This window comes from Microcoleus sp. PH2017_34_RAT_O_A (genome assembly GCF_020737885.1).
In the GTDB taxonomy this organism is placed as follows: Bacteria; Cyanobacteriota; Cyanobacteriia; order Cyanobacteriales; family Microcoleaceae; genus Microcoleus.
In genome coordinates, this window is the sequence record NZ_JAEQDD010000050.1 from 1 (window position 1) to 54,917 (window position 54,917).

A 54,917-nucleotide genomic window follows, 5' to 3' on the forward strand; every position below is an offset into this window, starting at 1 on the left:
GTTCTACACTAAGAACATTCTGCTTAACGAAGGCATTCGTGCTTGGATGGCTCCGACCGACCAACCCCACGAAAACTTCATCTTCCCTGAAGAAGTTCTGCCTCGCGGTAACGCACTTTAAAAAAATCAGGATTTGGATTTCAGCTTAATTTATGTTTTTTAAATTCAAACTAGAAATCCAAATTCCTATTCACCGGGTGGACGCAGTGCTCCTGCGGTCACCCGGAGAACAAAAAAACCGAAATCCAAAAACTAACATCGTTGGAGGTTCTACCGCGTGGTAACGCTCTCTAATTCCTATGCAAGCGGTCGCGACCAAGAATCCTCCGGATTCGCTTGGTGGTCAGGCAACGCTCGTTTGATCAATCTCTCAGGCAAACTGCTGGGCGCCCACGTCGCTCACGCTGGTTTGATCGTGTTCTGGGCTGGAGCAATGACTTTGTTTGAAGTCGCTCACTTTATCCCAGAAAAACCAATGTACGAACAGGGCTTAATCTTGATGCCCCACGTCGCTACTTTGGGTTGGGGCGTCGGCCCCGGCGGTGAAGTTACAGATATCTTCCCGTTCTTCGTAGTCGGCGTTCTGCACTTGATTTCCTCTGCGGTTCTCGGTTTGGGCGGCATTTATCACGCCGTTCGCGGCCCAGAAGTTCTCGAAGAATACTCGAACTTCTTCGGCTACGACTGGAAAGACAAGAACCAGATGACCAACATCATCGGCTATCACCTGATTTTATTGGGTGGCGGTTGCTTGCTGCTGGTTGCTAAGGCCATGTTCTTCGGCGGTGTCTATGACACTTGGGCTCCGGGCGGCGGCGACGTGCGTATTATCACGAACCCAACCCTCAACCCCGCTGTGATTTTTGGGTACTTGGTTCGCGCTCCTTTTGGTGGCGAAGGCTGGCTGCTCAGCGTTAACAACATGGAAGACATCATCGGCGGTCACATCTGGCTTGGCCTGATTTGTATCTCTGGCGGTGTTTGGCACATTTTGACCAAGCCTTTCGGCTGGGCTCGTCGCGCCTTAATCTGGTCTGGCGAAGCTTACCTGTCCTACAGCTTGGGCGCTTTGTCCCTCATGGGCTTCATCGCTTGCTGCTTTGTCTGGTTCAACAATACTGCTTACCCTAGCGAATTCTACGGCCCGACGGGCCCGGAAGCTTCTCAAGCACAAGCTTTGACCTTCCTGATCCGCGACCAACGCTTGGGTGCTAACGTCGGTTCTGCACAAGGCCCTACCGGTCTGGGTAAATACCTGATGCGCTCTCCTACTGGCGAAATCATTTTCGGTGGTGAAACGATGCGTTTCTGGGATTTCCAAGGCCCTTGGTTGGAACCTTTGCGTGGTACTAACGGTTTGGACTTGAACAAAATCAAGAATGATATTCAGCCTTGGCAAGCTCGCCGCGCTGCTGAGTACATGACTCACGCTCCTTTGGGTTCTTTGAACTCTGTGGGCGGCTTGGCAACTGAAGTTAACGCCTTTAACTATACTTCTCCCCGTTCTTGGTTGGCCTGTTTCCACTTTGTGATGGGTTTCTTCTTCTTGATCGGCCACTTGTGGCACGCTGGTCGCGCTCGCGCGGCTGTCGCTGGCTTTGAAAAAGGTATCAATCGCGAAAATGAAGCGGTTCTTTCTATGCCTGATTTGGACTAATCATCGGCCTTGTGCTGATGTGATTGTCTAATCAAAAAAAGCTCCTGCTTAACGGCAGGAGCTTTTTTTTAAGCCAATATCTCGAAAAAGTGGCGTTGCGATCGATGTTAAGCCTTTCTCTGAATTACTCCACAATTCTTGAGACTTGACTATTTTGATGAGTTCGGGTAAAGAACTTGCAGGCCGGCTCTACAAAGTTTATATTTAATTAAGGTACAAAAGTTTTAATCACACAAAATTGACAATAGCAATAGGAAGTTGCAGTTTGAAGGTAGATCCTTAGCTGTGCAAAACTAATCTACTTTTATTAAATGCCTGTGCTTTCAAAAATTGATAACACGCACAAAACTTTTTAGCCAATTACTATTATTGCTGGGAAAGCAAAAAATTAAGAATGGACTCATTAAAGCTCGAAAATGTCCAGGTGATTTACGATCGAGCAAATTTACTCGATCGCATCGCCAACCGCATTCGCCGCTCTCTAGAATTGCCAGAAATTCTCAGCGCCACAGCAGCGGAACTTCAATCGTTCTTGGGAACAGACAGGGTAAAAATCTATAAATTTCATAGCGATGGCAGCGGTGAAGTGATTGCTGAATCAATTAACGGCAAACGCTTGCCATCATTATTGGGGCTGCATTTTCCAGCAGACGATATTCCCCCTCACGCCCGCGAACTGTTCGCCCAAGTACAGGTGCGATCGATCGTCGATATCGATTCCGGGTTGCTAGGCCAAAGTCCCCGCCGCGACGAGGTTTCCGATCAAATGCTGCCCGATGAAGTGCGCTTTCGGGCGATCGACCCCTGCCACGCTGAATACTTAACTGCACTCGGCGTTAAAGCTTCCTTGGTAGTACCAATTTTTCACGACCAAGAATTGTGGGGGTTGTTGGTATCTCACCACTCCCAGTCCCGGAGTGTCGCAGAGGAGGAACTGCAAGACGTTCAGATGGTGGCAGATCACCTCGCCGTCGCGATCGCCCAATCAACCCTCCTCTCCCGAACCAAGGCCAAAGCTGAGCGTGAAGCTGCCGTCAACCGCGTCGCCGCAGCCCTGCACTCCCAGCCCGCGATCGAACTGCAAGCAGCTTTGGCAGAATGTGTAGCTGCACTAGAGGCCGTAGGTGGCAGGCTTTGCATTTTCCACAGCAACAATCTCACGAGTTTACTACCCTACTCGGACAATTCCACAGAGGCACTCAAAGTCTACACTTGTGGCTCAGGCCCGAGAATGCCTATTTCTGCCAAATACCAGCAGATAGAGCTATACAGCGTCTGGCACGAATATTTTAACTCCAGCGAGCAACAGGTTTGGGCAATTCCCGACTTGTACAAAATTAGCAGTTTGAGAAGCCTGCAACCTGCATTTCGATCGACAAAAATCCGCAGCATTTTAATCGCACCACTCAGAACCAGGCAGCAAATATTCGGTTACTTGAGCATTTTTAGAGAAGAATTTGACACCGAAACTCTCTGGGCAGGACAATTAGATGCCGACGGGCGACTCGCTCAATCTCGGATATCTTTTGAAGCGTGGAAAGAGTCAAAAACAGCCCAGATTCGCGAATGGAATGCTGAAGAAATTGAATTATTACAAGCTTTTGCTAGCCATTTTTCTCAGGTAATTAACCAATACCAACTATACCAAGAAATAGAGGCACTTAACGCTAATTTAGAAAATAAAGTTCAAAAACGTACCGATCAAATGCAACAGTTGACCCAACAGCAGCTAGTGCTGTTTGAAGTGGTGGCTAAAATGCGGAAATCTCTCGACTTGAACGATATTTTTACCACGATGTCCCAGGAAGTGCGAGCGGCTTTAAATGCCGATCGCGTTGGGGTTTACCGTTTCGATCCCGCATCGGAATTTAACGACGGGGAATTCGTTGCCGAAGATGTTTTTCCAGATTTTAGATCGGCAATGGCAGTCCGAGTAAACGATCACTGTTTTGGAGAAAACTACGCCAATCTTTACTCTCAGGGGCGAGTACACGCATTGGCAGACATCAGACAAGCCGGATTACAAGATTGCTTTCGGAAAGTATTGGAGCAATTTCAGATCAAAGCGACTTTAGTTGCACCGGTGATGAAAGGCAGCGAGCTTTGGGGGCTGCTATGCGTGCATCAGTGTTCGGATCCCCGCAACTGGGAATCTTCCGAAATTCAGTTTCTCACTCAAGTTTCTGCCCAGTTAAGTATCGCACTAGAACAAGCGGATTTGCTCGCTCAAACTCAGCAGCAAGCTGTTGATTTGCAGCAAGCTACTGAACAGCAGCGGATACTATTTGAAGTGGTAGTAAAGATTCGAGAATCTCTCGATATTAATGCAATTTTTAAGACGGCAACTCAAGAAGTTTGTCAGTTTATACAAGTTGATAGAATTGCTGTATATCGCTTTAATTCTGATTGGAGCGGAAAATATGTTGCCGAGTTTGTGAAAGACGGTTGGATCAGATTGGTAGGGGAAGATATCAATACGGTTTGGGAAAATAGTTATTTGCAGGAACACCGAGGTGGTAGGTATCTCAATAATGAGATTCTAGTCGTTGACGATATCTATCAAGCTTGTCACTCGGAGTGTAACTTCACTATTTTAGAGCATTTTCAGGTGCAGGCATATGCGATCGCGCCAATTTTTGTAGGACAAGAACTTTGGGGTTTGTTGGCAGCCTACGAACATTGTGGGCCGCGCTGTTGGGAAAGTTCAGAAGTTAAGTTTTTAGCTCAGATTGCCAATCAGTTAGGCGTAGCTATCCAACAAGCCGATTTGCTGGAGGAAACGAGAGGTCAATCAGCACAAATAGCTCAAAATTTCAAAGACTTGCAGCAAACTCAAGCTCAATTGATTCAGACTGAAAAAATGTCTGGTTTGGGGCAACTGGTGGCGGGTATTGCTCACGAAATTAACAATCCAGTTAATTTTATTTACGGCAATCTCAATCACGCTACTGATTATACTAAAAATTTGCTGAGTTTGCTGGAACTTTACCAGCAGCAATATCCCGATTCTAGTCCTGAGATTGGCGAGTTGGCAGAAGATATTGACTTGGAATTTCTGCGGTCAGATTTGCCGAAGTTGCTATTGTCTATGCAGGTGGGAGCCGATCGCATTCGTCAAATAGTTTTGTCTTTGAGGACTTTCTCTCGTTTGGATGAAAGTCAAATGAAGGATGTCGATATTCACGAGGGCATTGACAGCACGCTGTTAATTTTGCAGCACAGGCTGAAATCTAGTTCGGATAGTACCAACATTCTGCTAGTTAAGGAGTACGGCAATTTGCCTCTGGTTGAGTGTTATGCTGGACAGTTGAATCAGGTGTTTATGAATGTGATCGGAAATGCGATCGATGCTTTGCAATCGAACCAGTTGAGCGATCGCAATTCAGTGAGTCCTCAAATTAAAATCTCTACTGCTGTCGGTCAACTTAATGGCAATGTTCCGAGCGCGGTGATTCGGATTGCTGACAACGGTTCTGGAATTTCGGAATCGATGAGAGAACGCATATTTGACCCTTTTTTCACGACTAAGCCGGTGGGCAAAGGTACTGGATTGGGACTGTCAATTAGTTACCAAATTGTGGTAGAGAAACACGGCGGTGTTTTAAAGTGCTGTTCAGAATCTGGTAAGGGTACTGAATTTGCGATCGAGATTCCGATCCGACATCAGCCAGCAGTCAGCAGTCAGTAGTCATTAGGATCGGAAATTAAATAATTTACACAAGCTTGTGGAATGGGCGTCCCGCCCGTTCAGAAAGGACGGGCGGGATGTCCATCCCACAATAACAATAAAGATTGTAAGTTATTTAATTCTCATTCCTTAGTTATTGTAGGGTGCGTCAGCGGGCTAAATGTTTTCGTCACCTGCTCAAGGATTCCGGCCCCGTGACGCACCCTAAGGTTAGCTTTGTTGATGTAGAGTCTGCGTTTCAACCGCCGAGTTGAAGAGAGTTCGATCGCCCGCAAGCGTTGCTCGCAGAATAGGTTTGCCCCAAAACATGGTAAATTGAATAGCCAGACAGACTTTTGTCAAAGTACAGAACTGAGCGCTTGTAGTCGATCGCCCGATACGCCATGCCAGATTCCGAATTCTCAGATGATTTAAAATGGACGGCCCAAGCTAAGGCCAAGCTAAAAAATATTCCCTATTTTGTCCGGGGACAAGCCCGCGTGCGGATCGAGCAATTGGCCCGCGAAGCCGAAACAGAAGTCGTCACCATTGACTTAGTTGAGCAAGCTCGCATCGAGTTTGGACAATGAGGGATCGAAATGTACCCTAAAGCTTTAGACTATAAAATGCGTTGTAAGGACAAGGATTTAAAAAAGTAGTGCGGAAAATAGTTATAGCTGGCAACTGGAAAATGTACAAAACTAGGGCAGAATCCCTAGAGTTTCTTCAAGGATTCATGTCCTGCCTGACGGAAACCCCAGAAGAACGAGAAGTCGTGCTTTGCGTTCCCTTCACAGATTTGAGTGTCCTCTCGAAAAACCTGCACGGAAGCCGGATTAGACTCGGTGCTCAGAATGTCCACTGGCAAGAGTCTGGAGCTTATACGGGTGAAATTTCCGGGCAGATGCTGACAGAACTTGGGGTGCGCTACGTCATCATCGGCCACAGCGAGCGCCGTCAATATTTTGGGGAAAGCGACGAAACGGTGAATTTGCGGCTGACAACTGCTCAGAAATCCGGTTTAATTCCGATTCTGTGCGTGGGAGAGACGAAGCAACAACGGGATGCCGGGGAAACGGAAGCTCATATTTTTTCTCAGTTAGCGCAGGATTTGGTTGGTGTTGACCAAGATAACTTAGTAATAGCTTACGAACCGATTTGGGCGATCGGCACTGGCGACACTTGCGAAACGAAGGAAGCTAACCGAGTTATTGGTTTGATTCGCTCTAAATTGACTAATCCTGACGTGCCGATTCAGTACGGCGGCTCTGTGAAAGGAGAGAATATTGATGAAGTTATGGCGATGCCTGAAATTGACGGGGTTTTGGTTGGCGGTGCTAGTTTGGAAGCTGCCAGTTTCGCTAGAATTGTCAATTATCAATAACTGGTAAGTGGAACAAGGGCAGCGGGAAGGAGAAAGCGATCGCCTACAATTGTGATATGCCCTTGAGATACTTTAAGTGTTTGTCCGATCGGGAGAATTGACTTATGATTGCGATGGTTAAACCCAAACCCGCTTTAGAAGATTTCCTCAAACTTCCTGAAACTGAACCGGCCTCAGAATTTATTGACGGAGATATCCTTCAGAAGCCCATGCCTCAAGGTGAACACAGCGTACTTCAAGGTGAGCTCTGCAAGACCATCAATGAAGTAGCACAAACTCAAAAAATTGCCAAGGCTTTTCCTGAATTGCGCTGCACTTTTGGTGGTAAGTCGATCGTACCAGATATAGCAGTATTCCGCTGGGAAAGAATTCCTTTTTTGCCTTCGGGTAGAATTGCCAACATCTTTGAAATTAATCCAGACTGGTCGATCGAAATTTTATCCCCAAACCAAAGCCAAACAAAAGTCCTTGGTAAATTGCTGCACTGTTCGCGACACGGTACTGAGTTGGGTTGGTTGCTAGATCCTGAGGAAGAAAGTATTTTAGCAGTATTTCCCGGACAAAAAGTAGAATTTTACCGAGGTACAGATCGGTTGCCAATTATTAATGGAATTGAATTAGAATTGACGGTCGATCGTGTTTTTAGCTGGTTGAGTTTTGGTTGAAGAATCTTGGACGCATCAGACTCTAAGAAACCGGGGCTTTTTAAGATTGGTTTTTAGTGTGGAATGCAAGTCGGCTCTCAGGCTGCGGACTTGCATTCCACACTACAAACCGTTTTTTTCGTAGTGTGCTATGCAAGTCGGCTCTCAGGCTGCTGCGGACTTGCATTCCACACTACGAACCGTTTTTTTCATGGTAATTGACCGGACAGGATATCAAACCTAAAATCTTGAATCTAAAATCTCACTCGCCATGACAGATAACCCAGCCAAAATTATCATTAGAAATAAAACTTTCGAGTGGGGAAAACGCACTTATTTGATGGGTGTTTTGAACGTAACTCCTGACAGTTTTAGCGACGGTGGCGATTTCAATACCATAGAATCAGCTTTAGCGCAAGCTGAAAATATGGTAAAATCGGGGGTAGATATTATTGATATTGGCGGTCAATCTACCCGGCCCGGTGCAGCGGAAATATCCTTAGAAGAAGAGATCGATCGCGTTATACCTGTGATAGAAATGCTGAGGCAAAAAGCCGATATTTTTAGCTCAGTTCCGATTTCTGTCGATACTACCAGAGCGCAGGTTGCTAAAGCTGCGATTGAGGCGGGAGCTGATATTGTCAACGATATTTCGGGAGCAACTTTTGACTCGGAAATGCTGTCAACGGTTGCTCAGTTGCAAGTGCCGATAATTTTGATGCACATTCGGGGAACTCCCCAGACGATGCAAAAACTCACAGATTATCAGGATTTAATTGGGGAAATTCGGGATTTTTTGGAGAGTCGAATTGTGGCCGCTGTGGCTGCGGGAATTGATAAATCTCAGATAATTATCGACCCCGGTATTGGCTTTGCTAAGACTTACAGTCAAAACTTGGAAATTCTGCGACAGTTGACAAAATTCCGGGGTTTGGACTGTCCGATTTTAGTAGGAGTATCGCGGAAAAGCTTCATCGGTCAGATTTTGAATCAGCCGGAAGCTAAACAAAGAATTTGGGGGACAGCGGCGGCTTGTACAAGTGCGATCGCAAATTCGGCAGATATTTTGCGAATTCACGATGTCAGAGAAATGCACGATGTTTGTTTGGTTGCCGACGCTATCTTCAGAAATCAATCTTGAGCGGTTGATTGGTCGATTAGTTTGAGTTCTCGCTCTCCACCGTGAGCGTGCGGCTGGATATCCGGCATGGAACCCATCAACTCGTTGAGGGCTTCTGTCATGTTTCTTGGATCCATAAACAGAATTTTGGCGTTGTCGCTTTCGCCTAGTTTTTGTTGAGCGTCTAAGTATTTTTCAGTTACTAAGTAATTCAAAACTTGCTTGCTGTTCGGATGGGAGTCTAAAGCTTCAACTAAGAGCCTCATGTACTCCTTAGTGCCGATCGCCTTATTGACCATTGCTTGCCATTCGCTCTTGGTGGCGCGCTCCAATTCCATAGCTTCTTGCACCCTTTTCGGAGGTGTAATGCTTTGAATTTCTACGCGAATTACTTTGACGCCCCAAGTTTCGGTAGCTTCGTCCAACTTCTTGAGTAACTTTTTATTCATGTCATCTCGGGAACCCAAGATGTCTTGCATGGGCAATCGACCAATTTCAGCGCGAAACGTCGTTAAAACTAAGTTGGCGATCGCATTTTCAATTTGATCGATTCCATAATAAGCTTTCTGCAAATTCACAACCCGCCAATACACAACGGCATCGACTTCTAGGGCCACATTATCGCCCGTAATTGCTGATTGAGGTTTAATATCTAAAACTCGTTCGCGGCTGGTGTCCACGCAGACGACTTTTTCGATCAGGGGACTGATAAAGTGGAATCCGGGCTTGAGGGTGCGCTTGTATTGGCCCAAACGTTCGACTAAAGCTTCGTCGCCACCACTGACTATTTTCACGCTTGAGTTAACAGCGTAGCCGAGGATGAGCGCAAACAGCATGGTGAGAATAGACTGCCCCATTTCTACTTTCCTGCTAAGGTTGACTGAGAATCGATCGGGAATATACTCTAATTTAACTCAAAGTCTGCCGCACAGTGCTAAAATATCTCGACTGTTAATAATGAGATCAATGGTGGGCCGCCATGTGTTCGGACTCTGACGAAGCAGTCAGTAACTCAGGGAATCAACGCCACTGAGCTTGTAAGAGAAATCAAGCAAGCTGCACTGACCAGCCTAAGCCTTAACTGGCTACGTTATTTAGGTCATGACACCCACCGGATGCGAAGCTAGTCCCTTGCTCTGTCGCTAGTAGTTAAACAGCCTTAAAGTCACGCTCGACAGTGCTGCTAGCCTGACAAGCCTTTATAACATTGGCGAAGCTAACTTTACCCCGAAAGGGAGATTGAGGACAACCATCCTCGCCAGAGGGGCAACCATACCCCTCTACCCCGCAAGGGGATTCAATGCGATTGAAATCGCCTGGTCGTTTTCCTAGGAAGGACTAAAGTCTCTGAGCTTCCCACTTACCGAGCTTTTTTGTGAAACCCAGGATATCAACAACACATTTCCACAAAAGACATGAAAAACGATCGAGAGTTTCGCCCTTTCAAACCTTTTACCTGGATTGGCCCAAGCATTTTGGTGGCTGGAATGTGGGCATTGGGAGTTGTCCCACCCGTACAAGCTGAATCAACCACGGTGCAAATTGCCCCAAACTTGCAGTCGCAGAACTTGCAGCCACCGCGCCGGGGGCCCGCAGTTCGCGAAGTTCTATCCTACGAGATGAAGGGAGACGAACTTAAGATTTGTAAACAGGAAGGCAACTCTGAGAAAAAGTGCCAAGTTGTAGGCAAAGGTTACACGGTGGGTTTGAGAACGGCCAACGACCTCTACGGTCAAGGAAATATTGTCAATGCCGAAGTTTTGTACCGACAACTAATCGCTCGCTATCCCAAACAAGCCGATGCTTATTATAAGTTGGGAAGTCTGCTGTCGGGGCAAGGTAAAATGAGCGATGCGATCGTCCAATACCAGAAAGCAATTGAAGTCAACCCGCAGCACGCCAAAGCTCACAACGATTTGGGCGTGGCGATGGCAAGTCAAGGAAAGTTGCCCGAGGCGATCGTGCTGTGGAGACAAGCCGTTAAAATTAACAGCCAGTATCCCGATGCTTTAAACAATTTAGGAGTCGGTTTATACCAGCAAGGGGCGAAGGAAGACCAAGCAGAGGCCCTAGCCAGTCTCAAAAAAGCTAAGGAGTTATTTATCAAGCAGGGCAGAACTCAAGCAGCTACGAGAGTAGATAAACTTTTGGAGGAAATCAATTCGCAGTCGAGCGGCTCTTAAAATCATTATGTTCGATATAGCTGAAATAAAAAAGGTTTGATCGTTCGGACTTTAGTCCGCATCTTCTAAGGACTAAAGTCCGAACGATCAAACCAATCTTAATTATGGTCATCCAAGCAGATATGAGATCGATAGTCGATCGCTCGAACATAGAGATAAAAAACAGAGGCGGCGATCGAAATCAATTAGCCTTCAACGGCGGTTAAACACGCCGATAAGCCTCAACCTAAAGCATTTCCTTCAAAACTTGTAAAATTACATCTCCATCCACGCGATCGCTCACAGCGGCCTCACCCAAGCGCACCGGTAGCACAAAGCGCACCTTGCCATCCTGCACCTTCTTATCCAGTTGCAAAGTCTTCAAAATCTCCTCAATATCGACACCTGCGGGCAACTTAGCAGGTAAAGCAGCTTTGGCAATTAAAGCAGATTGGCGGCGATCGCACTCAGCATCCCACATTCCCAACTCCACAGCCAAGCGGCTGGACGCAGCCATACCAATTGCCACACCTTCGCCGTGATTAATTACCTTGTAATTAGTCAAACTTTCTACAGCATGACCGATCGTGTGACCGTAATTCAAAATCGCCCGCAAACCAGACTCCTTCTCATCCTTGCTTACCACCTCAGCCTTAGCTTGGCAAGACCTGCTCAAAATTTCAGCCAACAAATCCGCCTTCACATAGCGCATTTGATCCAAGCGCTTGCAGTTTTCCAACTTCCGGAACAATTCAGCATCCCAAATCACCCCGTACTTAATAACTTCCGCCATCGCCGAACGAAACTCGCGCGCCGGCAGAGTTTTGAGAACATCCGGGTCAATCAAAACCAAACGCGGCTGATGAAAAGCCCCAATTAAATTCTTCCCCGAAGGATGATTGACCCCCGTTTTGCCGCCAATAGAAGCATCAACCATCGCCAGCAGCGAAGTCGGAACCTGCACCACATTAATTCCGCGCAGCCAAGTCGCCGCCGCAAAACCCGTCATATCCCCAACCACTCCGCCGCCCAAAGCCACCATTGTCGAGGAACGTTCCAACCGGTTAGCCAAAGCCGCATTGTAAATCTTCTGGATGGAATTTAAAGTTTTGTACTGTTCGCCCGGTGGTAAAATGCAGGTACTGACTTCTAGACCGGCCGATTCGAGGGCTGCGGTTGCTCTTTCGCCGTAGTGCCGAAAAATCGACTGATTTGAGACCAAAAGAACTTTTTTGCCCAAACTTAGATCGCCCATCAGGGTACCGAGCTCGTCTAAGCCGCCCGTTGGCGTAGCCCCCGTAGGGGATCGCACGCAAATATTGTAAGATTGTGGGCCCAAGTCAACTTTAATTATCGATTGCATATTTATCTAATTTAGATTATAGATTTTAGATTATAGTTCTTAATAGGTCTTTTTATTGATTATTTTGGAGAAATTGCAATGAGTCTTACCGGAGCAATAGCTTATTTTGGAATTTTCGGTGGCATGGTTGGCTTGGCGACAGTGCTGATGTTTGGTCTCCGGGCTGTCAAACTCATCTAGTTTGTTAATTTAGATGTCTGAACCAGAGAATTTTATCTCTGGTAAAAGTAACATCGGGCCGATCGCATTTTTGCAAAAAATCTCTAGTCCGATCTATAGATTTATGTCGTAAGTGCGATCGACCTTATTTAAATAATAAATTTAAAATTTAAATATAATAAATTTAAATCAAACTACACTTCGCAGTCATGAAAGTTATCTCAATCATCAATATGTTGAGGATTTCCTGGAAGCAAAAATCGAAGTTAAATATCAAGCCAGGTTTCAGTTTATTTGCGATCGCCCTTTGCTTCACCTTTCTTACCAATGCCTGTGGCTTTGGATTTAACCGATCGCTCCAACCGCTGCGAATTGGAACTATCAGCTTTCCGGGATATGATATTGCCCGCTATGCCCAAACCTCAGAAATATTCAAGCAACGGGGACTAAAGGTTGAGTTTGTGCTATTTGATAACTCGCAGGATACCAGTCGGGCAGTAATCCGTGGTAGGTTAGATGCCGCATTTACTACCTTTTGGGAAGTGATGCAGGTCGATCCGGGTGATGGCAAACCTGTGGTTTTAATGACTATCGACATTTCTGCCGGGGCAGATGGAATTTTTGCCAAGCCAGAAATTAAATCCGTAGCAGATTTGCGAGGAAAGAAAGTAGCAGCAAAGTTAGGAACCATCAGCCATTTAACTTTGTTAGAAGCTTTAAAAATTCATCATCAAATTAAGCCCTCTGATGTGCCGATTTTGGATTACTCCAATGAAGTAGCAGCCCAGAAAATCAAAGAGGGTGAGATTGATGCTGCGGTGTTATGGGAACCGGTGCTGGGGGAGACAGCGAATAGCATCAAAGGCAATATAATTCACACCACAAAGCAAGTAGACAGTCTGGTAATTGATACCTTAATGTCCAGTGATAAGATAGTGAAAGCAAAAAAAGCCGAACTAAAGCAATTTATGCTGGCATGGTTTGATGTAATGCACGCAGTTAAAACTCAGCCGAAAAAAGTGTTTAAGGCGGTTGGAAAGCAATTGGGACAAAGTGGTGAGTCTTTTGCCAATGATTATGCTGGATTAAAAAAAGGTGATATGACCTTAAATCGGCGAATGTTTGCCCCAGAAGGTAGGCTCAAATCTGCCAAGGCAGAAATTGTCGAATTACTCAAATCCGATCCGCGTCATAATCGAGTAATTCGGCAAGATGTGGAGATTGATTCCACCCTTGTCAATGAAGCAATAGCGGAATGGAAACCATGAGCCAACAAGCTAGAAAGAACTTATCTCGCCAACTATTATTGGGCTTTACTGTTTCTCTGGCAACTGTTGGCTTAATCACCTTGGGATTCAACTACTTTTTGATGCAATCACAATTACAGAAAGAACTAGAACAACGCGCCCGATCGATTACCCAGGGAGTGGGGTTTTCCACGGAAGGATTAATCGAATTGGGGAATAGGAGCATTGTCAAGCGCGTGGTGCAAAACTATGCTACCTTGCCGACAGTGGTGGAAGTGGCGATCGTCAGTCCCGATGGCCAAACCCTTGCCCGGAGTGGATCGGCACTCAAAAATCCGGCCTATGCTACTATTCATCCAGAATTAGAGCAAATATTAGAGCGATCGGCCGAAACAGGTTTAGAAACAAGTTTCAGAACCAACATAGATGGTGAGTCAGCTTTAGTCGCAATTTTGCCCTTTAGCAGTACCTTGTTTCGTCAGGGAAATCGGCGCGGGTTGGCGATCGCGATTCTGAATGCCGAAGAAATGCGCCAGCAAGTATGGCAAACTTTCTATACTTCCACCGTCACCCTGCTGATTGGGATGACTGCAATTTTAGGACTGATGACGATATTAATTCAGCATATTGTATTACACCCACTCGAACGTTTGAACAAAGCAGTTATCGACAGGAATGGAATTGATAACTTTGTCATACCCAGTGGATTACCAAATAATGAAATCCAATTTCTAGCCCAGACAATTCAATCCGCAGCTATACGAGTAGAAACATATCAACAAGAACTCCGACTGCAAGCCCAAGATTTAGAAAAAGCAATCAGCGAATTGCAAAAGGCTAAAGAAATCGCCGAAATTGCCAACCGCACCAAAAGTGAATTTCTGGCTAATATGAACCACGAACTCCGAACGCCACTCAATGGCATTTTGGGTTATGCCCAAATCCTCCAACACGATCCGACGACTACTCCCAAACAGATGAAAGGATTAGGAGTAATTCACCAGTGTGGTTCCCATTTACTTACTCTGATTAATGATATTTTGGATTTGTCAAAGTTGGAAGTACACAAGATGGAACTTGATCCCCAAGATTTCCATCTAGAAAAATTCCTATCCTCCACTGTGGATATGTGCCGGATCAAGGCAGAACAAAAAGGCGTGGATTTTCGCTATCAGCCGGCTAGCAACCTGCCCATTGCAGTCCATGCTGATGACAAACGACTGCGACAAGTGTTGTTGAATTTGCTCAGCAATGCTATTAAATTTACTGATGTTGGCAGTGTCAGTTTCCGAGTTGAACCTGTGGTAAAATCAAGCGATTTTGGTGCAGCCCAAAGAATTCGATTCAAGATTAAAGATACTGGTATTGGCATTGTTTCGGAAAAATTATCGAAGATTTTTTTACCTTTCGAGCAAGCTGGAAAAGGCGATCGCAACAGCGAAGGAACTGGCTTGGGGCTTGCCATCGGCCAACAAATTATCCTGAAAATGGGCAGCGAAATTCATGTCGAGAGTGTACTTGGTGAGGGTAGTAGCTTCTGGTTTGAGGTAGATTTGTTGCCAGCATCGGATTGGATGACAGAAGATGCGATCGCCGATCGCAAAGTCATCGGCTATCAGGGCGAAAGACGCAAAATTCTGGTGATTGACGATCGCCCTGAAAATCGCCTCATTATCATAAATATGCTGGAACCCCTAGGCTTCCAAGTGGCAGAAGCTGACAACGGACAAACGGGCTTAGACATGGCCATTCAAATGCTACCAGACTCGATCGTTACCGATATCCATATGCCAATAATGGATGGGTTAGAAATGACTCGCCGCCTGCGACAACTGCCAAACTTTGCGACTACGCCGATTATTGCTTCTCCAGCCACTCTGTCTCAGGTAGACATACAGGAAAGTCTGGATGCTGGTTGCAATAGTTTTTTCCCGAAGCCCATCGAGTTTACTGGATTGTTGAACCAATTACAGAAACACCTGGAATTGCAGTGGATTTATGAAGAAATGAAACTAGATACCATGAAAATTACTGAGAATAAAGCCCATGAGGTTAAAATGGTAATGCCACCAGTTAAAGAACTGACAGCCCTCTATACCGCCGCCCAGGGTGGTTTTATGAGTGATATTCACCAGGAAGCCGATCGCCTGAAAAAATTAGCACCCGAATATATAGTCTTTGCTAACCGAGTTTTAGCACTAAGTCAACAGTTTGATGAGGAAGCCATTATTCGCCTAATCGAACCACTACTTTAGCTACTTTATTTTTGAATGTATAAACCTGTTTATTATCAATAAAAAATTTGAATCAAATTACTATATAATTGAAAAAAAACTATTTATTCTGTTTTCCTTCCTTTTAACCTCTTACATCCATCCCTTATATCCGTTACATCCGTTAGACAATCCGTTGCCGAACTTCGTGCTTCCTGCTGTTTATATATTGGAGTTTCTAATGTCAGTCAATTCCATGTCCGCAGACAAGACTATTTTAGTTGTAGACGATACTCCCAGTAATCTGCAAGTATTATTTGATGTATTGAGCGAACATGACTACCGGGTGGCGATCGCCAAAAATGGTGAAACCGCTCTACAACGAATTCAATTATCTCAGCCCGATTTGATTTTGCTAGATGTCATGATGCCTGGAATCGATGGCTTTGAGACCTGCAAACAGCTCAAAGCCAATCCTGATACTCGCGATATTCCGGTTGTTTTTATGACAGCCCTTTCCGACTCAGTAGATAAAATTAAGGGGCTAAGTTTGGGTGCAGTGGACTACATCACAAAGCCGATTCAGTGCGAAGAAGTATTGGCCCGGATTCAGGTGCATTTACAACTACGAAATGCCACACGCATCATGGAACAACGTACCAAGGAACTCAACGAAGCATTAGAAAATCTAAAACAAGCCAAAACTCATTTAGTGCAAGGCGAAAAAATGTCTGCCCTCGGCCACTTGGTGGCGGGAGTAGCCCACGAAATTAACAACCCGGTGAATTTCATTCATGCTAACCTAAACCCCGTCAAAGAATACACTGAATATTTGTTAGACTTTGTGCAACTTTACCAGAAACATTATCCAAATCCGGTTCCAGAAATCCAGACACGGGCAGAAGAAATTGATTTAAAATTTTTGCAATCAGATTTGGTTAAAATACTCAATTCGATGAAAATAGGTACGGATCGCATTCGCGAATTGGTGCTTTCTCTCCGCAATTTCTCCCGCTTGGATGAAGGCTACTGCAAAGCGGTTGATATTCATGTAGGTATTGACAGCACTCTGTTGATTTTGCAACACCGTCTAAAAGGTGGACAAAATTGTCCTGAAATTCAAGTCATCAAAAATTATGGGCAGTTACCACAAGTCCAATGTTATCCTAGTCAACTAAACCAGGTGTTTATGAATATCCTGAGTAATGCGATCGATGCTTTGGAATCATCGGGTGTCAGCAATAACCAAGAACCTAGGATTACGATTCGTACTTTCATTAGTAGTGATGATGCGATCGCAATTAGTATTGCCGATAATGGAGTCGGGATCCCGGAACCCATTCTTTGTCTATTATTCGATCCGTTTTTCACTACCAAACCTCTTGGGAAAGGCACTGGTTTGGGGCTGTCAATCAGTCATCAGATTATTACTGAAAAACATGGTGGTAAGATTGAATGTTCTTCGATTCTGGGGCAGAGTACGGAGTTTGTTGTGAAAATTCCAGTAAAATAACTTCTACTCCGCTTCTCAAAACCATCGATATGTCCCATTCCACCGATATCATTACCCTCGCCCGCTGGATGGCGGCCGACTTCAGCAACCAAGCGCAAGCCTTTGAAAATCCGCCATTCTTCGCGCACATCCGCGTCTGCATGAGACCCCTACCCACAGAACTTCTGGGCGGGATGAGCTTGTACCTAGAACAAGCCTATGATATTGAACTCAAAACTCCGTACCGAGTCCGAGTGTTAAAATTAGTCCCGATGGGCGATCGCATCGACATCGAAAATTACGCGATCGTCAACGAAGAGCAATTTTACGGCGCCTCCCGCGATCTCCAAAAGCTCCAAGAACTCAACAAAGCCGAATTTAAACTAATGCCGGGGTGCACCTTTATTACACACTGGACGGGCAGCAGCTTCAAAGGGTGTGTCGAACCCGGAAAAGGCTGCATGGTGGTCAGAAAGGGCAAAAATACCTATCTAGATAGCGAATTCGAGATCGATGGAGACAAATTCACCAGTCACGATCGCGGACGCGACCCAGAAACCGACGCCCACGTCTGGGGAGCCCAGGCCGGCCCCTTTGAATTTACCCGCTGGGCTAGCTTCGCCGACGAAATTCCGGTTTGATGCCGAAAAACCAAGTCCAGACTTGGCCAACACGCTTGATTAAAGGTTCACAATGCACCAATACCTGGTACATTAACCCAGTATTGGCAAGCAAGATTCACCGTTGATTTATGAAAGTCCTGGTTATTGGTGGCGATGGCTATTGCGGTTGGGCAACCGCACTCTACCTTTCTAACAAAGGTCACGAAGTTGGCATCCTCGACAGCTTCGTGCGGCGGCATTGGGATCTGGAACTGTGCAGCGACACCCTCACTCCCATTGCACCGATTCAGCAACGACTCCAGCGATGGCAAGATTTAACGGGTAAGTCGATCGACTTGTTCGTCGGTGACATCACCAACTACGATTTTCTCAGCAAAAGTATGAGAAAATTTGCACCAGAGGCGATCGTCCATTTCGGCGAACAGCGATCGGCGCCCTTCTCGATGATCGATCGCGAACACGCAGTCCTCACCCAAGTCAATAACGTCGTCGGGACACTGAACCTGCTGTACGCCATCCGCGAAGATTTCCCCGACTGTCACCTAGTGAAATTGGGGACAATGGGCGAATACGGCACGCCGAATATTGACATTGAAGAAGGCTACATTACGATCGAACACAACGGCCGCAAAGATACACTACCCTATCCCAAACAGCCTGGCAGTTTTTATCACTTAAGTAAAGTCCACGATTCCCACAATATCCATTTTGCCTGCAAAATCTGGGGTTTAAGAGCCACCGACTTAAATCAGGGAGTCGTCTACGGCGTACTCACCGAAGAAACTGGCATGGACGAACTGTTAATTAACCGTTTGGACTACGACGGAGTATTCGGAACAGCCTTGAACAGATTTTGCATCCAAGCTGCGATCGGGCATCCTTTGACAGTTTATGGAACTGGCGGACAAACCCGCACCTTCTTAGACATTCGGGATACCGTGCGATGCGTCGAATTGGCGATCGCCAACCCCGCCGCCGCCGGAGAATTCCGCGTCTTCAACCAATTCACCGAACAATTTAGCGTCGGCGACTTAGCCTCATTGGTGCAAAAAGCAGGCATGGCAATGGGATTAAAAGTAGAAATCAACAACCTCGAAAATCCCAGAGTCGAGAAAGAAGAACATTATTTCAATGCCAAAAACACCAGTTTGTTAGGCCTCGGCTTGCAGCCGCACTACCTCTCAGATTCCCTGCTCGATTCTCTGCTGAATTTTGCTACAAAATATCAGCACCGCGTCGATAAAAACCAAATTTTGCCGAAGGTTTCTTGGCGACGGTAAATTCGGGCACAAGCTGCGGGAGAGAGTTTTGGCATTACATAATTCTGGCATGAATCTTGTGGGGTGGGCTTCTAGCCCGCCCCAAAAATAATGATTTTCAGCTTTGATAAAATTCCAAATCATCCCGCAAATATGCAACGCTATTTTTTTAACGAACCGCGAAGGCGCGAAGGGCGCGAAGTAAGAGATGAGAAGGGAAGAGAAGAACTGCTAGCTTGGTTGGGAATAAATATGGCAACCGCGCCCGATGGTTATGACGTTCTTAATTGCTGAAACATCAGGCTCGATTCCTTCTTCCTTCTTCCTTATATACCGTGAAAAGTCGAATTCTCATCTTGTTGCTTTTAGTTGTTCTGCCGGGATTTTCTGCCAGTGCAGTTTGTGCTTATTATTTAATACCGGAATGGGCTGCACTAACGGCGAGTTATCAAAATTACCGCCTCAAAAGCGAATCGCCTTCGGCTACGGAAAAGGAAATCTTAATTGCCAAAACTGCACAGGAAATTCACCGAATTAACTGCTTTGCTGAAGGTGTGGGATTGCTTTTAGGTGGGATAATTTTATCAATTGGCATTCAGGGAATTTGTATCTTGCCGGAACAACCTCTCGATCGCAAATAACTTCAGATGAAGCTGCTGACAGAATCTTACTTAAACCAAAAAATGCGGTGGCCGAATACAGGTCGCCACATTTTAGCACAATTTGACGATGATACTGTTGTTGTCTATCAAGCTTACCGTCCGGCGATCGGTCACTTTGCAGCGGAACGCGGTTATTTTGGTGGCGAATTTAGTTTGAATCGCATGAGTTGGATTAAGCCAAACTTTCTCTGGATGATGTATCGTTCGGAATGGGGTACAAAACCCGGACAAGAAGTAATTTTGGCGGTTTCGTTAAAGCGATCGGCTTTTGACGAAATTTTAGCATCTGTCGTCCATTCCAATTTCGTTTCAGTAGTGTACGGAAGCGAAAAAGAATGGAAACAAGCTGTTAAAAATTCATCCGTGCGGCTGCAATGGGACCCAGACCACCATCCCAGTGGCGCGAAACTGGAACGGCGGGCAATTCAACTCGGCTTGCGTGGCAGTTATCTTGCCAGTTATGCCCAAGAATGGATTGTTAACATTGAGGATATTTCAGAATTTGTGCAGCAACAGCATCAATATAATACGGGCGATCTTGCCCAATTACTTACTCCTCGCGAGGCAGTGTATCCTGTTACTAACCCCGACATTTGCCAAAGACTGGGAGTATCGATTTCCTAAACAATATATCAAAGAATATAGCCTTTCTCAAAAAGATGAGGTATGTCTGGTAATGGGGAATTGGTAATTGGTAATTGGTAATTGGCAATTGGTAATCGATAGTTTCTCTAAGCTTTCTGAGGTTTCTGGGAGTAAAGACGCTCGCCCGCAGTGTGTGTTCTCTCTACTGAGAGTAGCAGAATTTGGCATACCTCATCTTTATGAAAACCTGTATAACTACAGCTTTCTTCCTTCTTCCCTCTTCCTTCTTCCTTCTTCCCTCTTCCTTCTTTCTTCTTCCTTCGTTTTATGAAAATTGCTCTGTTCACTGAAACATTTTGGCCAAAAATAGACGGCATTGTGACGCGCCTGATTCACACTGTAGATCACTTGCAGCGATCGGGCGAACAAGTTCTGATATTTTCTCCAGATTACGGAATTACAGAATACAAAGGTGCCCGAGTTTACGGTGTTGAGGGTTTGCCTTTACCGATGTACCCGGAACTGAAAATGGCACTGCCCAGTCCGGCTATAGGTCAACAATTACAGAAGTTTCAACCGGATCTTATTCATGTTGTCAATCCCGCTATTTTGGGATTGGGCGGGATCTATTACGGCAAAAAGTTCAATATTCCGATTTTGGCTTCTTACCACACGCATTTACCCAAATACTTGCACCATTACGGTTTTGGAATGCTCGAACCATTGCTGTGGGAATTGCTCAAAGGGGCGCACAATCAAGCTGAATTAAATCTGTGCACTTCTACAGCAATGGTGGATGAGTTGAGAACTCATGGCATTGAGCGAGTAGACTTGTGGCAGCGCGGTGTAGATACGGAAATGTTTGTCCCCGAATTGGCAAGTCGAGAAATGCGATCGCGCCTTTCTGAAAATAACCCAGATAGCCCCTTACTCCTCTACGTCGGCCGCCTCGGTGCCGAAAAAGAAATCGAATCCATCAAACCAGTCCTCGCCGCCATTCCCGGCGCCCGCCTCGCCCTAGTGGGAGACGGCCCGCACCGCCAAACCCTCGAACAATATTTTGCCGGCACCCCCACAAATTTTGTTGGCTACCTCAAGGGGCAAGAATTGGCTTCTGCTTACGCATCTGCTGATGCCTTCATTTTTCCCTCCCGTACCGAAACCCTGGGCTTAGTGCTCCTCGAAGCTATGGCTGCGGGGACTCCCGTAGTGGCGGCTCGCAGTGGCGGAATTCCCGATATTGTCACAGACGGTGTTAACGGCTATTTATTTGACCCCGCCGATGAAGCCGGAGCTCTGACTGCTACCCAGCGCCTGTTTGCGAATCCCGAAGAACGAGAAACCCTCCGCCAAAACGCTCGCTCTGAAGCCGAACGCTGGGGTTGGGCTGCGGCGACTAACCAACTACGAGGCTACTATCGATCGGTGGTATTTTCCCAGTCCATGGCCTCTGCTGCTTAAATTTGACAAGATGTCGCGATGTTAAACATCACCGACAGCTTAGCTTCCATCCCGAGGCAGTTTCTAGCGAGGAGGAATGTCCTCAAAGATCGATCGAACTTTTTTGCGGCTTTGATTGCGGTAGCTATCCTGCTGTTGCGTTTACCATTAAACTATGAATAGCTTTGGAATGCTTCGCGGGCGGCAAAACTGGGGCGCGGCGGCAGCCGACCGGATACGGTCGCCGAGTGCGCTAAAACAGTCACACCGCCCAGCAGCCGAGCACAGAGGGTAAAATATACATCGCCCGCGATCGATCGAACAAAAGCCTAGAAGCTCGTTTTCAGGCTGCCAGCGTTCCGAAGTCAAGTTCAGCTCATGCCTGGCGAACTCTCATCAGTATCGATGTTGTAACAAAAAAAAGATCGAGCATCTCTAACAAGCAAACTGAAGTTTCATCCGCCAAAGAATGAACCCATTATTCATCAAACCGACAATCGAATGCTGAGTTGAAAAGCAAACAACTTAAACAGTTTGCACCGCAGAATCTAGCACCGCGATCGACCAGCCGGTCAATCTACCCCTCTGAGCAAGCAGTTAATCATGACATTCTCCAATGCTGGTAGCGTTCTGGCTACACTGACTCAAGTCAATTTTATGGGGGCATTGACCTCTCGTGTTAAGAGCTTGCCAGTTACTGAATTAGTGTGCCTGCTGGACTTTGTAACGGCTGAATTTCAGCAATTTATCCGGGCAATGGACCTGATTAACAATGAAGCACTCGAAACTCTCTTAGAGCAACTGTTAGATGCCTTCACTGTCAAAATTGGTCAAATTTTGCAAGCAGACCGGACAACAATTTTTTTGGTAGATGCCAACAAAAATCAACTGTGGCACAAAACAGTGGATGGGCTCACGGGCGAAGATATAGAAATTCGCTTGCCGATGGATGCAGGCATTTTAGGCTACGTAGCAACTACTGGAAAATCGCTCAATGTCTTGCATGGTAGAGAACACGAGCATTTTAATGCCGAAGTAGACGAACCGCCGAACTACCGGGTTGAGACTATCCTCTGTATGCCGATTTTTAGCAGTAAGAGCCAGCACGAACCCGTAGCGGTGGTGAGACTGTTAAACAAAGCTGGCAATGCCCCGTTTACCGAGGAAGACGAACAGCAGTTTCAGGCTTTTGCAGATTCGATCGGGATTATTCTCGAAAGCTGTCAATCTTTCTACGTCGTGGCCCGCAACCAGCGAGGGGTGGCCGCACTTTTGAGAGCTACCACGACGTTGGGTCAAAGCCTTGACTTGGAAACAACTTTGCGCTCTGTCATGGATCAAGCTCGGGACTTGATGCAAGCCGATCGCAGCACGCTATTTTTATTAAATCCCGAAACCAACGAACTTTGGACAAAACTCGCCAAGGCCGACGGCAAAACGATGATGGAAGTCCGCATTCCTGCTAACAAAGGAATTGCAGGCTACGTGGCTTCGACCGGTCAAACTCTAAATATTACAGATGCTTACGACGATCCCCGCTTTGACCCATCTACAGACCAGCAAACGGGATATCGCACTCGCACTGTCTTGTGTATGCCGGTTCATAACGCCAAAGGTGAGCTGATTGGGGTGACTCAACTAATTAATAAGACTCAAGGCACTTTCACAACTTCCGACGAAGAGTTTTTGCGAGCATTTAATTCCCAAGCCGGAATGGCGCTGCAAAATTCTCAACTGTTTCAGAACGTGATGGTGGAAAAGCAGTATCAAAAAGATATGCTGCAAAGTCTTTCAGATGCAGTCATTTCCACCGATTTGCAGGGGCGAATTGTCACAATTAACGAAGCCGCGCTGGAATTGTTGGGCTGTCCGGTAAATCAAGATAAAAGCAAACACAATCTCGTGATTTGGGAAGATAAACTGATCGATCGCTATGTTTGGGAAGTTGTGCCGATCGATAATTTGCAATTTCGACTCGAAGACAGTCTCCTGAATGCTGCCAGACATTACGTTCCCGAACAAAGTTTAACTGTGGGACTGTTGGTGGAAACAACACTGGGTAGCGCAGCAGCAGATACAGAAGCAGAAAGTTACATTTTGGCCGTGCCCGATCGCAATGACCCCACCTTATATTACGCTTGGGGCGAAAACAGCGCCTGGACTGAGGAAGTAGCGCAGGCAGAATTAGCTAATTCCCAATCTCTATTTTCGCTGCGGAATGCTGACCTCTATCACCCTTATTGTCCCCTACCCATCTCCGGCTCTCGAATTAAAGTAATTGAACGCAGTTTGAATTTAACTGTCAACCCGCTGATCAATCCAGAAGGTGGCGCGCGCGGCGGTTTAGTGGTACTCGAAGACATCAGCCGCGAAAAGCGGATGAAAACCACAATGTCTCGCTACATGACTCCCGGAGTCGTAGATAAAATCATGGCCTTGGGCGAAGGCTCCCTGATGGTGGGCGAACGCAAAGAAGTTACTATTTTATTTTCCGACATTCGCGGCTACACCACTCTGACCGAAAATTTGGGAGCCTCGGAAGTTGTGGCCCTATTGAACCAGTATTTTGAGACGATGGTGGAGGCCGTTTTCCACTACGAAGGCACTTTAGACAAGTTTATCGGCGATGCTTTAATGGCGGTGTTCGGTGCGCCCCTGCCGCTCAATCCCCCGGAAAGTCACGGTTGGATGGCGGTGCAGTCGGCTTTAGATATGCGCCGGCGCTTGAAAGAGTTTAATGATTCTCGCCCAGGCGCCGATCCGTTTCGCTTCGGAATTGGGATTAGTTCTGGAGAGGTGGTTTCGGGAAATATTGGTTCGGAAAAGCGGATGGATTACACCGTAATCGGGGATGCGGTGAATTTGAGTTCCCGCTTGGAACAGCTTACAAAGGAGTACGGCTGCGATATAATTTTGAGCGAATTTACCTACAATTTGTGCCGCGAACGGATTTGGGTGCGAGAGTTGGACAAGGTGCGGGTTAAGGGCAAAAATCAGCCGGTCGGCATTTACGAGTTGCTGCAAATTAATTCCGATCCCCTCGATGGGGAAACCGAAAGGTTTTTGGAACTTTACAACAACGGCCGCCATGCTTATATTGCTAGAAATTTTCAGCAAGCTATTAATTATTTTGAGGCGGCTTTAGCTATGCGACCGAGCGATCGACCTGTGGAAGTTCAGATCGAGCGATCCCTCAGCTATTTGGAAATACCCCCGCCCGACGAATGGGACGGCGTGCATACTATGACAAAAAAGTAGCATATTTTATCATATCCGAGAGCCTAAATGTAAAAAAATTGGATAAAGTTTTGAGATCTTCCTTATGACAGAGTTAAGAAGTGGAAAAATGTGAAAACATGAATCGGATGCCACATTAAAGTTAGTATTTATTTTCATACCGACAATTAAATGAACTATTTATCTGTTCCGAATGCCACAAAAGCCGATCGCATTCTGGTTGTAGATGACGCACCAGATAATGTTTTGTTGGTGCAGACAATCCTGGAAGAAGAAGGTTACGAAATTAGCACGGCCGAGAACGGCTTTTCGGCCTTAAGCCAAATTGACAAGTCAACCCCCGATTTGGTATTGCTAGACGTAATGATGCCGGGAATGGACGGTTACGAAGTCACCCAGCGAATGCGACAAAATAAGGAATTGCCCTTTATCCCGATTTTGCTGATCACAGCTCACGACAGCGCCAGTGTAGTCCAGGGACTCGACATGGGCGCAGACGATTTTATCCGCAAACCCGTGGAAATGGACGAACTGCTGGCGAGGGTGCGATCGCTCTTGCGGCTCAAACACAGCGTAGACGAACGAAATTCGATCGCCCTCCAGCGCGAAGATTTTGTCTCCCGACTCGCTCACGACTTGCGGACGCCCCTCGTAGCAGCCGATCGAATGCTAACTTTAATGCAGCAGGGAGCTTTGGGAGAAATCTCGCTCCCCATGTGCGACGCTTTCGGGACAATGGTTCGCAGTAACAAAAACCTGATCGCGATGGTAAATATGCTGCTAGAAGTCTACCGCTACGAAGCAGGGCGCAAATCCCTCAGTTTCGCTCCGGTTGACTTGCGCCAGCTTATTACCGAAGTAGCCGAAGAACTCGCTCCCCTAGCCGATGCTAAAAATTTGTCGGTGAATTTAGACTTGAGTGAAAGTGCAGAAAGTGCTCCGATTGCCAAGTATCCGGGCGATCGTCTGGAGTTGCACCGCTTGCTGACTAATTTAATCGGAAATGCGATAAAATTCACCGACAGCGGCTCTATAGATATCCGCTTAAAAGCTGCCAATTCACCTGTTTATACGAGCTTCAAAAACCAACCGCTGGCATGGGTAATTATGGAAATCCAAGACACCGGCGCCGGAATTTCTCCCGCCGAACAAGCGAAGTTATTTGAAAGGTTTGGCTCGGGAACTCACAAGAAATCCAGCACAGGTTTGGGACTGCACCTCTGCCGCCAAATAGTCGAAGCTCACCGCGGCACGATCGTGGTCAAATCCGAGTTGGGTAAAGGCAGCTTGTTTACTATTCGCTTGCCTTGTTAGAGCGATTTAATTAACTGTAGATGACTTATTTCATAAATGTTTGATGGCTAGAGCAACCGCAGATTTAAGGCAGATAAACACAGATAAACGCAGATAAATAAATTCAAGATGATTTGCGAAGAAATGCAGGAAGTAAAATTAGGGTGCATCCGCTCAAGATATTTGCTGGGACAATTGATAATCTCAAAACTGATGCACACCCTGAATAGATGGTGCGTCAGAATGAGATTTTTGGCGATCGTTAAAAATGACTAAACTGACGAACCCTATCGCTGACTTTGGCTCGGACTCGCATTCCGCACTACAAACCAGTCAATCACGAATCAGAAAAATAGCTTCGTAGTCAGGACTTTAGTCCTTCTTTGGCTCGGACTCGCATTCCGCACTACAAACCAGTTCGAGACTGAATGATATCACTCGTGCGATGTCTGGGCCAGCAATACAATCAGAAAATTATTAGGCAGATGTCATATAATTACTTGGCAACTGAATTTACTTCAACTAAAACAACAGGAGTCCCGCACCAAACACGGTACGAACTTGAGTGACGGGAGGAATGCGCGTGAGGCTTGCATAGCTGAACAAATTATTGATAAACGCAGACAGACTTTCTTCAATACATGATAGAATCTTGTCATGAAACAAGTCCTGACAGTATCTTGCAAACTCCAAGTAATGCCTGAGCAGTCCATCAAAATTGATGCAACACTTCAGGCGTTCGCGAATGCTTGCGAATATGTGAATCAAACTGTATCGCCAACTCTGACAAACGAATTGGCGATGCAATCCTTGATATATCACGATGTCAGAGATATGTTTGGACTTTCGGCGCAGTTGGCAATCCATGCTATCAGACGGGTTTCTGGTAACAGAAAAACAGCCAAAAAAGATGGGAAGTCGGTCAATAAATTTACTCCTACTAGCGTCACTTACGATGCTCGTATCTTTTCTTTCAGGGAAAAAGATTGGACGGTAAGTTTGACTACTACTGGTGGTAGGGAACGGTTTGTACTGGCTATCGGAAACTACCAACTTGGATTGTTGAAAGGTCAAAACCCAAAGACTGCTACTTTGTGCAAACGCAATGATGGTAGTTACTATCTTAATATTCAGCTTGAATCTATGCCCGTCGAACCTCCACCAAGCGATCGAGTTTTGGGCTGTGATTTGGGTAGGACTGACATTGCAGTTACTTCCGATGGAGATACATTTAGCGGTAAACAAATTACCCAAGTTAGAAATCATTATGCCAAGTTGAGAGCAAACCTCCAACAAAAAGCCACGAAGGGCACGCGCAGTTCTCGGCGTAGATGTCGAGAATTGTTGAAACGGTTGTCGGGCTCTTGAAAGCGCTTTCAGACATTGGTAAATCACACTATCAGTCACCGTATCGTAACTAAGGCTCAAAACAAAAATCAAGCGATCGCTTTGGAAGATTTGACTGGAATTAGGGAGCGCACAAATCAGCAGCCACGCTCGAAAAAAGAGCGGAGACTTAGCAATAGCTGGGCATTTTTTCAGTTGCGCCAATTCCTAATATACAAAGCCATAAAGCATAGCGTCAAGATTTTGTTTGTCGAGCCTAGATACACTAGCCAAATGTGCCACAAGTGCAACCATATTCATCCTGTAAAGGGTGAGTCTTATAGGAATGGCAAAAAGTTTGCTTGTGGTCATTGTGGATGGAAAGGTGATGCCGACTTAAACGGCAGTAAGAATATTGCTGTTATTGGGGCTTCCGTAAATAAGCCTGAAGGTTCGAGATTATTTTGCAATTTGCAAGATCATTTCAGGGCTATTGAAAGCCCACACTGTACCTGTACTCAGGTCAGTGCTGGGTAATTTACTATGTCTGACTGTCCAGTGTGCGGTGCTGAGTACCTAGAAAAAAAAGCAGAGTTTTGCTCGATTTGTGGCTGGGATTTGACTCCCTACCCGCAGCGTGCTAAGCCTTCCAAAACTTATTTAAAACAAGAACAAGTTCGATTGCAGTGGGCAAAACAAATGTGGGAATCGGCCCGCAATCAACAAAATTGGTCAGCCAGATTTGACGAGTTGCAAGAGGAATTACAGCAAGGTGCGATCGCCCGCGCGTACCTGCAATCTCAGTTAGAATGGGTTCTGTACCGCCTCGAACAACTCAATCCCGAATCCATTACCAGCACTTTACTGCGACTGGAAGAGAAAATCGGCGCCTTACCTGACCAAACTCCGGCTATCTCTGAAGTGGGGATGGATTACCGACAACTGACAAAGCTGTTAGAAACTGGAAAATGGCGCAAAGCAGACGAACATACTTGGGAAATTTTGCTGCAAATCTCTGTCAGGGAAGACGAAGGCTGGCTGAGTGCAGCCGATATTGACGGGTTTCCTCTTACAGACCTTCGCACGATCGACAAACTTTGGCAACAACACAGCAGCGGGCGGTTTGGATTCACCGTACAACAACAGATTTGGGAAAGTACCGCCGGAAATTATACCCAATTGTGCGATCGACTCGGCTGGCGAGTCAAAGAAAATTGGAAATATTACAGCGAGCTCTCATTCAGCGAAAATGCTCCCCCCGGACACCTCCCCGTTACCGCCTGGAGACATCGCGCTTGTTACGGTGCTGGTAAACTCACCGCAGCAGAAAACTTTGCCCGCATTGTCGGGAGAGTTGCTACGGGCGATCGCTAATCATCCAAAATAAAAAATTCAAAATCGCCATTACCTGCTATAATCAAAACGGTTCAGCAACTGGGGCTGTGGCTCAGATGGATAGAGCAAGCGCCTCCTGAAGAATCGGGCACCCTGCGAGGAAACTCTGGGAGTGAATGTGGTCAAACTCAAGGAAGCCTAAGTCTGACAGCAGATACGGTAATCTTGAGCCAAGCTTTATCTAAATTTTGTTTAGGTAAGGAAGGTGCAGAGACTGGCTTTAGGAAGTAAACACCATAAAACCTCCTAAACATACGGCCACCACCTAAAGGCCGCAAGCCTACGGTGAAGGAATAGTCCGGAGAGTGGGGAAACTCACACAAATCTGAAGCGCTAGGTCGCCGGTTCGAACCCGGCCAGTCCCGTTAAAAATCAAGAACAATTAAAAGCAGAAGGGTAAACCCTAAGTTTTATCCTTCTGCTTTGCATATGCGTTAACCTGTATATTCAATCCAAAATCTAAAATCTAAAATCTAAAATCCTCTGACCATTGTTTAAATTTTAATTTTTAATTCCTGTTAGTGGGTTGTACGTGCGGTATTTTTTGTTATGGTTCCTGTGTCAGCTAAATAAAGTTTTTATAGGTTTAGATGTGGTTGAGAATAAATTTAAACAGGCGGCGTTACCCGCGTTTGAGGAATTCACCCAATTTTTGGTTCCTACTAGGGCTTTTGATGGCGTTTTGGTTTGGCTATCAGCAGCTTAAGAGCGAATTTCAGAGACCCCAAGCTTTGTTGGTTCTAGGTGGGGCTACGGAGCGAGAGGTGTTTGCCGCCAAATTTGCTCGATCGCACCCTCAATTGCCGATTTGGGTGTCTTCTGGGAGCAATCCTGAGTTCGCCGAATGGGTGTTTTCAGAAGCGGGAATTAAGTCCGATCGCCTGCACTTAGACTACAGAGCAGTGGATACGGTAACAAATTTTACCACCCTGGTAGATGAATTGAAAGCTCAAGGGATTGAGAGCGTGTATCTGATCACTTCTGACGATCATATGCGGCGAGCTCAGATTATTGGCGAAATCGTGCTCGGCAGTCGAGGGATTAGTTTTAAGCCTGTAGCAGTTCCGTCTGGGCGAACCCCCGAACCCGTGCAAAAAGCTCTCCGCGACGGCGCTAGAGCCATTATGTGGCTGACTACGGGTTATACAGGCGCTAACTTCAGCCAAGCCAGAATTGAATAGACAAAGAAAGGACGGCGGTTGAAACCGCTTTTGACCTCTTACTCGTAGGCGAAGCCAGCGCGAAGCGCTTATGTGGCGAAGCGCCCGTCATCAGAGTAAGAGGTCAAACTACAAAAACGAATTCCGCCGGACGCCGAATGAAGAAAATAACGTAACTTTAACCGCCCGTTCTTCAACCCGCTTGGAGTGGGTTTTGTTTGTCTGGCGTGCGAATTCTATTCGCCCGGTTCAGCGACCCAAATCGTGCATCGCATTAATCTCAGTTGCACATCTTTGAGTCAGCGCTTCCAATTCCGCGCGATCCGACGAAGCGGGCGCCTCAATTAGCTTGCCAATTCGCACCGTCAGCGGCACCGGACGCGGCACTATTGAACCTTTGGATGCGATCGCATGAGTTCCCCACAAACTAACGGGTAATAGCGGTGCTTTTGCCTTAGCAGCTATCAGCGCAGCCCCCAATTTCGGATCAGTAATTCTACCGTCTGGCGTCCGAGTTCCCTGCAAAAATACACCCGTAGCCCATCCATTTTCTAAAGACTGGATAGCCGATCGAATTGCACTGCGATCGGCACTTTCCCGCTTGACTGGATAGGCACCATAAAGCGTAATTGCCTGCTTCAAAATAGGAACTTTAAATAACTCTTCCTTTGCCATAAATGCCACTGGCCGCCTCATGGAACTAGATAAAATCGGCGGATCGAAATCGCTGGCGTGATTGCTGACTACCACAAATGGGCCTTCTGCTGGCACATTTTCTGCACCGTAGATGCGCCCCCGAAAGTAAAGGTGCAGCATCGGGCTGACAATTGACCACTTGAATAAATAGTAAAGAAGTAAACTTTCGACTGGTTCGCGACTTTTGCTCACGGAAAACCTTAGATTTTAAATTACACTGAATTTTAGCCTATCAGTTCCGCTCTGTAAAATTAACTAGGACTTGCAAAAAAACGCAGGACGTAATGATGCGCGGGTGCATCGCGATCGCATAACTTGAAATAGAGACGATAATTCCCGCAGGGACACACCCGCGAGTTGATGGCTAACTCAGGCCTGTTAATTTCCGGCTAGCATCGCTTTTTTTCCTTCCTCGGAAGTCGCGTAACCCAAGAAATCCTTAACCGCTTGGCTGGGGGGATTTTTGTAAGCGTAGTACAACTGGCGCTGATAGCGATAATTGGGGGCTTCCGGCGTCGCACCGTCTACGGGTACAACCCTCACCGTTTTCTGATTGACAACTTGAGCGAAAGTGGCATAGCCGATGCCGTTGTTACCTAAAGCTTGCAGCAGCGGAGTTGTCGCATCTCGATCGAGCGTAGCAAAATTTCGCCCAGTACCAAAACTACCGCCTCCGAGCACTTGTTCTTTAAAAGTTTGGTGAGTTCCGCTAATTTCGGGCCTGTTAATTACCTTAATCGGGCCTGCTGAACCGCCGACTTTTGACCAGTCTTGAGCATTTCCCTTGAAAATGTCTTGAACTTGAGCAGCAGTTAAGCCTCCCTGAAACGGGTTGTTAGTGCCGACTACGATCGCAATTCTATCTAAAGCAACGGGCACTGCTGCCAAACCCCTAGCTTGGTCTTCTGGCTTTAAAGCGGTCGATATCGCGGCAATATCGGCTGTTCCCGCCACCAAATCCTGAATTCCTTTTGCAGAACCATTTGCTTTGGCATCGACTGTAGTGCTGGGAAACTTGGCTTGAAAGCCATTCTTAAGGTTGAGATTGATTGTCACCATGCTGGTAGAACCGTCAATTCTCACCGCCGTGCCCGCAGGTACGGCAACTGGTAGTGCAAAGGAACTAGCAGCAACAGGCGATGCTAAGCCGGCGACAGGCGCGACGGGAGGCAGATTGGCTCCACTACTGCCTGCGGGAGCGGGAGTGGGTGTATTATTAGCATCCTGTGCCGCTGGTTTGTTCAGAAAAAAGAACCAACCACCACCGGCAAGCAGCAGAAATAACAAAATAAAAACTATGGGCGGAGGCCCGCTACTCTTGGCCATAAATCCTCCTTAGTTGTTGGGAAGTTGTTTATCGTCGGAATCGTCTAACATTTGCAGCCTGCGACTGACTTCATCATCTTCGGTCATGTTTTCTAATTCTGCCTGAAGTCTTTCTTGGGGGTTCTCAGATATTTCTGCTAAAGCTTGCTGTTCGAGGTTATGCTTTTCGACGGCATTTTTGGCTTGTTCAAATTGCGATCGAGCTGAATCAATATTAAGATCGTTGTTGACTTTGGATATGGCGCCGAGAGCTTCGTTAATCTCGACCATATCTTTCATGTTTTGCATATCGGTTTTGTAGGCTTCCAGCTTCGTGCGCTCTCGATTCAGCTTGTCTTTGGAAGCGTTCACAAACTGTTCGGCTTGTTTTACTGCATCTTCGTACTGCGGCAGGATTTTTTCTATCTGAATTACCTTAGATATGGCTAAGCGGGCTGCTTCTTCGTTGCCGTTGCGGTTGGCTGTCTTGGCTTGGCGCTCTAAAGTTTGCATCTCTCTAACTTTTTCTTCATATTTTGTTTTGGTGCGCTGGTAGGCTGCAACTTGTTTAGAAACTGCTTCTGCGAGCTTTTGGACGGACTCTTGCATCGATCGCAGCGACTCTTCGGCTACGGCGACTGAAATTTTACCACCGGATTCTACGGGAAGTCCCCACAGCCAGTTCCACCCGCCTACTATGGTTCTGCCGGCTTTTTCGCCCATCAGCCAGTAAATAGCTTTTTTCATATAAGTACCGGATTAGCTTGATTTTTATTCCTAGTTTAAATCAGAATTTGCCGATCGACCTCAAGGGCGATCGATATATAGATTATTTTTAATCGCGATTTTTAGCTGTTTGGATTGTCGAGCGCCAATTTGCACAACAGGTCATAGTAAAATTTTCCTGTTGTGCTATTTATTTTTCGGCAATTTTCTGATCGATTAACTCAATTTTACCAGAAAGAATTGGTTGAAAGCCGGAACCCCGATCGGGAGAAATTAAAATCAGACTATTCATTACTCCAATCCTCTTCCTTCTAGGTAGAGGTCGCTCTTAAACTGTCAACTGTCAACTGTCAACTGTCAACTGTCAACTGTTTAACAATAGATTAAGCGGGCAAATCTGCAAAACTGCTGACATTTACCAGCGCTAAATTGGGACAAGTCCGTTTGATCAAACCTGTGAGAACTTTACCTGGGCCAATTTCCACTACGCGATCGATTCCTTGTTGTGGCAATTGCAGAGAAATTTCTCGCCAGCGCACGCCTTTAGTCATTTGATAATTCAACCGCTGTTTTAGAGTAGCTGCGCTAGTAGTCGCTGTCGGTTCTGAGTTCGAGAGTACCAGCATTTTAGCATCGGAAAATCTTGCCGACTTTAACGCTAGTTGAAACTCTGCCGCCACCCCGGCCATCAGGGGAGAGTGAAACGCGCCGGAAACATTCAATTTAACCGCGCGTTTGACTTTTATTTTGGCTAGCAAATCTTCTACTGCTGTCGGCGTGCCAGAAATCACTACTTGTGCTTCGCTGTTATCGTTGGCGAGCACCACATCTCGGCTGTATTGAATTTGCAGTTCTAATTCCTGCCTGTCGAAGCCGATCAACGCCACCATTTGCCCGCCGGAGGCAGTCTCCATCAGTTCGGCGCGGCGTTTGACTAAGCGCAATCCCGTTTCAAAGTCAAAGACGCCTGCTGCGTACAGGGCAACATATTCTCCTAAACTGTGACCGGCAACTACTGCGGGTCGATCGCTCTTTTCTCGCATTAAGTCTGCCAAAATGCTTTCTACTACGAACAAGCAAGGCTGAGTGTAGAGAGTCCGAGATAGTTTTGCTTCTTCTTTTTGGCAAACTTCAGGGACAGACCAGCCTAAAATTTCTTTAGCCAGCTCAAATTTAGCTTTGGCTGCTGGCAAGTTTAATAAGTCTGCACCCATCCCGATCGCCTGGGAACCTTGTCCGGGAAATACCCATGCTGTTTTAGTCATTTTTCCGGTAATCTGCTAATTGGTGGTTGCTAAGAAAGTGATTGCAAAAATTCTTTGTTTCCCGCTTCTGAGTTCGCTGACTGGTATCCGCTATCTTTCGGTTCACGAACTATCTACTCGCGACTCACAACTATAACATAATAACTGCGCTTTTTTCGAGGTTTATATTTTTTTTGCTACTTTAATTCAGGTCGATCGCCGTAGTAAAATTTTCAACCTTCGACGGGGGGAAAGTCCATCGAAAAATAGAGGATTTTCAATTGCAGCACACTCTTGTCCAGAATTCCTGTCGAAGGATGCACGGCTTGGTGCAGGCTTTACCCTATGCTATGACCTGTGTATGGCGTGTTAAAAGATTTTTCTTTTTTAATGGTCGCACGCCCGATGTCAGCAGGGCAAGTTTAGAGCAAAATATTGTACCAGTTCCCTAAAATCATGAAACTGCTAGCCTGCGCTTCCAACCCATAGTTCATCAGTGATTCCCCAATCTAAAATCTAAAATCTAAAATCTAAAATCGTATTACCTTCCCCATTGAAAAATCGCCGCCCCCCAGCTCAAACCTGCACCGAAACCAGCCGCAGCAATAGTCTCACCAGATTTAACTTTACCCAGACGCACCGATTCGTCTAAAGCAAGGGGAATTGAAGCTGCTGAGGTATTGCCGTAATTTGCTAAATTGCTGATTACTTTTTCCGGGGGAATCTTGAGCCTTTGGGCAACTGCATCGAGAATCCGTTGATTGGCTTGGTGCAACAGCAGCCAGTCAATTTTTTCGGCGCTGATATTTGCCCGAAACATCGCTTTTTCTATGACTTCCGGCACTTTTTTGACGGCAAACCGATAGATTTCTTGACCGTTCATGGCGATCGGCTCAAATCCACCTTGTCCGATATTCACGCCCTCAATTAATGATTTTGACTCGGCTTTGTAGGCTAAATTGAGAGACGAATTTTGCGTGCCGTCGCTGCGAATTTCAAATCCCAAAAATCGATCGACCTCTGAAGCCTGCAATACCACCGCACCTGCACCGTCTCCAAATAAAATGCAAGTACCTCGATCCGACCAATTCACCCAGCGAGATAAAATATCTGCTCCGATCAGCAAAACATTTTGATAAACGCCTGTCCGAATGAACTGCGAGGCTGTAACTAAACCAAACACAAATCCCGAACAAGCTGCTGTCAAATCGAAAGCCACAGCTTTTGTAGCGCCCAACTGATATTGAATTTTGCCCGCAGTGCCGAACAAATCGTCAGGGCTTGATGTGGCCAAAATAATCAAATCGATATCTGTCGGCGAAATTTCTGCCATGGCGATCGCCCTGCGGGATGCCTCCGATGCCAAATCGCACAAAGAAGTGCGATCGTCCGCCAGCCTGCGCGATCGAATGCCCGTTCGCGCCGCAATCCACTCGTCAGACGTTTCTACAATCTGACTCAAACCATTATTATCTAGCGAAACCTGCGGTGTACAAGACCCGCTACCCGTGACGGCAATGCCGAACCCTGATTGCTGCAACATTCCTCTCCATTTACTCGCTGTTCGGTCGAGAAATTAAAAATTAAAAACTTCAAATTTAAACTATTTTTTAAACTGCTGAAATTACTTTTTTCAAGCAAAACAGTTGGTTTAATCTGACATTTTTAATTTGACTTTTTTAATTTTTAATTTCTACTTACTAGAAAGAATTGGTTTAAAGCCCCAAGCCCGGGAGAAATTAAAAGAAGACTACTCATTACTCCAATCCTCTTCCTTCCAGGTCGAGGTTGCACTCAACTGTCAACTGTCAACTGCCAACTGTCAACTGTCAACTGCCAACTGTCAACTGTTAACTGTCAACTGCCAACTGTCAACTGTCAACTGTCAACTGTCAACTGTTCAAAGCTTCTTGTTCCACAGCGCTTTCGCGATTGGACGATTTAATTCGCTCCAGCACTTGGTTGTCAATAGCCCCTTTTGCCAAACGAATGGCATTAAAAATCGAGGCAGCTTGAGACGAACCGTGGCTGATAATGCAAACTCCAGCAACGCCCAACAGCAAACCGCCACCATGTTCAACGTGGTCTACTCGCTGCTTGAATCCTTGCAAGCTTTTTTGCAGCATAGGATCGTTAATTTGATGTTGGAGCCCTTTGACCAGCTCTTCCTTGAGCACCTGGACTACGACTTCGCCCACCGCTTCGGCAAACTTCAACAACACGTTGCCGACAAACCCGTCGCAGACAATCACGTCAAAGTTCCCCGACAGCACGTCGCGGCCTTCGGCATTGCCCACAAAAGGAATGTTCGGATTGTCCGCCAATAACTGATGGGTGCGTACCGCAGCGTCGTTGCCTTTAGAAGGTTCTTCGCCAATGTTTAGCAGGCCGATTTTTGGTTCGGCGACGCCGAGCACGCACTGGCTGTAAATAGTTCCCATCAGAGCAAACTGCTCCAAAAATTTTGGGCGGCAGTCCACATTAGCGCCGACATCGAGAATGAGTACAGAGGTACCCGGTACCATTGTCGGCAAAACCGCACCGATCGCGGGGCGATCGATTCCAGGTAGCCGCCCCAACCTCAGTAGGGCAGCCGCCATTGCCGCACCGGAGTGACCGGCGGACACCACAGCATCAGCCTGCTGCTGCTTCACCAAGTTCATGGCTACGTTAATCGAAGCTTTGGGCTTGCGTTTGAGGGCACTTAGAGGTTCTTCGTGCATTTCCACCGTTCCTTCTGAAGGAACGATTTCTAGCTGACCTGTAGAGACGCGGCCGATCGCGTCTTGAAGACGTAGCGAGTCTTCTATTTGCTGCGGGTCGCCCACCAGCAAAATCTCTACGCCTAACTCTTCTTGTGCCTTAAGCGCTCCAGCTACAACTTCGGCGGGGGCGTGATCCCCACCCATAGCGTCTATTGCAATTCTTGCGCGTGTCGATCCCATTGACCAATGTTTGAGAAACACTAAAAATTCTACCAGGAAGTCAGCCGATTTTCGATTTTCGATTTTCGATTGAGTTACAGCCTGAAATCTGGCAGCAGAAACTAGGGTCGAAAATTTTGGGAGCATCCACGAATGGCGTCGGGGCGTTGTACCCGTTTCTTGCGGATCTGGAGTCTGAATCCAGAAGTGCGAATAAATCACTAAAATCTGCTCGCGCTCGATCGGACAATTGTCATTTGCGACTACTCTGATAGAGTTTGTGCCTACTTTACTATTTTTGACTGCAAATTGAAAAACTCAATAGAATAATTTACCTGACCCCGCCCAAAAACGGATAAAAGTTTCCGACACTCGTCGTGACTCGGGCCCAAAATTTTAGACCCGAGTTCAAGCCCCCAGATTGATTCTGTGGAGTAAATCTAAAATCTAAAATCTAAAATCGACTGACTGAACTATAGGTGTAAAAAATGCTGGATTTATTATTTAGCTCGGGAATCATGTCTCTGTGGCTCGACATGGCTGGGGTACACAGTGTCGCGCCCAACGCTGTGTCGCTACTGGCTTGGCGGGGAGGGATACCCGGGTTAGTGGTGGCCGAAGAGCTGGCTTTTGGAGGAGTAGATGCAGCAAATCGAGACTTGCCGACATCCGTCGCGGTGGAGGAATATTTAAAAGATTTGAAGGCAAAACATCTGATAGACGGCAATCAGGGAGTTTGGGTACAAGCCGGAATGGTGCCACTGGTAAGTCAGCAGGGAAAGGTACTGATGCCAGGGGCTTCGCTGACTAAGATTGCCACTTCTCTGGCTTCGCTGGAAACTTGGGGCACCGAGCATCAGTTTGAAACACGGTTCCGGGGAACCGGGCCGATTAGGAATGGGGTGTTGCAAGGAGATTTGGTTGTCAGTGGTGGTGGCGATCCGTTGTTTGTGTGGGAAGAGGCGATCGCCGTGGGTAATGCTCTCAATCAAATGGGTATCGATCGCGTGGCCGGCAACTTAGTGGTGACAGGCAATTTCCGCATGAATTACCAGTCCGATCCTTTGGCTGCGGGGGAGGGTCTGCGGCAGGCTCTCAATGGGCGCAGTTGGCCTTCTGACGTGCTGGCAATATATTCTAAGATGGCTCGGGGAACGAGAAAGCCGCAAGTAACGATCGCCGGCACGGTGATTGCTGAAAAATTTGTGAGCTCGGGACATTTGCTGCTGAAGCGCCGATCGCTCCCTTTACCCGAAATTCTCAAGCAGATGAACGTCCACAGCGACAATGACATTGCCCAAATACTGGCAGACAATTTGGGCGGACACAAAATAGTCCAGCAGCAAGCGACTTGGGCGGCGGGGGTGCCGGCGGCGGAACTTCAATTAATTAACGGTTCGGGATTGGGAGTGGAAAATCGGATGTCTCCGAGGGCGGCTTGTGGGATGATGCAGGCGATCGCGCGCAACCTTCAGACTACGGGGCTGACTATTGCTGACTTGTTTCCGGTGTCCGGGCGCGATAAAGGAACTTTGGAACACCGACACATTCCGCCGTCGGCTGTGGTGAAAACCGGTACCTTAGATACGGTGATTGCTTTGGCTGGAGCCATACCCACGCGCGATCGGGGTTTAGTTTGGTTTGCAATTATTAATCGCGGCACCGATTGGGACTCTTTGAGAGCGCAGCAAGATATATTTCTGCAAAAATTGGTGCAGCAGTGGGGCACTGCACCGGCCCTGCCACTAGCAATTACACCGCACATTGACGGCGCTAGACCAGCTTTGGGGGCAGCAAATCGCAGCGATATTTTGCTGGGAGGTTAACGTCAGTTGACAGTTGACAGTTGACAGTTGACAGTTGTCAGTTGGCAGATTAATGCTTTTAGGCTCGATGCCCGATGCCCGATGCCCGATGCCCTCTTTGCCCCACAGCATAATGTGAGATTTCGCGCGTGGAGTATGTCACAATTGATCGAGGACTATTCTGCAAGAAGATGATCAAACTGCGATTGAAGAGATACGGGAAAAAACGCGAGACCAGCTACCGGATTGTAGCTATGAACAGCTCTACCCGCCGCGACGGCCGTCCCCTAGAAGAACTCGGCTTCTACAACCCCAGAAATAATGAAACCAGGCTGGATGTTCCAGCGATTGTCAAGCGCCTGCAAGAAGGCGCTCAGCCAACTGACACCGTGCGTGACATCCTGAGAAAAGCGAATGTATTTGAACAAGTCGGAGCCGGAGCCAACGTTGAATCCAGCACAGCAGCAGTCAGCTAGTCCCAACTATTCTGGACTGGTTAAGTTTTTAATTGGGCCTTTTTTAGAGTCGCCCGCGTCTTTGCGAGTTGATTGCGAACTGCACCCGCGCCAATCCCGGGTCTGGGTTCGGCTCGCTTTTGAAGATCCCGATAAAGGGCGGGTTTACGGTAGGGGCGGACGCAATATTCAGGCAATAAGAACTACCCTCGAAGCGGTGGCGCAAACGGCGGGCCAGTCGCTGTACTTAGATATATACGATGGTGAAGCGGGCGATCGCAACTCCGGGCCACCTAGGGGCGATCGCGATCGTTCGGATCGCGATCGTCCGGATCGCGCTAGGCGCGATGGGGGAGACTTCCGACCCCGGAGTGGGCCTCCGTCGCCGACTCCCTTACCTAGCAGAACCCCGAGAGAACAACCTCGCCGTACTAACACACCTACGTTTAGAACGAGCAGAAATACTCCCGGTTATTAACTGTTCTGCTGAATGAGAGACAATTTTAGATTTTAGATTGCCTGTTGTAGACTTTGTGTTACAAACCCCGTTGGATTTGAGATTGCCAGTTTTGCGATCAAACAAAAATGTAAAATTTTAAATCTAAAATCTCAGCGGGATCGGGTAAATCTAAAATCTAAAATCTAAAGTTGTCTGACTTCATCAAAGCAACACGGGATGCGGGAAACTCAGACACAAAGCGTGCTCAGAGGGAAGCGACCCGAGGGACTTCAGTCAAGAGTGTTCTTGAAAATGTGATATAATTTGAGTTGGGAGTAAGAACAAAAAACATCTACGTGTTGAAGCATCCTAGTATCGGAGAAATCCCGGCTCCTATGAAACAACGGTTAGGTTTAAGTCCTGATGTCAGTATGACAGGAAAGAGCAAATAATGGCAGGTTGTGGAGCGTACCGCGTCTTGGCAAGTGTGATGGATTCTGAAAGCATTGAAACAATAAAAGTAAACGCGATTACAACATTGGCAATGTCGGTAGTTGTTTTGAGTGTTTAGGCGGCGTTTGACGGTCGCAGCGAGAGTTTACTCGCGATCGCAGAATCGAGCGTGTCTTTAGACCTGAGAGTGTCAAAGAAGGGAGATTTGATTTGTGCCTCAAGCACCAAATTTATTTGCGATTTAAACAGAAAAGACGCCTGAGATACTAGGTAAAATCTAGTACCGGGCGTCTTTTTGTTCGTAAAACAAAGCTGATTGTTAACTTTTAATTACTTACTTGGAGGAGCTCATGCTGGCATGACTGAAAAACTAACAATAGAGTTACCGAGCAATCAAAGCGCCATGTCGCTGGCCGGAAATCAAGAAGAAAACTTGAAAATTATCTCTAAGCAAACCGGCGCCAACCTGGTAATGCGAGGCCAAGAACTGCTGATTTCCGGCACAAAAACTCAAGTAGAATTGTGTCATAAATTAGTGCGATCGCTCTCCGACTATTGGAAATCCGGCAAAACCATCACCGGAGTAGAAATCCAAACAGCGCGCTACGCATTGGATACCAACCGCCAAGAAGATTTGCAAGACTTGCAACGAGACGTACTCGCCAAAACCCGCCGCGGCGAAGAAATAAGAGCCAAAACCTTCAAGCAGCGGCAGTACGTCCAAGCAGTACGCACCCACGACCTAACATTTTGCATCGGCCCCGCTGGTACTGGAAAAACATTTCTAGCAGCTATTTTGGCAGTGCAAGCACTGTTAAGCAAGCAGTACGAAAAGCTAATTTTAACCAGGCCCGCCGTAGAAGCAGGCGAAAAATTAGGATTTTTGCCTGGAGATTTGCAGCAAAAAGTCGATCCCTATTTGCGCCCGCTTTACGACGCCCTCCAAGAAATAATCGACCCCGAAAAAATGGCCGATTTAATGGAAAGAGGCTTGATCGAAGTAGCTCCTTTAGCTTATATGCGAGGGCGTACTCTCAGCAATGCTTTCGTCATTTTGGACGAAGCTCAAAATACAACACCTGCTCAGATGAAAATGGTGTTGACTCGTCTGGGCTTTCGATCGAAAATGGTAGTGACGGGCGATATCACTCAAACAGATTTGCCACCAAACCAACAGTCGGGACTGTCAGTTGCTCAAAAAATTCTGGGTAACGTTGAAGGCATTGCTTTCTGCGAATTCAATCAGTCAGATGTGGTGAGACACCCGCTAGTACAGCGGATTGTTGCAGCTTACGAATTGCACGAAAAATAGTCAGTTGACAGTTGACAGTTGACAGTTGTCAGTTGTTATCGGTTATTTGTTATTTGTTATTTGTTGGTTATAATAACTAATAACTAATGCCCAATTCCATAAAAATTGACAGTTGTTATCGGTTATTTGTTATTTGTTGTTTCTAACAACTAATAACTAATGCCCAATGCCCAATTCCCAATTACCTATTCCCAAATTATGCCTAATCTCAAAGAATTCTTAGAAGCTTGCGAAAAATTGGGGACGCTGCGTTTGATCGTGACTAGCAGCGCCGCTGTACTGGAAGTGCGCGGTTCAATTCACAAGCTGTTTTATGCAGAGTTGCCCAAGGGGAAATATGCAAATATGCACGCCGAAATATTTGAGTTTCACCTAAATATGGACAAAATTAAACAAGTGAAATTTGAGACCGGCGAGGCAAAAAGAGGCAACTTTACTACCTATGCAATTCGTTTTCTGGACGAGCAAAATGATGCTGCGTTGAGCGCGTTTTTGCAGTGGGGAAAACCTGGTGAATACGAACCTGGACAGGTGGAAAAATGGCACGAATTAAAAGAACAATACGGGGAGGTTTGGGAACCTGCACCTGTTGAGGCAATTTAAAACTAACAAACAATAAAAAAGGTTGGTAGTGAGGACTTCAGTCCGCAAAAAGAAGGACTTGCATTCCTCATTACCAACTTTTGGTAGTGAGGACTTCAGTCCGCAAAAAGAAGGACTGAAGTCCTCACTACGAACGAATTAGAGCAAAATATAAAGTTAGCTGTTTGAATGTAATTTGGTATGAAGGTAATTTGGGTTTTTTGTCTGGTTTTGGTTGTGTTGCTGTGGGGTGGCGGTGCGAGGGCGGGGGTTTTGGGCGATCGCATTTCCAGTTTTCCCAATTGGGATAGCAAGCCTCCCATCGCCGTAGCTAAGGGAGATTTAGTGTATCCAGACTGGATGGCCGGAAGTTGGAATGTTGCCAGCACTTTAATAGATTTAGCAGCGCCTTTAGCCCCAAATATTGTCACGCCTGGATTTGAAAAAAACCGCCAGTATTTGCAGCAGCCAGTATTGTTTAAAGTTCGATTTCAACCTGAAAAATTTATTGGTTTAATTTCTACTTATACATCTAAAAAAGCTCCTAAAATTGTAGCCGATCGCAATTTTAACGGTTTGAACATCGCCAAAGCCTATTTAGGCAACGGTGGCGTACTTTCCGTGAAAGTCGATCCAAACAATCCCAACCGTCAGATTACCATACTCAAAGGCGATCGCCAACTAATCTCGATTGTCACCAGTCGCGGCACTGAAACGCCGAATCCTCGGGAGTTTGTATCTACAGAAATTTCTCAGCAGGTGTTTCGGGGCGAGACTGATATTTATTTAAACGAAGTGGAAACAACCACAGCTTATCGAGTGATTGGAAGCGGGGAAAATGGATCTTCTGGGAGTAAAAAAATTGTAGCCGATCAGGTGACAGCGATTTATTTATCGCCCCAAGACCCGGATTATTTTGCGGCTGGAGGGCATCCTGTGGCTTTGTACCGATATCGCTTGGAGTTGGTGCCGGGAGAATAGGCTAAGAAGATTGTGAATTATGGCAACTCTATCAGGGCGAATGGCATGGGAACGCATAACACAAGCTATCTCAACTAGGATTAATCCAAAAGCAAGCGACTTTCAAATGTGGGCTGAGTCACAACAGGGCTGGCATCCTACTCAAACACCTAATGGCCCGTTAAAATATATTGATAAAAACGGAGTAACTAGATTAACACTCAAACAGGGAACTCCAAGAGCTCCCGGAAGCAACCACCCTCATGTAGAGCTAAAAAATGCTAAAGGCAGTAGAATCGATCTACAAGGAAAGCTCGTTAACAGAAAAAGCCCAGCTAATCATACTCCTATTGATTGGGACATTTAAAAATGGAACGCTTAAACTACTGGCAATTTCCGGGATTTGAAAATATTTATCTAGAGGATAGCTATGTACTTAGCATTAATGATAAAACATCTATACAAATCCTCTTGGAAGCTGTTCTCACAGAAAATCACTCTCTCTACACTCAACCCTTACCTGAAGAACAGTATTGTTATCGGCGGATGAGCTTAAATTTTCCCTACCCTCAAACCTACGATTTGGTTCTGAACAACATCAGCCCCATTGCAGATCCAGATGGTAGCGTTGATTACGGGAATATAGACGAATTTTTTAGCGCGGATGGCAAATACTATTTAAGAGGGGAATGGGGAGAACTTACTATAGTTTCCGATCCACCCCTACTTTTTGATGTAGAAAACTACCTAATTGTCAAAAACGGCGATAATTTTATTGAAATTAATAAGGAAAAAATTAGTATTTTTGAATGGAAAAGGGAAAGAAAAGGAGTAATCACCTTAGTTTACGAAAACACTTCAGGAAGTCCTTTATCTGTTCAAATTCAGGCAGAGCAAGATCCCGAAGGCTTTGCAGCCGTTTTGGGGTATATGGGTGAAATTGAAAGAGGTTATACAACTGAGTTAACAGGAGGCGATCTGACTTTTGACAAGCTCAAGCAATATTACGCCGCTAATTTGAATCAGGAAAATGTGCAAGCGTTTTCTGTTAAATATCCCAGCTCAACGGGCGATAAATATTTGATTTCGGCAATTACTTCCTAGAATTAAGGTGAAATCTCGATCCAGGCATTGTGAAGTGAGGATTTGAGACATCTCTGCTAATTGTCTTTGTCTTCAGCAATTTTATCGAGATTAAAAAATTCTTCCAACAGTTTGAAAAACTTATCGAGGGCGTCTTTTTCATCAGCAGAGAAGAAGAGAATTATACTGTCCCATCCGTGACTTGACGTAATTTGATATCTTTCTTGTATCCACTCTTGAAATCCATCAAGTTGTTGTTGTTGTTCTGTGTCGGGAAACCCAAGTTCCGCTCTAGCCGTCTCATATCCATCTAAAAATGCGCGCAGGCGGGTAATTGAACACTTGCCCAAATACATACCCGGTCTTTGTTTGATTCTTTGGAGTAAATCAAAAAAGTATTCATTTTTAACATCTAGTTTATTAACATTAACTTCGACCACCATAAAAATAGTCTCCTTTTAAAAATCTTCTTCTGTCACTATAAACCGTAAACCATTAAATATTTTACCGTGAAATTGCAGATTTGTCATCCATTGCTCTTTAGTAAGCCCATCCGGGTGATGGTTATCAAAAATAGTCTCTATATTGTTGATAACTAGAGCGATTCCTTCGTGGCGACCATTTTCTGAAATAGCATCTCTCGGTACGCTATCATCATAAATGCCACTGTTCCTGCCTCTGCCGAATCCAGTGTACAGTTTTATGCGCTTTCCAGGAATTCCTTGACTTGTCAAGTAATCTTTGAGATTGGTGGCGCACTCAACACATTTAAAGTTTTCATGGCGATCGACAATAGCCTTGATTTGCAGTATTTGCTCAGCACTAATTTAACTCATATCCCACCACAACCAACAAATTGATGACTTACGCATCGATGGCCAGAAACCGGGTTTTTTACGAAAAATATTCGCTGTAGCCCGCAGATTCGGTAAAAAACCCGGTTTCTTAGGAATAGAAATTAAATAACTTAAGCAAATTTGTGGGATGGGCGTCCCGCCCGTGCAGAAAGGACGGGCGGGACGCCCATCCCACAACAATCATCGCCTTAGTCGCAGTGTACCCAACCTAAAAATTCACCTAAAAAAATTAGAAGGTGAAAAATTAGTTTTTCACCTTCTAACTTGCGACTTTCCGATTTCGGGTTACTGCACAAACTTCTTGAATGCCAGTGTCACGTTGTGGCCGCCAAACCCAAAGGAATTCGACAGCGCCACATCAACTTTTAGATCGCGACTTGTATGGGGAACATAATCTAAATCGCACTCAGGATCGGGATTTTCTAGATTGATTGTCGGCGGGACTTTATCGTTGGCGATCGCCATTACCGTCGCCACCGCCTCAATTCCCCCGGAACCGCCCAAAAGATGGCCTGTCATGGACTTGGTAGAACTAATTGCTACTTTGTAAGCGCTTTCTCCCAAAACCTTCTTAATTGCCTTGGTTTCCGTAGAATCGTTGGGAAGCGTGCTCGTGCCGTGAGCGTTGATATAGCTCACTCGATCCGGCGTCAAACCCGCATCCTTGAGGGCTAAAGCGATCGCCCGCGATGCACCTTCGCCCCCCGGTACTGGGGATGTCATGTGGTACGCATCGCAGGTTAAACCGTAGCCGACGATTTCTGCGTAAATTCGGGCGCCTCGTGCCAAAGCGTGTTCCATTTCTTCTAAAAGCAGAATGCCAGCGCCTTCGCCGACGACAAAACCATCACGATCGCGATCGAACGGACGGCAAGCATGAGTCGGGTCATCATTGCGAGTCGAAAGCGCCCTCGCCGCAGCAAAACCCGCCACGCACAAAGGTGTCACCGCCGCTTCGGTACCGCCGCAAATCATGGCTTGGGCATAACCGCCCTGAACTAGGCGAAACGCATCGCCCACCGCGTTTGAGCCGGCAGCGCAGGCTGTCACCGTGCAAGAGTTCGGCCCCTTGGCGCCCGTTTGAATCGCCGTCAGGCCTGCGGCCATATTCGCAATCATCATCGGAATCATAAACGGGCTGCATCGATCGGGGCCGCGAGTCAGATAAATTTCTTGCTGGTCTTCTAAAACCTTCAGCCCGCCAATGCCGGTGCCAAGAATGACACCCACCTGTTCTGCGTTCAGGTCGTTAATCTCAAACTTCGCATCAGCCAGAGCTTGTTTGCTCGCTGATACCCCAAATTGAGCAAAGCGATCCATCCGCTTTGCTTCCTTGCGCTCTAAATACTCGTGAGGGTCGTAACCCTTCACCTCTCCAGCAATCCGGCAGTCGTGCCGCGACGCATCGAACAAGGTGATCGGGCCGATGCCATTCTTCCCGGCCAGCAACCCGTCCCAATATTCAGACAAGGTATTGCCGATCGGTGTAATCGCGCCGAGACCCGTGATAACAACGCGCTTACGCTCTAAATTTGTCATGATTTCAGTTTCAAAAAATTAAACACCCAGAACGCAGAACAAAAGAGGAGTTGTTAGTTTTATAACTTCTCTCCTCTTAGGGGAAAAGACAGGTATTTTATGCTTTTGGAGCTGCAAGTTTGCTGCTGATGAAATCTACAGAAGCTTGAACCGTGGTAATTGCTTCGGCTGCTTCGTCGGGAATTTCAATATCAAACTCTTCTTCCAATGCCATTACCAGCTCTACTGTATCTAGGGAATCTGCTCCTAAATCGTTAGCAAAGTTGGCTTCGGGCTTGACTTCGGTGGGATCGACTTCTAGTTGATCGGCCACAATTTTCTTGACTCTAGCAAAAATGTCGTCTTGACTCATAACATCGTGTCCTCATTGGTTGCTGCGTATCTAATCTTATCCGAAAGGGGGATCTGCAAGAGGAAGGCTTGCCGCTTTTCTAACTGACCCTTGGTGTGGGGTGATGGGGTGATGGGGTGATGGGTGATGGGTGATGGGTGATGGGTGATGGGGTGATGGAGTGATGAATTTCCGAAGCTCTTGAGTCATCCCTCTGACTCCCTCTCTTTCTCCCCATTCCCCTCTCCCCTACGTTATGTTGCGCGATTCTGCATCACTAGGCCCTTACGGTCGAGGCCGCGGTGTAGGTCGATCAGGGCGGTAATGCAGACGAATCGATTATCAATAATTCACGCTGAATTTTCGATCGGTCTAATTGCCAGAGGCTCCTTTAATTTGGGTTTGAATTAGATGATTGATGGGCTGAATGCTTTGCCATCGGAGGATAAAGCCAGAGCTTGAACAACCGTGTTATCTGAGGCATGACGACCCAAGTCATCAACGGCATCATGATTGCAATGCTGACAAGGGTTACTAGCCAAGTAGGGAGTCCGTTTGTGATTGGTTTCAACAGAATGGGCATCAGAGAAATCATTGGATAAATACCGATCGCGCTGACGATCGCAGTTTTCCATTTTGGCGGTGGCGCAACATTCGGCATTTCAGGTAAAGCAAACCAAGCTTCTAATCCATTCACTCGCGATACTCTGGGCGTTTCTGTGAGGGCATCTGCCAGTGCAATCCAACCTTGGCAAATTGGAGAGTTTTCCCATTCCTGTAAATGAATCAGCGTGTCGAATCGCATAATTAGTTGCCATTCACCGCCTCGATTGTTGGGGTAGAGAACTTCGCCGCGTGACGACTCCACACACTAATGCTTTGCATATAGTGTGGGCTTCTCCAGACTCCGGAGAGTAGAGAGAACTTCCTTCGAGGTACTATCAGTTGTAGAACGGCCCACAACAACTTTCCCTCTACGGCGATTTATAGTCGGGAACTCGCCCAGCCCGACTCTTTTGATATTGATAGCGGCGTTGATGTCCCTATCAACCCTCATATTTTCTACCTCATCCCAATACTCTCGAATGCTGCAATCGGTGAAGATGAACTCATCACGATATGCAAGTAGTTGGGATGTGTAGGCGGGGTTCACTCCAATCACGACGGCTCCAGCTTTTGCAGCTATGTATTCCAGGATTGTGAAGAATTGCCCAAACGCGGCATCGTTCCAGGACTTGTTTAGTCCAGACTTAGCCGATTGCCCGTTCGGCAGGTACTTTCCCTGCTCATCTTGTTTTGCGCCATTGCGCTTGCTCAGCCCTTTCAGGTTGAGATTCTCGTGAAAGAATACTGTTTTACCCGTCCTCACAACCTTGTGAGCGGTTTTGAAGGCATGGTCGCGTCTAGCCCTCGCAATGCGTTGATGTTCTCTAGCTTCACGATGAGCCAACTTGCGACGGGAACGACTTCCTTTTTTCTTAGCCGCCTTGCGATGAGACACTTTAGCCAACCGCTTCTCAGACTTGCGAAACGACTTCAGAGATGGCAATTTTTCACCCTCAGAGGTCGCCAGGTAGTCATCTTCATGCAAAACTGCATCCATACCCAAAGCAGTATCCCAGTTCAGATCGACCCCATCAGATTTGATAGGCACAGTTGGATCTTCTAGTCGCAGGTTGACATACCAACTATCTGCCTTTTCGATCGGTTGCACCTGCTTCAAGATTGCGCCATCTGGAAGATCTCTGTGCATCCGCACTTTTAGCAGTCTCAGCTTAGGTATCTTGACGAACAGATATTTGCCACCTAACGAACAAGAATGCAATTCGACTCCAGCACCCTCAAACACCATGGAGCGAAATCGGTCAGCAGACTTGAAGCGAGGTTTACCACTCCGTTTGCCAGTACTGTCACCTGCAATAAATCGTTCAAACGCCTTATCAACTCGCTTACAAACCTCCTGCAACGTGTTAGCCGGAACCCGTGAGAAGTCCAACAACTCAGATGACCAACCGACCGTAACTAGATCTGTTTTGATGTCAGGCAGGTATTTTTTCTGACTGTAATAGTTGGGCTGATCCCGTAGCTCAGGCAAGTGGCAGATCAAAGGGCAAGCGTTGACATAAGAGCGATTACATTCCCACCAGTCAAACCTATCTCCTAGTTGACGGTTGTACCAATACTGGCAAGTCCGCAACCAGAGATTAAGCTCTAGCTTCTGTTCAGTTGTGGGAAGTGCTTTGTACTGGTAGGTGTATTTCATGTCATTATTGTAATTGATATTGCCTTGCGGTGCAAGCCATGAAATATGACGATTCCATCAATATTAGACTGCCAAAAACAGAGAAGAAAATTCTAGATAATTACTGTAAGCGGGTGAAGCGCAATAAAACCACTGTAAGCGGGTGAAGCGCAATAAAACCGATGTCATCCGAGAGTTTATTCGTTCATTGCCAGAGCGGTAGTTTGTTCGTCTCGTCGTCGATGTCTTTCCTGTTGGCTACGCCAATTTGGTCAGACACCACTCCTCGACTCACGCGCATTCCTCTCGCGCCAAATCAAAGATTATGGCGTGAGGCTCCTGCTGCTCTAGCTAAATAGCCCGGAAATGTACTGGCTGCTAGGGTGACACCTCGGACGGCTGCCTCGAAGTCGGCTTCATAGCCTGGTTTAACGCGACGCGCGATCGCCACGACAGCAGGTGCGGAATGTTCTTTCATAGAATGTAAATGCTAAAAGGTAAAAACGGTGCGGAGTGTTCCAGTCACGATCGTGCCATTGCTGTTTTGATTGGCTGGATGAGTAATGATTTGAATCAATGGAGTAATCCGAATATTGTTGGCTAGCGGAAAGTTGTAGAACGCTTCAATATTTGTTTGTGTTGCGTTTCCTACCTCTGTCAAAATGAAAGGCTGAACGACACCCAATCCAGCTAAATCACCTGTGACAAACAAATTCTGAAGAGAAACGCCAGCAGACCAATAACTAGGGCGAATATCCCCGATCGTCGTATCAGGATAGGAAGCGTAACCATAGCGCCCAAAGATGCCAAGCCGTGATGTGATTGCCCAATCAAAGTTTGCGCCAACAGACTGAAAATTGCTGCCAAGAACTTCTCCGCCGCTGTACTGCAAGCGGGCCGAGAAGGAGCTTGTCGGTGCATATTCTAGTTCCACAACGCCCATGTAGGGATCGCCAAACAATCCGCCTCTTGCGCCGCCTCCTGCGATCGGAAAAAGCCGAATATCTCCAGGACTGCCACCGCCAAAGAAGCTTTGATTTTCGGGCAAACTTTCTTCTGAATTACTGGCAATGTAAACTGCACGCAGCCTTAAAGCACCTTGATTCGGCTTCCAGTCGATCGCAGCGCCCGCACCTCCCGGCCTAGGTAACAGAACAAAATTGTTGATGAGGGATTGAGTCGAAAAATCTCGAAAGCTAACGTTCGCGAATCGATTTTTATCAACAAAATCACCCGCAACCATTCTTGCCCCGACAGTCACGCTGAGATCCTTAGTAGGAGCAAAAGAATAGTACAAACGAGCAAGAGATATTTGCGTTGTGCCAGGAATCGCGAAATCTAAGGTACTCCCTAAATTCGGTTCTAGAAATCCAGCCGCATTATCGTTAGTTCCAGGACTCCCAGCCAGTAGGCGAAGTTTTAGTAAGTCAGTACCTTTGAAACTGGTATTTAGATCCAAACTGAGGCGGTACAAAGCGGTCGGATTCGGTCGATCGCGCGTGACGATCGCACCTCTAGGACTAATCACTCGATCTCCACTAAATCCGCCTGCATTGACTGCAAAAATTGCTTGTCCTGATAGTTTCGTCGTCGTTGAAAATTGCTGAGATTCCAATCTGTTCGCTTCAGTTTCTAGACCCTCAACTCGATCGCGTAAAGCAGTTAACTCAGTCGTAAATGCTTGCTGAAGACGTTCTACAGCCATCAAATCGTCGCGAGTTAACCCATCGATCGTGTTGATCCGTTCTAAGCAAGCATTCAGCGCTACTGCGAATTCTTGACGAGAAAGTGCTTGTTCGCCTCTAAACCGTTTTTCTGAATCACCAGCAATGCAGCCGTATTTTTCGACGAGCGATCGCACTGCTGAAAATGCCCAACTGGATGGAAGTACATCTGCAAGTTGATCGACCGATGGCATGATTTCTGGCTGCAAGTTCGTTGAGTCCACAGAATCAGCGGCAGATGGAAGCACATCTGCAAGTCGATCGACCGATGGCATGATTTCTGGCTGCAAGTTCGTTGAGTCCACAGAATCAGCGGCAGATGGAAGCACATCTGCAAGTCGATCGACCGACGGAATTATTTCTGGTTGCAAGTTCGTTGAGTCCACAGAATCAGCGGCAGATGGAAGCACATCTGCAAGTCGATCGACCGACGGAATGATTTCTGGCTGTAAGTTCGTTGAGATCGCAGAATCAGCGGAAGCTGTCTGAGCTAGGGTAGAAGAGCAATCTATCCAAAGTCCCAAGCCCAAAGCCAACACTGTGTAAAGTCCTAATTGCTTCATTTCTACAGCCGATTGCCCCAGTAGCTGAGTTCCTGGTAGAGCTGCCCAACCGCTGGGCCTTCTGGCGTTTCCCAGTCTTTCATGATTTCTGAAGCAACCGATGCCCAAGAAACCATAACGGCTCCTGCTTGAGTCATGCGTAGCAGCGCTGCTGTTTCATTCAACTGAGTATCAGATCCAGAAACATCTACCACGACATAAGCTTCGTAACCTGCTTCCAGTAAATCGAGTGTCAGTTGCAGCGTGCAGATATCTAGAGAAATTCCACCTAGCAGAACTTTCTTACGCCCGATCGCAGCTAATTTATCCCGAAACGTGGGTTCATCCCAAGCGCTGGGCGTATGACGCTCGATCCGAATCGCACGATCGGCATGGGCAACGACTTCCGAAAAGAACTTACCTCGAAATCCGCCTTCTTCTCCCAGCATAATTGTTGGAATATCGAAGATATTTGAAAGGCGAGTAAAAGCTTCTGCGTTCTTTCGTAATAAGTCATGATTAATCGTCTTCAGTCCTGGCAAAAATCCGTCTAGGAAGTCAACCAAAACCACAACGCAATTATCGCGAGTTAGTTTTTCACAATAGTTCATGGTAAGTCTCTTAAGTTTCCTTTGTTGCTTTCCTAGTTTTCAAGAAGCCTGTCAATCGCCGCCAATTGGCTTTTGCTACTTTCCACTGAAAAATCAGATGGACTGCAATAAAAGCGAGAAAGGTATAAGCCAGCCAAAAATGGAGCGATCGACCCAAATCGACCATTGCATCATTTTGCGGAAACAAATCTGGCAGCAGCAGCCCGAAAAATTTGACGTTGTTCGATCGAAAAGAATTAGAAAAGAAAAAACCTGCGATCGGGACTGCCCACATGAACACATACATCAATGCGTGCAATGCGAAATTTCTCCACCATTGCGGCGAGAACTTTGGCAATCGCTTCATGTATTTCTTCCACATCACCTGAATCAGCGTCAAAATTCGCCAGGTGAGCAATGCCATTGTCAGAACACCGATCGACTTATGAAAGTCATAAAGCAATCCTCGAACCGGAGTTCTAGGCAACCGCGCCATGAACGTGCCACCGACAAATAGAATCAGATAGCAGCCTGCCATCCACCAATGAACGGACATCAATCGTTGGAAAGCAGAATTGAGCCTTGGCTTTTTGACGGTTGCGTTTTGAAGTGAACTCATGCTGAATGCCTCTTACAGAATGCCACCATTAACTTGAATCGTTTGCCCATTAACCCATCGCGCTGCATCCGATGCCAAAAATGCAACGACATCAGCGATGTCAGCAGGTTGCCCCAATCGACCGAGCGGCGTGGATTGCACCAGATGATCTAGCGCATCCGCAGGCATGATCAATCCGTCTGTATTCGTGACTCCAGGAGCAACGAGATTAACCGTAATTCCCCGATGTCCGAGTTCTTTGGAAAGCGCAAAACTAAATTGCTCGATCGCGGCTTTACTTGCAGCATAAACGCCACCCGTTGGGATACTCTGCCGCGTTGCACCACTCGATAAACTGATGATTCGTCCACCATCGCTTAAATGTTGTGCCGCCGTTTGTAAGGCAAAGAATGTTCCTTTCGCATTCGTGTTGAAGACTTTATCAAAATCAGCTTCGGTGATGTCTGTGGTGAGCTTGTAGACTGAAACGCCTACGTTGTTCACGACGATATCAACATGACCAAAGGCGTGAATTACTTTTTCAAACAGCGATCGCGTTTCTGCAAGGTTGCTGATGTCTGATTGAATCGCAATTGCATCAACTCCAAAGGCTTTGATTGATTCAACAACAGCCTCCGCTTTGTCGCGATTGCCTGCATAGGTCAAAGCAACGGTTGCACCTTCATGCCCTAAACGTTCCGCGATCGCTTTGCCAATTCCGCGCGATCCACCTGTCACTATCGCCACTTTTCCAGTTAGAGATGACATAACATTACTCCTAAAATGCCTGCATGATACTGAGAATCACTATTATTCGTACTGATGATGGGAGCCATCACAGAATGGAGCATTTCCAGTATGTTTGCAGAGACAGAGTGCAACTTTCTTCTTCTCAGTTAGCTCAAACTTGTTTGGAACAAAACCAGTTCCTTTGTGAGCGCCATTGCAAAACGGTTGATTACTAGAATGTCCACAGCTACACCAGAAATAAGTTCCTGGCTCAAGTTCTAGAACGGTTGGCTTCTTATCGACAATCACAGGCTGTAACTCAGCACCCATCGTATTTTACTGAATAGAGGTTGAAACCGAACCTAAAGTAAAGCGCCGATTTATTAATAAAATCTTAAGACAATTGCTTGGTCGCTGTCTTTCCTTTTCTTGCTCTCATTTTGCTGAATCTTGCACTAATCCATAAAAAGTTACTTTTGGTCTCGATAAGCCCTAGGAGAGGTATGGAGATATTGGCGAAAGACAGTAGAGAATCTGCTTTGATGACAAAAGCCTGTGCGGTAAGCAATTTCTGCGATCGATAAATCCGTCATCTTTAACAAATGTTTCGCACGTTCTAACCGTTGACGCACAATGTAAGCATGAGGGGTTAATCCCATTGACTGTTTGAACAAACGCACGAAGTAGTATGAGCTAATTTGCACCAATTGAGCCAGGGTATCAATCGAGAGATCCTCATCTAAATGAGCATGAATATAGTCGATCGCAGTGTCTAACTTTGATTGACTCAATCCATTTACTCCTTTTTGCGTTTCTACAGCAACTGTCGAGTAGTGCCGTAATAAATGAGCCGCTAGCATTGTTGCCGCCGCGTCTGCATAAAGCGCATCAATCTCAGTGCCACTCACAACAGCAGACTTGAGAGTCAGTCCAAGTTGAAGCAGGAAAGGATCGTGCGGATGAAAAGAGGGAATGATTTCAACCAGATCGGGATCGATGCGATCGTGAGCAAAGTGGCTCACAAATTCTGGTTCAAGATACAGGTGTAAGATTTGGGCTGGATCGACAACGCGAATCGTGCGATAGAGTCCAGCAGGGTTAATACAAAACACTTCGCCTTCAGTAAAGCGATCGCTTTTGACCTGACGATCGATTACGCGCTCTAGTCGAGCAGGCGCACCTAAATTCAGACCGATAACGTGCTTTGATAATGTATGCTCAGGGCATTCAACTGACGGAAGTTGATAGTAAGAAACGTTGAGATGCTTCCATTTCAACTCGGTGCTACTCGCTTGAGGAGCATACGGGAGAACCCGAATCATCTCTTTTTCTCGAATTGGGTTAATCACCAAAGCTGAATTTTTTCCCATTAGAGTTCTCCTAAAGATAAGTCACGATCTCGATTGACGGAGTTGGTAGAATATGAATAGGTTCATATTTCGGTATGATGTCAAATATTATACCTGCTTGGTTATTCTTGTGTTGCCTATGACTTATTGATTTGAATCATTTATTCTAACATAATTTATGTATTACTCAGACGAAATTACTGCTTTAATGCTCCAACATCATCAGTCTTTATCTGAAAAAGACCAAAGAAGATATGCAGCGATAGAAGCCGTAAAACTTGGTCGTGGTGGAATCATTTACATAGCCCGAGTTTTGGGAGTAGATAGGAATACAATAGCCAAGG

General features: G+C 46.4%; 52 protein-coding genes and 1 pseudogene. 31 read left to right on the plus strand and 22 right to left on the minus strand.

Annotated elements, in window-relative coordinates:
* From JGK11_RS17560 to folP, 7 genes and pseudogenes are all read left to right on the plus strand, one after another.
* A pseudogene (locus tag JGK11_RS17560) lies at positions 1-121 on the plus strand (photosystem II protein D2); the annotation flags it as partial.
* 156 nt (positions 122-277) lie between these two features.
* Positions 278-1,657 carry a photosystem II reaction center protein CP43 gene (psbC, locus tag JGK11_RS17565; protein ID WP_293151178.1) on the plus strand — a complete coding sequence of 460 codons (1,380 nt, stop codon included), beginning with the start codon at positions 278-280 and terminating at the stop codon, positions 1,655-1,657.
* Between the two features lie 394 nt (positions 1,658-2,051).
* Entirely contained in the window at positions 2,052-5,345 is a 3,294-nt protein-coding gene (locus JGK11_RS17570; RefSeq protein WP_293212386.1) for a GAF domain-containing protein, read from the plus strand.
* 383 nt (positions 5,346-5,728) lie between these two features.
* Positions 5,729-5,914, plus strand: a complete 186-nt coding sequence (locus JGK11_RS17575; protein WP_293183127.1) for a PCP reductase family protein — start codon at positions 5,729-5,731, stop codon at positions 5,912-5,914.
* Positions 5,915-5,982: 68 nt separating this feature from the next.
* On the plus strand, positions 5,983-6,708 hold the full coding sequence (gene tpiA, locus JGK11_RS17580) for a triose-phosphate isomerase (protein WP_293212387.1): 726 nt from the start codon (positions 5,983-5,985) through the stop codon (positions 6,706-6,708).
* 104 nt (positions 6,709-6,812) lie between these two features.
* Positions 6,813-7,373, plus strand: a complete 561-nt coding sequence (locus tag JGK11_RS17585; protein ID WP_293212388.1) for a Uma2 family endonuclease — start codon at positions 6,813-6,815, stop codon at positions 7,371-7,373.
* 250 nt (positions 7,374-7,623) lie between these two features.
* Positions 7,624-8,493 carry a dihydropteroate synthase gene (gene folP, locus JGK11_RS17590; RefSeq protein ID WP_293197013.1) on the plus strand — a complete coding sequence of 290 codons (870 nt, stop codon included), beginning with the start codon at positions 7,624-7,626 and terminating at the stop codon, positions 8,491-8,493.
* Here the strand turns inward: folP and JGK11_RS17595 are convergent.
* The gene (locus tag JGK11_RS17595; RefSeq protein WP_293157580.1) at positions 8,484-9,329 is read right to left on the minus strand and encodes a stomatin-like protein; all 846 of its coding nucleotides are present in this window, start codon (positions 9,327-9,329) and stop codon (positions 8,484-8,486) included. The genes folP and JGK11_RS17595 overlap by 10 nt on opposite strands.
* Positions 9,330-9,887: 558 nt before the next feature.
* Here JGK11_RS17595 and JGK11_RS17600 point away from each other — a divergent pair.
* Positions 9,888-10,655 carry a tetratricopeptide repeat protein gene (locus tag JGK11_RS17600; protein ID WP_293183115.1) on the plus strand — a complete coding sequence of 256 codons (768 nt, stop codon included), beginning with the start codon at positions 9,888-9,890 and terminating at the stop codon, positions 10,653-10,655.
* Between the two features lie 226 nt (positions 10,656-10,881).
* Here the strand turns inward: JGK11_RS17600 and aroB are convergent, their stop codons facing one another.
* A complete protein-coding gene (aroB, locus tag JGK11_RS17605; RefSeq protein ID WP_293183113.1) occupies positions 10,882-11,997 on the minus strand; it encodes a 3-dehydroquinate synthase in 1,116 nt (371 codons plus the stop codon).
* A 78-nt stretch (positions 11,998-12,075) separates the two neighbouring features.
* Here aroB and JGK11_RS17610 point away from each other — a divergent pair, with 78 nt between their 5' ends.
* The 8 genes from JGK11_RS17610 to JGK11_RS17645 all read left to right on the plus strand — a co-directional run bounded on the left by JGK11_RS17610 (position 12,076) and on the right by JGK11_RS17645 (position 20,276).
* Positions 12,076-12,177: a cytochrome b6-f complex subunit PetL gene (locus JGK11_RS17610; protein ID WP_194010188.1), complete on the plus strand. Its 102-nt coding sequence runs from the start codon at positions 12,076-12,078 to the stop codon at positions 12,175-12,177.
* 188 nt (positions 12,178-12,365) lie between these two features.
* The gene (locus JGK11_RS17615; protein ID WP_293212389.1) at positions 12,366-13,424 is read left to right on the plus strand and encodes an ABC transporter substrate-binding protein; all 1,059 of its coding nucleotides are present in this window, start codon (positions 12,366-12,368) and stop codon (positions 13,422-13,424) included.
* Positions 13,412-15,658: an ATP-binding protein gene (locus JGK11_RS17620; protein WP_293212390.1), complete on the plus strand. Its 2,247-nt coding sequence runs from the start codon at positions 13,412-13,414 to the stop codon at positions 15,656-15,658. Before JGK11_RS17615 ends, JGK11_RS17620 begins: the two co-directional genes overlap by 13 nt.
* Positions 15,659-15,857: 199 nt before the next feature.
* On the plus strand, positions 15,858-17,129 hold the full coding sequence (locus JGK11_RS17625; RefSeq protein ID WP_293183107.1) for a response regulator: 1,272 nt from the start codon (positions 15,858-15,860) through the stop codon (positions 17,127-17,129).
* Between the two features lie 29 nt (positions 17,130-17,158).
* On the plus strand, positions 17,159-17,749 hold the full coding sequence (locus tag JGK11_RS17630) for a chromophore lyase CpcT/CpeT (RefSeq protein ID WP_293183105.1): 591 nt from the start codon (positions 17,159-17,161) through the stop codon (positions 17,747-17,749).
* A gap of 110 nt (positions 17,750-17,859) precedes the next feature.
* Positions 17,860-19,011 carry an NAD-dependent epimerase/dehydratase family protein gene (locus JGK11_RS17635; protein WP_293183103.1) on the plus strand — a complete coding sequence of 384 codons (1,152 nt, stop codon included), beginning with the start codon at positions 17,860-17,862 and terminating at the stop codon, positions 19,009-19,011.
* Positions 19,012-19,325: 314 nt separating this feature from the next.
* Positions 19,326-19,631 (plus strand): hypothetical protein, encoded by a 306-nt coding sequence (locus tag JGK11_RS17640; protein WP_293203432.1) that lies wholly within the window; start codon positions 19,326-19,328, stop codon positions 19,629-19,631.
* 6 nt (positions 19,632-19,637) lie between these two features.
* The gene (locus tag JGK11_RS17645) at positions 19,638-20,276 is read left to right on the plus strand and encodes a DUF4291 domain-containing protein (protein ID WP_293197011.1); all 639 of its coding nucleotides are present in this window, start codon (positions 19,638-19,640) and stop codon (positions 20,274-20,276) included.
* 107 nt (positions 20,277-20,383) lie between these two features.
* On the opposite strand, the gene JGK11_RS17650 is transcribed toward JGK11_RS17645, so the two are convergent.
* A complete protein-coding gene (locus tag JGK11_RS17650) occupies positions 20,384-20,584 on the minus strand; it encodes a hypothetical protein (RefSeq protein ID WP_293212391.1) in 201 nt (66 codons plus the stop codon).
* Here JGK11_RS17650 and JGK11_RS17655 point away from each other — a divergent pair.
* From JGK11_RS17655 to JGK11_RS17685, 7 genes are all read left to right on the plus strand, one after another.
* The gene (locus JGK11_RS17655) at positions 20,565-21,698 is read left to right on the plus strand and encodes a glycosyltransferase (RefSeq protein ID WP_293197009.1); all 1,134 of its coding nucleotides are present in this window, start codon (positions 20,565-20,567) and stop codon (positions 21,696-21,698) included. The two genes, JGK11_RS17650 and JGK11_RS17655, sit on opposite strands and share 20 nt — an antisense overlap.
* A 582-nt stretch (positions 21,699-22,280) precedes the next feature.
* Entirely contained in the window at positions 22,281-24,935 is a 2,655-nt protein-coding gene (locus JGK11_RS17660; protein WP_293183091.1) for a GAF domain-containing protein, read from the plus strand.
* A gap of 150 nt (positions 24,936-25,085) precedes the next feature.
* A complete protein-coding gene (locus tag JGK11_RS17665; protein WP_293183089.1) occupies positions 25,086-26,228 on the plus strand; it encodes a hybrid sensor histidine kinase/response regulator in 1,143 nt (380 codons plus the stop codon).
* A 636-nt stretch (positions 26,229-26,864) separates the two neighbouring features.
* The gene (locus JGK11_RS17670; protein ID WP_293197008.1) at positions 26,865-27,575 is read left to right on the plus strand and encodes a transposase; all 711 of its coding nucleotides are present in this window, start codon (positions 26,865-26,867) and stop codon (positions 27,573-27,575) included.
* Positions 27,576-27,590: 15 nt separating this feature from the next.
* Positions 27,591-28,070, plus strand: a complete 480-nt coding sequence (locus JGK11_RS17675; protein WP_293192147.1) for a transposase — start codon at positions 27,591-27,593, stop codon at positions 28,068-28,070.
* Between the two features lie 6 nt (positions 28,071-28,076).
* Positions 28,077-28,907, plus strand: coding sequence for a GUN4 domain-containing protein (locus JGK11_RS17680; RefSeq protein WP_293192144.1), 831 nt, complete (start codon positions 28,077-28,079; stop codon positions 28,905-28,907).
* Between the two features lie 611 nt (positions 28,908-29,518).
* Positions 29,519-30,109: a YdcF family protein gene (locus JGK11_RS17685; protein ID WP_293183081.1), complete on the plus strand. Its 591-nt coding sequence runs from the start codon at positions 29,519-29,521 to the stop codon at positions 30,107-30,109.
* Positions 30,110-30,337: 228 nt separating this feature from the next.
* On the opposite strand, the gene JGK11_RS17690 is transcribed toward JGK11_RS17685, so the two are convergent.
* The 6 genes from JGK11_RS17690 to plsX form a co-directional block, all read right to left on the minus strand.
* On the minus strand, positions 30,338-30,976 hold the full coding sequence (locus JGK11_RS17690; protein WP_293183079.1) for a lysophospholipid acyltransferase family protein: 639 nt from the start codon (positions 30,974-30,976) through the stop codon (positions 30,338-30,340).
* Positions 30,977-31,162: 186 nt separating this feature from the next.
* Positions 31,163-32,110 (minus strand): phosphate ABC transporter substrate-binding protein, encoded by a 948-nt coding sequence (locus JGK11_RS17695; RefSeq protein WP_293212392.1) that lies wholly within the window; start codon positions 32,108-32,110, stop codon positions 31,163-31,165.
* A gap of 9 nt (positions 32,111-32,119) precedes the next feature.
* A complete protein-coding gene (locus tag JGK11_RS17700) occupies positions 32,120-32,836 on the minus strand; it encodes a PspA/IM30 family protein (protein WP_293212393.1) in 717 nt (238 codons plus the stop codon).
* Between the two features lie 362 nt (positions 32,837-33,198).
* Positions 33,199-34,080 (minus strand): ACP S-malonyltransferase, encoded by an 882-nt coding sequence (fabD, locus tag JGK11_RS17705; protein ID WP_293192140.1) that lies wholly within the window; start codon positions 34,078-34,080, stop codon positions 33,199-33,201.
* A gap of 520 nt (positions 34,081-34,600) precedes the next feature.
* Entirely contained in the window at positions 34,601-35,602 is a 1,002-nt protein-coding gene (locus JGK11_RS17710) for a beta-ketoacyl-ACP synthase III (protein ID WP_293157417.1), read from the minus strand.
* A 349-nt stretch (positions 35,603-35,951) separates the two neighbouring features.
* Positions 35,952-37,004 (minus strand): phosphate acyltransferase PlsX, encoded by a 1,053-nt coding sequence (gene plsX, locus JGK11_RS17715; RefSeq protein ID WP_293183071.1) that lies wholly within the window; start codon positions 37,002-37,004, stop codon positions 35,952-35,954.
* 467 nt (positions 37,005-37,471) lie between these two features.
* On the opposite strand from plsX, the gene JGK11_RS17720 reads away from it, so the two are divergent.
* The 8 genes from JGK11_RS17720 (at position 37,472) to JGK11_RS17755 (ending at position 44,093) form a co-directional block, all read left to right on the plus strand.
* Positions 37,472-38,809, plus strand: a complete 1,338-nt coding sequence (locus JGK11_RS17720; protein ID WP_293183069.1) for a D-alanyl-D-alanine carboxypeptidase — start codon at positions 37,472-37,474, stop codon at positions 38,807-38,809.
* A 170-nt stretch (positions 38,810-38,979) separates the two neighbouring features.
* Positions 38,980-39,264 (plus strand): 30S ribosomal protein S16, encoded by a 285-nt coding sequence (gene rpsP / locus JGK11_RS17725; protein ID WP_293157400.1) that lies wholly within the window; start codon positions 38,980-38,982, stop codon positions 39,262-39,264.
* Positions 39,236-39,721: a KH domain-containing protein gene (locus JGK11_RS17730; protein WP_293183067.1), complete on the plus strand. Its 486-nt coding sequence runs from the start codon at positions 39,236-39,238 to the stop codon at positions 39,719-39,721. Before rpsP ends, JGK11_RS17730 begins: the two co-directional genes overlap by 29 nt.
* 772 nt (positions 39,722-40,493) lie before the next feature.
* Positions 40,494-41,447, plus strand: coding sequence for a PhoH family protein (locus tag JGK11_RS17735; protein ID WP_293183065.1), 954 nt, complete (start codon positions 40,494-40,496; stop codon positions 41,445-41,447).
* Between the two features lie 198 nt (positions 41,448-41,645).
* Complete coding sequence (locus JGK11_RS17740; protein ID WP_293183125.1) at positions 41,646-42,050, plus strand: ChuX/HutX family heme-like substrate-binding protein; 405 nt, start codon at positions 41,646-41,648, stop codon at positions 42,048-42,050.
* A 180-nt stretch (positions 42,051-42,230) separates the two neighbouring features.
* Positions 42,231-43,010: a DUF6816 family protein gene (locus tag JGK11_RS17745; RefSeq protein ID WP_293192135.1), complete on the plus strand. Its 780-nt coding sequence runs from the start codon at positions 42,231-42,233 to the stop codon at positions 43,008-43,010.
* Between the two features lie 19 nt (positions 43,011-43,029).
* Complete coding sequence (locus JGK11_RS17750; protein ID WP_293183061.1) at positions 43,030-43,356, plus strand: hypothetical protein; 327 nt, start codon at positions 43,030-43,032, stop codon at positions 43,354-43,356.
* A gap of 2 nt (positions 43,357-43,358) precedes the next feature.
* Positions 43,359-44,093: a hypothetical protein gene (locus tag JGK11_RS17755; RefSeq protein ID WP_293183059.1), complete on the plus strand. Its 735-nt coding sequence runs from the start codon at positions 43,359-43,361 to the stop codon at positions 44,091-44,093.
* A 56-nt stretch (positions 44,094-44,149) separates the two neighbouring features.
* Here the strand turns inward: JGK11_RS17755 and JGK11_RS17760 are convergent, their stop codons facing one another.
* The 13 genes from JGK11_RS17760 to JGK11_RS17820 form a co-directional block, all read right to left on the minus strand.
* A complete protein-coding gene (locus JGK11_RS17760; protein ID WP_293192133.1) occupies positions 44,150-44,515 on the minus strand; it encodes a hypothetical protein in 366 nt (121 codons plus the stop codon).
* Between the two features lie 15 nt (positions 44,516-44,530).
* Positions 44,531-44,899: a papain fold toxin domain-containing protein gene (locus JGK11_RS17765; protein WP_363319769.1), complete on the minus strand. Its 369-nt coding sequence runs from the start codon at positions 44,897-44,899 to the stop codon at positions 44,531-44,533.
* Positions 44,900-45,214: 315 nt separating this feature from the next.
* Positions 45,215-46,468 carry a beta-ketoacyl-ACP synthase II gene (gene fabF / locus JGK11_RS17770; RefSeq protein WP_293192131.1) on the minus strand — a complete coding sequence of 418 codons (1,254 nt, stop codon included), beginning with the start codon at positions 46,466-46,468 and terminating at the stop codon, positions 45,215-45,217.
* Between the two features lie 97 nt (positions 46,469-46,565).
* Entirely contained in the window at positions 46,566-46,820 is a 255-nt protein-coding gene (acpP, locus tag JGK11_RS17775) for an acyl carrier protein (protein WP_293185403.1), read from the minus strand.
* A gap of 370 nt (positions 46,821-47,190) precedes the next feature.
* Positions 47,191-47,667 carry a hypothetical protein gene (locus JGK11_RS17780; protein WP_293185404.1) on the minus strand — a complete coding sequence of 159 codons (477 nt, stop codon included), beginning with the start codon at positions 47,665-47,667 and terminating at the stop codon, positions 47,191-47,193.
* Between the two features lie 3 nt (positions 47,668-47,670).
* Positions 47,671-49,062, minus strand: coding sequence for a transposase (locus JGK11_RS17785; RefSeq protein ID WP_293185405.1), 1,392 nt, complete (start codon positions 49,060-49,062; stop codon positions 47,671-47,673).
* A 295-nt stretch (positions 49,063-49,357) separates the two neighbouring features.
* Positions 49,358-49,519 (minus strand): hypothetical protein, encoded by a 162-nt coding sequence (locus JGK11_RS17790; protein WP_293185406.1) that lies wholly within the window; start codon positions 49,517-49,519, stop codon positions 49,358-49,360.
* A gap of 12 nt (positions 49,520-49,531) precedes the next feature.
* Complete coding sequence (locus JGK11_RS17795) at positions 49,532-51,328, minus strand: iron uptake porin (protein ID WP_293212394.1); 1,797 nt, start codon at positions 51,326-51,328, stop codon at positions 49,532-49,534.
* Between the two features lie 2 nt (positions 51,329-51,330).
* Entirely contained in the window at positions 51,331-51,918 is a 588-nt protein-coding gene (locus tag JGK11_RS17800; protein ID WP_293185408.1) for an isochorismatase family protein, read from the minus strand.
* 10 nt (positions 51,919-51,928) lie between these two features.
* The gene (locus JGK11_RS17805; RefSeq protein ID WP_293192123.1) at positions 51,929-52,516 is read right to left on the minus strand and encodes a cytochrome b/b6 domain-containing protein; all 588 of its coding nucleotides are present in this window, start codon (positions 52,514-52,516) and stop codon (positions 51,929-51,931) included.
* A 12-nt stretch (positions 52,517-52,528) separates the two neighbouring features.
* Positions 52,529-53,263: an SDR family oxidoreductase gene (locus tag JGK11_RS17810; protein WP_293212395.1), complete on the minus strand. Its 735-nt coding sequence runs from the start codon at positions 53,261-53,263 to the stop codon at positions 52,529-52,531.
* 42 nt (positions 53,264-53,305) lie between these two features.
* Complete coding sequence (locus tag JGK11_RS17815) at positions 53,306-53,554, minus strand: CDGSH iron-sulfur domain-containing protein (RefSeq protein WP_293192119.1); 249 nt, start codon at positions 53,552-53,554, stop codon at positions 53,306-53,308.
* 140 nt (positions 53,555-53,694) lie between these two features.
* Positions 53,695-54,594 (minus strand): AraC family transcriptional regulator, encoded by a 900-nt coding sequence (locus tag JGK11_RS17820; RefSeq protein WP_293192117.1) that lies wholly within the window; start codon positions 54,592-54,594, stop codon positions 53,695-53,697.
* Positions 54,595-54,917 lie beyond the last annotated feature (323 nt).

Bases quoted from the DNA above. Each gene is read 5' to 3' on its own strand.
- JGK11_RS17570 (WP_293212386.1), top strand. From the start codon at position 2,052: ATGGACTCATTAAAGCTCGAAAATGTCCAGGTGATTTACGATCGAGCA.
- JGK11_RS17575 (WP_293183127.1), top strand. From the start codon at position 5,729: ATGCCAGATTCCGAATTCTCAGATGATTTAAAATGGACGGCCCAAGCT.
- JGK11_RS17585 (WP_293212388.1), top strand. From the start codon at position 6,813: ATGATTGCGATGGTTAAACCCAAACCCGCTTTAGAAGATTTCCTCAAA.
- folP (WP_293197013.1), top strand. From the start codon at position 7,624: ATGACAGATAACCCAGCCAAAATTATCATTAGAAATAAAACTTTCGAG.
- JGK11_RS17595 (WP_293157580.1), bottom strand. From the start codon at position 9,329: ATGGGGCAGTCTATTCTCACCATGCTGTTTGCGCTCATCCTCGGCTAC.
- JGK11_RS17600 (WP_293183115.1), top strand. From the start codon at position 9,888: ATGAAAAACGATCGAGAGTTTCGCCCTTTCAAACCTTTTACCTGGATT.
- aroB (WP_293183113.1), bottom strand. From the start codon at position 11,997: ATGCAATCGATAATTAAAGTTGACTTGGGCCCACAATCTTACAATATT.
- JGK11_RS17610 (WP_194010188.1), top strand. From the start codon at position 12,076: ATGAGTCTTACCGGAGCAATAGCTTATTTTGGAATTTTCGGTGGCATG.
- JGK11_RS17615 (WP_293212389.1), top strand. From the start codon at position 12,366: ATGAAAGTTATCTCAATCATCAATATGTTGAGGATTTCCTGGAAGCAA.
- JGK11_RS17620 (WP_293212390.1), top strand. From the start codon at position 13,412: ATGGAAACCATGAGCCAACAAGCTAGAAAGAACTTATCTCGCCAACTA.
- JGK11_RS17625 (WP_293183107.1), top strand. From the start codon at position 15,858: ATGTCAGTCAATTCCATGTCCGCAGACAAGACTATTTTAGTTGTAGAC.
- JGK11_RS17630 (WP_293183105.1), top strand. From the start codon at position 17,159: ATGTCCCATTCCACCGATATCATTACCCTCGCCCGCTGGATGGCGGCC.
- JGK11_RS17635 (WP_293183103.1), top strand. From the start codon at position 17,860: ATGAAAGTCCTGGTTATTGGTGGCGATGGCTATTGCGGTTGGGCAACC.
- JGK11_RS17645 (WP_293197011.1), top strand. From the start codon at position 19,638: ATGAAGCTGCTGACAGAATCTTACTTAAACCAAAAAATGCGGTGGCCG.
- JGK11_RS17655 (WP_293197009.1), top strand. From the start codon at position 20,565: ATGAAAATTGCTCTGTTCACTGAAACATTTTGGCCAAAAATAGACGGC.
- JGK11_RS17660 (WP_293183091.1), top strand. From the start codon at position 22,281: ATGACATTCTCCAATGCTGGTAGCGTTCTGGCTACACTGACTCAAGTC.
- JGK11_RS17665 (WP_293183089.1), top strand. From the start codon at position 25,086: ATGAACTATTTATCTGTTCCGAATGCCACAAAAGCCGATCGCATTCTG.
- JGK11_RS17670 (WP_293197008.1), top strand. From the start codon at position 26,865: ATGAAACAAGTCCTGACAGTATCTTGCAAACTCCAAGTAATGCCTGAG.
- JGK11_RS17680 (WP_293192144.1), top strand. From the start codon at position 28,077: ATGTCTGACTGTCCAGTGTGCGGTGCTGAGTACCTAGAAAAAAAAGCA.
- JGK11_RS17685 (WP_293183081.1), top strand. From the start codon at position 29,519: ATGTGGTTGAGAATAAATTTAAACAGGCGGCGTTACCCGCGTTTGAGG.
- JGK11_RS17695 (WP_293212392.1), bottom strand. From the start codon at position 32,110: ATGGCCAAGAGTAGCGGGCCTCCGCCCATAGTTTTTATTTTGTTATTT.
- JGK11_RS17700 (WP_293212393.1), bottom strand. From the start codon at position 32,836: ATGAAAAAAGCTATTTACTGGCTGATGGGCGAAAAAGCCGGCAGAACC.
- fabD (WP_293192140.1), bottom strand. From the start codon at position 34,080: ATGACTAAAACAGCATGGGTATTTCCCGGACAAGGTTCCCAGGCGATC.
- JGK11_RS17710 (WP_293157417.1), bottom strand. From the start codon at position 35,602: ATGTTGCAGCAATCAGGGTTCGGCATTGCCGTCACGGGTAGCGGGTCT.
- plsX (WP_293183071.1), bottom strand. From the start codon at position 37,004: ATGGGATCGACACGCGCAAGAATTGCAATAGACGCTATGGGTGGGGAT.
- JGK11_RS17720 (WP_293183069.1), top strand. From the start codon at position 37,472: ATGCTGGATTTATTATTTAGCTCGGGAATCATGTCTCTGTGGCTCGAC.
- rpsP (WP_293157400.1), top strand. From the start codon at position 38,980: ATGATCAAACTGCGATTGAAGAGATACGGGAAAAAACGCGAGACCAGC.
- JGK11_RS17735 (WP_293183065.1), top strand. From the start codon at position 40,494: ATGACTGAAAAACTAACAATAGAGTTACCGAGCAATCAAAGCGCCATG.
- JGK11_RS17740 (WP_293183125.1), top strand. From the start codon at position 41,646: ATGCCTAATCTCAAAGAATTCTTAGAAGCTTGCGAAAAATTGGGGACG.
- JGK11_RS17745 (WP_293192135.1), top strand. From the start codon at position 42,231: ATGAAGGTAATTTGGGTTTTTTGTCTGGTTTTGGTTGTGTTGCTGTGG.
- JGK11_RS17750 (WP_293183061.1), top strand. From the start codon at position 43,030: ATGGCAACTCTATCAGGGCGAATGGCATGGGAACGCATAACACAAGCT.
- JGK11_RS17755 (WP_293183059.1), top strand. From the start codon at position 43,359: ATGGAACGCTTAAACTACTGGCAATTTCCGGGATTTGAAAATATTTAT.
- JGK11_RS17760 (WP_293192133.1), bottom strand. From the start codon at position 44,515: ATGGTGGTCGAAGTTAATGTTAATAAACTAGATGTTAAAAATGAATAC.
- fabF (WP_293192131.1), bottom strand. From the start codon at position 46,468: ATGACAAATTTAGAGCGTAAGCGCGTTGTTATCACGGGTCTCGGCGCG.
- acpP (WP_293185403.1), bottom strand. From the start codon at position 46,820: ATGAGTCAAGACGACATTTTTGCTAGAGTCAAGAAAATTGTGGCCGAT.
- JGK11_RS17785 (WP_293185405.1), bottom strand. From the start codon at position 49,062: ATGAAATACACCTACCAGTACAAAGCACTTCCCACAACTGAACAGAAG.
- JGK11_RS17790 (WP_293185406.1), bottom strand. From the start codon at position 49,519: ATGAAAGAACATTCCGCACCTGCTGTCGTGGCGATCGCGCGTCGCGTT.
- JGK11_RS17795 (WP_293212394.1), bottom strand. From the start codon at position 51,328: ATGAAGCAATTAGGACTTTACACAGTGTTGGCTTTGGGCTTGGGACTT.
- JGK11_RS17800 (WP_293185408.1), bottom strand. From the start codon at position 51,918: ATGAACTATTGTGAAAAACTAACTCGCGATAATTGCGTTGTGGTTTTG.
- JGK11_RS17805 (WP_293192123.1), bottom strand. From the start codon at position 52,516: ATGAGTTCACTTCAAAACGCAACCGTCAAAAAGCCAAGGCTCAATTCT.
- JGK11_RS17810 (WP_293212395.1), bottom strand. From the start codon at position 53,263: ATGTCATCTCTAACTGGAAAAGTGGCGATAGTGACAGGTGGATCGCGC.
- JGK11_RS17815 (WP_293192119.1), bottom strand. From the start codon at position 53,554: ATGGGTGCTGAGTTACAGCCTGTGATTGTCGATAAGAAGCCAACCGTT.
- JGK11_RS17820 (WP_293192117.1), bottom strand. From the start codon at position 54,594: ATGGGAAAAAATTCAGCTTTGGTGATTAACCCAATTCGAGAAAAAGAG.